The following is a 57671-nucleotide window of genomic DNA, read 5'->3' on the forward strand; positions in this document are numbered from 1 at the left end:
TAGCGCCTATTTGATTGCGAACGGCAGCCACAAGCGCTTGTTCTACTTCTTTGGTTGAACCTACAAAATCATCTTTAAGCACAATCATACCCATAGGCAGTTGGCCTTTTAGGGGATCGTTTATACCAAAAACAGCACATTCTGCAACGGCTGGGTGTGCGGCGACTATTTCTTCCATTTCGCCAGTTGAGAGTCTATGCCCTGCTACATTTATGACGTCATCGGTGCGGCCCATGATAAATAAGTAGCCGTCGTCATCAATATAACCGCCATCACCAGATAAATAATAACCCTCGTATTCACTTAGGTAGCTTGCTTTAAAGCGGGGTGTATCTTGCCAAATTGTTGGAAGACAACCTGGTGGAAGTGGTAGTTTAATTACTACAGCGCCTTGTTCGTTGGCAGCACATTCGTTGCCATCCATATCTAATATACGAACATCAAATCCAGGCGTAGAAACGGTTGAGCTGCCCGATTTAGTTGTTAGGTATTCAATACCAACTGGGTTACAAGCTATAGCCCAACCGGTTTCTGTTTGCCACCAATGATCGAGTACCGGCAGTTTGGTTTTTTCTTTAAGCCATTCGTAGGTAGGCGGATCGAGTCGCTCGCCAGCTAAAAACAAACGCTTTAAGCTAGAAGTATTATATTGTTTAAAACCATCAGCATTGGGATCTTCTTTTTTGATTGCTCTAAATGCGGTGGGCGCGCTAAATAATGCACTGACTTTATACTCTTCAACCACGCGCCAAAAAGCGCTGGCATCAGGTGTACGTACAGGCTTTCCTTCATATAATACAGTCGCGCAGCGGTACATTAATGGGGCGTATACAATATAAGAATGCCCAACGACCCAGCCAATATCAGATGCAGCCCAAAATACGTCGCCAGGCTCCATATCGTATACGGTTTTCATGCTGTAGTTCATTGCAACGGCATGGCCGCCATTTTCTCGTACAACGCCTTTTGGTGTGCCCGTCGTACCTGATGTGTATAAAATGTAAAGTGGATCACTGCCATTTACCGGTACGGGATCGACGGCGACAGCCATTTGCATTGCGGTGTTCCAATCAATATCGCGATCATTTATGAGTGTTGCTATTGCTTGTTTACGCTGATAAATAATGCAGTGTTCTACTTTGTGTGTGGCGAGTTCTATTGCGTTATCTATTAGTGGCTTGTATTCAATAATGCTGCACACTTCAACACCACAAGAAGCGCTCAGTATAAGCTTGGGTTTTGCATCATCAATGCGTACAGCCAACTCGTGCGCAGCAAACCCACCAAATACGACAGAGTGAATGGCCCCTAAGCGCGCGCACGCCAACATGCCAATAACGGCTTGTGGGATCATAGGCATATAAATAACGACTCGATCGCCTTTTGTAACGCCTAGTGATTGCATTACGCCTGCAAATTTAGCCACTTCTTGTTGTAATTGTGAGTAGCTAAAAGTTTGCTTGGTATGGGTTACAGGGGAGTCGTAAATCAGTGCGGTTTGATCGCCAAATCCTGCGACAACATGTTGATCAAGAGCTAAAAAGCAGGTATTTAGTTGGCCGTCACTAAACCAATGATAAAGTCCATCTTCATCTTGTGTGTACGCTTTTTTTGGTATTTTATACCAAGGTGTTTTTTTACTTTGTTCAAGCCAAAATAGCGCCGGATTTTGTTTAAATGCATTATATTGCTGTTGATATTCGCCTGACATAGTAGGCTCCTAAACTAAATGTGTGAGAGACCTTATAAAAGGTAGGCTTTTTTTAGCAAGCAAGCTATTCGACCTTGGTAGGCTAAAAGTTAATCAATACACTGGTTTTAAAAATACCAAATTGACAATACAAAGCGTGTGGTTCAGCATGGCGGGCAGTAAAAGAAGAGAAAACACGATATGACTAATACAGTAAGAGTAGGTGTGGCGGTTATCATAAAGCGCCAAAACACAATTTTATTAGGTGAGCGTATTGGCGCGCATGGTGCAAATACATGGGCGACCCCAGACGGGCATTTAGAGTTTGGCGAAAGCGTTGAGCAATGCGCAATACGTGAAGTGCTTGAAGAAACAGGCTTGAATGTAAGTAAAATTACCAAGCTTGATTTCACTAACGATATTTTTAGCACTGAGAATAAACATTATATTACGCTCTATGTAAAAGCTGACTATGAAGGCGGTGAGGCTTTGCTCAAAGAGCCTAGTAAATGTTTGCAATGGCGTTGGTGCGATATTAATAATTTACCAACGCCACTGTTTACATCACTCGAAAATTACTTAACTTGCACTCTGAGCAACAAATTTACGCGTCAATAGCGGGCCTATTACAAGTAAATTTAACGCAGTTAGCGTTAAAAATAGCGCTTCGAGACAGATTTATTATCCAAAGCTCAAGTTACTTAGGGCGCATCACTTACTGCTTAGTTGCTTAGCTAAATTTCACTCTTGTAACGCCATTTTGATTTTCTTATTACGTATTTTTTTTAAGTGCTGTCGTTGAGATTTTTTTATATGCTTGGTGATCCATTTTGTCATTTTTGGCATGAGTTCTGGTACAAAATTATGGCCCATACCACGAACAATTTTTAGTTTTGATTTTTTAATGAGCTTAGCCATTTTTCTTGCTTCTGCTGCGGGGAAAACGATATCGGCGCTACCGTGAATAATTAGCGTAGGCGCTTTTATTTTTCTTATTAAATGATCTCGGTTTTTACTTGCAGTGATAGCTATAAGTTGGCGTTTATAGCCACTTTGATTATAAGAACGATCAACTGTTTTAATTGCATGCTCTCGTAGTAGTTTTTCACTTTGAGGGTAGGCTGGACTACCAATAAGTTGATTCAGTTTTATATTGTAGTTAATAGCGGTATCACGACAGGGGACTTTGGTTTTAAATTTAGAAAGCTTTAAAAATACATTTAAACTTTTCGCTGTAGGTCTTGGACTTGAGCTACACGACATAATTAAGGTTAAACTAAGTACTCTTTTTTTATTTTTTACCGCCATAAGTTGAGCGATCATCCCGCCCATTGATGCCCCGACTAAGTGTGCTTTTTTGATTTTTAGTTCAGCCATTAATGCCAGTACATCTTCAGCCATATCATCAAGTAAATAAGGTACGTTTGAGCGTATTGGTAAATGTTTGCTTAACCATGTTTTAAACAGGCTAGGGGCTGGGTGCTGATCTAAATGAGTCGATAAACCGGTATCGCGATTATCAAACCTAATAACTCTAAACCCATTGTTGACTAAACCATAGTACAGAGCGTCTGGCCAAGTAATCATTTGTGCCCCTAACCCCATGATTAAAATAATTGGAGGTGCCGATTTATCACCTTTATCTTGGTAGTTTAGTACGACCCCTGTTTTAACTTTAATCGTGCGCATAATAAAAAGAGCATTGTTAAATGTTAACTTTAGTATAAGTAAGGTTTGTTACGGTTAAACCTGAATTCGGGAAATATAGAGAAATAATTACTGTTCATTTAATCATTCATACCATTTTTGTATTTTTAGTAAGCCTAAAGTATTTAATTTTGTTGTGTGTTTGATATAAAAGTAGATAAAAATATTCATATCAATACAATAATGTTTTTATGTGTAGTCGATGTTATTGGGGTATCAGTTGTTGAAATTAAAAGGGATTAAATCTACTTTTATTAGTTCTATGGCCGTGATGGGATTGTTTTCTGTACTAATTTATTTTCAAGCTCAATGGCAAGATAAGCTAACAATAGTAAATTATCTTGTGTACCCGCTACTAATTATTACGGCTATTTTTGCTACTCAATTTAACCGCAGCAGGGTTGCATTATTATGTTTGTTCTGGGGATTATTTTTACTAACAGAAAATTACCCATTAGCTTGGTCAAAGTGGGTATCAACTAATCCCCAATGGCTGCTTTTATGCGGCACTAGTTTATTACTATTATTGGCGCTAATGAAAGATAGAGCTATTTTTTCAGTACATAGCATAACGCGTATTCTACTTGTTATTGGATGCGCACTTATAACGTTTGGATGGTTAAAGCTTAGTGAAAATGTAGAAAGTTTTTTTCCTAAAACAGCACTATGGAATCAAATTATCCCCTATATTCCTGTCGCATTCCCATTAACCATAATCGGGGCTTTACTGTTTTGGCGAAGCCTAAGTGTAAATAATTTAACGTTAACAGCGTTACTAGTGACATTTGCTATTTGGTGTTTAAATCAATTGGATTTAATAACATTACCTTGGTCGCTAGTCATTGTGGCACTGTCTTCGCTTTATTTACTTGCGGTGAGTACTGATTCTTATTACTTAGCTTATAGAGATGATTTAACTAGCTTGCCTACACGTCGTGCCTTAAATCAACTTGCTTTATCGTTAGGTCGAAATTACACCGTTGCAATGCTAGATATTGATCACTTTAAAAAATTCAATGACACGTATGGACATGACATTGGCGATCAAGTGTTGAAACTTGTTGCAGCTAAGATGACGGGCGTAAAGGGAGGCGGAAAAGTTTATCGTTATGGCGGCGAAGAGTTTACCGTGGTATTTCCAAGAAAAACGGCTGAACACTCAATCCCTGAATTAGAGGTACTGCGCGAAAGCATAGCAACATATGGCATGGTGATTCGAAACCCAAAAAGAACAGATAAAAACTCTAGGAAAGCAAAAAAATCGAATGATTATAAAACCGTACATGTAACGGTTTCGATTGGTGTAGCGCAAAGAGAGCCAAAACAAAGTTTTGATCAAGCGTTAAAAAATGCCGATTTAGCTTTATACCGCGCCAAGAAAAAAGGGCGTAATAACGTGAGTAAATAAGCCTTATTTTTGTTTATTGAGGGCTTTCGCTACTATTTTTAAAATAGCTTTTGGGGCTGCAATTAAACCAGCGTTTAAATGCGCGGTTAAATGAACTCTGATCTTTAAAACCTAATGTGAGAGCTAGATCTGTTAACGATAATTTACCTATCCACAGTGTTACACGTCTTTTTCGTTCTTGCTCAAGTAAGATTAAAAACGAGGTGTGCTCTTGCTTTAACTTTCGCTGCAATGTTCTGGGCGTAATATTAAGTGCATTTGCAGTACGTATTAATGTGCACTCTTGCAAATCGATTTTGGCCATAAGTAAATGGATAATTTTTTCGCTTAAATGTTGCTGGCTTTTAAAGCTCGAAAGTTGCTGTTCTGATACCTGTTTAAGTGCAAAATTGATCGATGCGTTATCGGTTTTAAATGGCAGTGCTAAATAACTACTCGGAAAGGTGATCTGGTTGTATTTAGTACCTGTTTGTATTGTACAGCCAAACCATTTTATTAATGTTGCTTTTTGTTCTTGCGGCCAGTTGAAGGTAAAGCTTACGGAGCTTGGCGATAGCTCTGAGTTTATTAATTGACGTATAACACTTACCCATGCTGTCATATTTCGTAAAACGACATGAGTGTTGCAGTTAGAATGAGGTAACCAGCGGATCACGGCCGTGCCATCTTGTTGTTTAAATTGTGCTTTGCCTATATCAGCCACTAAACTGTCGTAGTTTAAAAGAGCTTGAATTGCGCTTGCTAAGTTATCACTCGATTCTATTAAATAGCCTAAAATACCAAAATCAGCAGTTCGAATATGCTGTCCGAGTTTAAAGCCAAATAAAGGTTCATTAAGGGTTTGTTGTGCGTAATCAAGTAGCGTGTTGTAACTGACTAAAGTTATGCGTGAAGCGAGTTGATGAGCACTTTTATTGCTGTATTCGTTAAAGTTTATGGCATCTAAAACGGTCTGGTTATCCAGCCCTTGATTCTGTAAATAATCAAGAACACTTGAAAAATAATGATCGGCAAGAGTGTTCATTTGTCGCCTAAAGCTAAAAAATAGTCGCGTATTAGCAAGTTTGCCATGTAATATTTTTATATGCTAGAGCAATTCCTAAATAGTCACTGTGGTAAAAATGATATTTATAAATATAAGACAAAAAATTGCAGCCACACCAGAGATGGTAAAAAGTACCTTACTTGATCACGCGCAGTTACATCGTTTTTTTAATGCTAAATTTTTACTTATTAAGTCGCAAAATAGTGGGGAAGTGGCTGGGGGTAAAGGCGCTATAAGGCAAATACAGATGTCTGGCCTTGAGTTTAAAGAGCAAATTATAAGTGCAGATGATAACCACATAAGCTATCAAATAATAGGTAATAAGCCAGTGGCAAAGCATCAAGGTGATATCTATTTTTCTGCAGCTGAGGATGAAGTAACCCCCGTTACAGCCATTACTTATTGCATACAATGCGCTGCACCTTGGTGGTTACCTAGTTTTATACTTAAGTTTTTTATTGAAAAAGACATAGTCAGTGCACTTAAAAAGTTAAATAGCCACTTTAAGGAGCAAACTATATGAGCATTGAAATCATTTTATTGGCTTTAAGCCCCATCTTTTTGGCGTTTGTTTGTTATGAATTTATTAAATTTAGACGCTACTATAATATTAAAGACAGTTTAGCTAATGCGGTACTAGCATTAATGCATCAAGGCGCTGATGCTATTGCACTACTTATACTAATGCCTTTTTTTTACTGGCTTTACGAGTATCGTTTATTTGATATAGAGCTTTCTGTAGTCAATGTATTATTTGCTTTTTTACTGCAAGATTTTTTGTATTACTGGTTCCACAAAGCATCTCATCACATTCATTGGCTTTGGGCCGCGCACGTTGTACATCATAGCTCCACTAAAATGAATTTTTCTACCGCATTTAGGCAAAGTTTAATGTACCCAATTGCAGGAATGTGGGTATTTTGGTTACCCATGATATTACTTGGCTATGATCCCATTACCGTGTTTACCGTGGTAGCGCTTAATTTGGCATATCAGTTTTTTGTGCACACCCAAGTTGTAGGTAAGCTTGGCTGGTTTGAAAAAGTATTTAACACGCCTTCACATCATCGAGTTCATCATTCTATTAACGCAGGCTATTTAGATAAAAACTTTGCAGGGGTGCTAATCATCTGGGATAAGTTGTTTGGCACTTATGCGGTTGAAGAGCCAAGTAAACCTTGTAAATACGGTATTGTAGGGCAGTTAAATAGTGATAATCCATTTAAAATAACGTTTCACCAATGGGCATATTTAATTAAAAGTACCTACAGAGCAAAAGGTGTGAAAGCAAAGTTAAACATATTGTTTGGCTATCCAACAAGTGCCATAAAACATAAGTGAATTATTGTGTTTTTTTGCTTCGGGGCGCACCAAGTGTAATGCAAATATGGCAAATACATACCGACAAAAAAGCACTTATACCTAGCGCACCGCCGTATCCATCTAGCCGTGGAATTAGGTATTCAAACAATATTGAAAAAATAATGGCAGAGCTGGTTATTGTATATATTCCAAAGCGATGGGGGGCGCTCATACCTATAAATGTCCCGCCAAAAAATATAATACTATAAAGTGCGGGATTGAAGTTAAATGCGCTAAAAATTAGGTAGGCAATAATAGACAGTGAAGCGGAAGCTCTTATTGCATCAAAGCGATTATGTTTAGCTAAAAAAAATGTTAAAAATGCGCCTAGTAATGTTATTAATGGGTATTCAAGGCTCATAGCGCAATTCCTCTAGCTAACACAAATATTGCAACACTTGCAAAAGCAACACTGCCGAGCTTACCGCCAAAACCAGTAAATAAGTTCATAGTAAGTACGTACAAGCTCGCGCCTATAATCGAAATAATAGTAATTTCCCAATAGCTGGTAATTAAATTAGTCGAGCACATTCCTGCAAAGCTACCCGCATAAATAGCGGCATACGGATGATTTTTAACGCTTTTAGGAAAGGGTATAAACGAGCCAATAAGCCCTGTTAACGCCGCCGATATAACTAATGGCACATTAAACGTTGTATGCATCACAAAGCAAGATACAAAGCCCATAAAAAAAGTGATGAATTTTAAAGATAAGAATTTAATCATAGTGTGCGTATTTTAAAGTAAGTCTTTTAGGTTTAACAGCACTGCCTGCAAATAGCATAGTATAAGCAAGATAATAAGGGGTTTATTAAAGTATTAAATATGCTCAATTGTTTCGCTGTTAATGTTCTATAAATTACAATTTATGTATAATGCGCGAAATTTAGTATATTAAAAGAGTTAACCAAGGGTAATTTATGTCTAACTGCTTACATCTAGCTATCCCAGCTGGCGATTTAAAAATGACTACAGCGTTTTATTGTGACGTACTTGGTTGTAAAACCGGTAATAGTGAAGAGGGTCGATGGGTTGATATTGACTTTTGGGGTAATGAATTAACACTACATCAAAGTGCTGAACGCCTACCAACGGTTCGTCACGACGTAGATATGGGCGCCGTAGCGGTTCCTCATTTTGGTATTCATTTATCTGAAAGCGACTTTAACGATTTAAAAGCACGAATTGAACACGCTGGAGTTGAATATTTAGATAAACCTTACCGTCGTTTTATTGGTGATGAGTTTGAGCAAGAAACATTTTTTATCGAAGATCCAAATGGTAACGTACTTGAAATGAAAACCATGGTAAATCCAGAGGTTTTATTTAAAAAAGTGTAGTTTGCACTTGTGCTATTTAAAGCCATTTTTATAGTGGCTTTTTTATGGGCTAGCTATGTAGCTGAGTGACTACCTCACTAGGGGTTTTATTAAAATGGCGTTTAAATTCGCGGCTAAATTGCGATGCACTGGTGTAGCCTACTTTTAACGCGGCTTCATTGGCTTTGCTGCCGCTGGTTGTAATGAGTTCCTTTGCTTTAGCTAAACGTACTTTTTTTAAATACTGCAATGGTGACTCAAAAGTGACTTGTTTAAAGGCGCGATGAAACGACGACACACTCATGTTTACATCTTCTGCTAAACCCTCAACAGTTATCTGGTTGGCATAACTGCTGTGCATGGTCGAAAGTGTTCGAGCGATACGAGCATAATGCCCATCATGCATCGCAAGGCCTATTAAAGTATGTCCTTGCGGGCCGCAAAGTACCCGATATACCAATTCTTTTACGATATCTTCGCCAAAAACTTCGGCCTCAAGCGGATTATTTAAAACCGTTAATAGCCTATGAGTTACGAGTTCCATTGTGGTATCTAAGGTGGCTGATTGCACGGCTCCAATTTGTATCGATGGTGAAGATGTAGCAAGCGGTTTGTGTTGCATCATTTGATTGACGAGTTTGTGTAGCATTGCTGGGTTTATATCTATAGCAATGCCCATAACGGGCAGGTCGTTATCGGTAAACGCTTCACACTCTAATGGCACCGGTACACCAAGCACTAAATAATCGCCTTCGCCGTATCGTATTTGATGATCAGGAAAGTGAATCACTTTATGACCTTGCCCAACAATAATAATACCTGAATTATATATAAGCGGCTGACGCGGTGAACTTTTAGTTGCTCGATGAAAATATACCCCAGGAATAATAGTTTCCATAGTGCCTTCAAAGCCGAGTAAAAGGTTATGCTCGGCGTATTGCTGCAACATGTTGGCTATCGTGGGCATTTAAAGCATCTTTATTTGTGTGTATTTTGCGTAAAATAACAATGTTGATAGTTTTAGGCAAGCTTTAGCGAGTTATTGGGCTTTTTTTATGTGTATTTTGCCATTAATATGCACTCATCGATACTTTATTAGGTAACTAAGTAAAGTACTCAGCAATAAACCGTCACCAGGAGCAAATAATGAAATTTAGCTACGTAAACCCAACACTAATCCAGTTTGGCCAACAACAAATTGCCGCATTAACAGACTTGATCGCAAAAGATCAAAAAGTACTTGTAGTATACGGAGGCGGTTCGATTAAAAAGAACGGCGTGTACGACCAAGTTGCTGCAGCACTCAAAGATTTTGATTGGGTAGAGTTTTCGGGCGTTGGTGCTAACCCAACAATTGAAGTACTAGACCAAGCGGTTAAAATCTGTAAAGAGCAAGACATCGATTTTGTACTTGGTGTCGGCGGTGGTTCAGTAATTGACGGCGTTAAATACATTGCAGCCTCTGCAGTTTACGATGGCGAAGGTTGGGATATTCCAACAGGTAAACACACTATTACCAGCGCATTACCAATTGGTGCAGTATTAACATTGCCTGCAACAGGTTCAGAGTCTAACCAAAACTCAGTTGTGAGCAAAGAAGCAACGAAGCAAAAACTACCGTTTGCTTCACCAGAGGTGCTTCCTAAATTTGCTATTATGGACCCTGATGTAATGAAAACATTACCACAGCGTCAATTGGTTAATGGTTTGGTTGATGCGTGGGTTCATACCTGTGAGCAATACTTAACGTTCCCACAAAATGCATTAGTTCAGGAAGGTTACGCAGAGGCACTTTTAAGATCACTTAAAACACTGGGCGATAACTTTGAAAACCAAGACGATCCATGGCGTGCCAACCTTATGTGGGCAGCAAATCAAGCACTTAATGGCTTAATTGGTTCTGGCGTATCGCAAGATTGGGCAACGCACATGATTGGCCACGAGCTTACCGCAGCATATGGCGTTGACCATGCGCGTTCTCTTGCTATTGTTCAACCTTCTTTGCTACGCAATCAATTTGCAGTTAAAAAAGCAAAGCTTGAGCAAATGGGTAAAAACGTATTTGGTCTTGAGCAATCTGACGACTTAGCAGAGCAAACAATTGCAGCAATTGAAGCGTTTTACCACAGCCTTGATGTAGCTACTGTGCTTACTGAACATGGCGATGATAAAGCCGCTGCTATTGACAATATTATTGGCAAACTTGAAGCCCACGGCATGATTGCCCTTGGTGAAAACCAAGCTATTACGCTTAAAGAAAGCCGCGAGATTTTAGAGCAAGCAGTTGCTTAACATTTAAAGCTAGGTGCTTTATTTAAGTACTGTTAGCGCATAAGTAAAAGGCCGTTAATCTTTTGGGGTGACGGCCTTTATATTGGTTATTCTTTTTTGTTAATTAACCTCAACTCTGATTAATTAAATAACTCACAATAATAAATCACCAATCTAATGCAACTAGCTTAAAGTATTTAAGCTAAGTTTTATTAAACTTTTCATTAGGGCCAGTTGACCTTTCAGGATTAAAATTTGTTCAATCTAGGGGCGATTTAATCGCGGCGTGAGGTTTGTAACCTAGTGGGCTAAGTAAAACCCGAGCAACAAAGAGTAAATTGCCCCTAGGCAGAACCCAAGCGCAGGGCATGTTTGGCATTTATGCTGCGTTATCGCCTATTTATGGGGAGTAACCACACTACATAGGCTCTGCCTTGCCTAAATACCAAACAGTCTGCTGCAAATTTAACCTCGAAAGATAAACAGGCTCTAGCTAAAAATCCATTGATATAAAAAACCAGCGCTGATAGCCATTGCTACAATTACAAACAAGAATGCGGCAATCATCTGATTTTTAAATATTGATTTAAGTAAAATTACTTCAGTTAAGCTAGCGCCTGCACTACCAATAATTAATGCCATAACAGAACCGAGTGCCATGCCTTTTTTAACTAATGCGGCGCTAAGTGGGATCACGGCTTCAGCTCTAATGTAAAGTGGGATACCAATAATTGCAGCAATAGGAATGGCATACCACATTCCATCACCCGCATATTTAGCGATTAGCTCGGTAGGAATAAAGCCATAAATAAACGAGCCTATTGCTACACCTAACATTAGGTAGGGAAATACCTGTTTAAAATCTTTAAAGGTGGCGCGCCACACTTTAACCCAGCGGTTTGGCTGTGTTTTTTTAGGCTCTAATGCCTTAGTTTCGCTACAACCCGAAGTTGTAGTGCTTTGTGCTGATTGTATTTTTTTAGGTTCGCTACAGCTCGACTCTGCGCAGCTACTAACGGCCTCAATGCTGTAAGCTTCTGGCTTTACGTACCTTTCAAAGCCTAGTTTTTCAAGGGTATAACCTGCTACTACCGACACCACCATAGCCACTAAAAAGTAAAATAAAGCGACTTGCCAGCCAAAGGTAATCACAAATAACCCAATGATGACAGGGTTGAGTAGTGGGCTGCCAAATAAAAACACCATCATTGGGCCAAAGCCCGCTCTAGCTCTCAGTAATCCCTTTAAAAATGGAATAGTTGAGCACGAACAAAATGGCGTTATGGCACCTAATAAAGCGGCGACAACGTAACCCTTACCATTTTTTGAACTTAAAATTGATTGGATTTTTTCAGGCGTTATAAATAGCTGTAAAACACCTACTAAATAACTAATAACAATAAATAAAATAGTTAATTCTGTGGCTAAAAAGACAAACATGCCTAACGCCTCTTTTGCCATTGCTAGCATTTCATTACTCATTACACACTCCAAAGTACAGATTGATAACTTAATCCATTAAATTATATTTCGAATTTAATGGAATTATATTCTTCATAATAAAAACGTCAATACTTTATTTCTAGAAATGTGGAAATTGTTATTAGTAAATGAAAGGTGTAGCTAATAAAGCTTTATTTAAAGCCGTAACTTGATATTATTTCCAATAACTTAGAAATTACGAGGTTGTAATGGAAATTACAGACGTTGCAAAAGCATTGAAAGAATTAGGTCATCCAACACGCTTAACGATATACAAACGTGTAGTTAAAGCTGGTCACTCTGGTATTAGCGTAGGAGGTATTCAAGAAGAACTAAATATGGCAGGCTCAACACTCTCGCATCATATATCGGGTTTAGTATCTGCAGGGCTAATTAGCCAGCGACGCGAAGGTCGAACACTATATTGCGTAGCGACGTATCAGCGCTTAGATGATGTACTCGCATTTTTGCAAAGCGAATGCTGTATTGATGAACAGAAAAGTTAGCTTTTTAGCTTTTTTATTATATTGCAATTATTAATGCTGTGCTCACTACAGCCATCAAGTAAGTTTGATAGTGAACGTTCGAGTTTTTTTAGCTCTTTTTGTGCGGCACGTACTTTTATTAACTGCTTTTCAATAATACCGTCAACTTCAATACATGACTCATCGCCTTGGTTTTGTGCAGCAATTATCACTTTAATATCATCAATCGGTATTTGTAAGTCTCGACAACGGCGAATAAACACAAGTCGTTCAACATCATCTTGAAGGTAAACTCTGTAACCATTATTTGCGCGCTGCGCTGGTGGTGTAAGGCCAATTTGCTCGTAATAACGAATTGTTTTTTCGTTTAAATTTACTAATTGCGAAAGTTGTTTAATTTGCATATTGACCTTCCAGTGACTAGAAGGTTTATTATGCTGTTTGTTCCCTTTATGTTCAAGTAACTTGAGGAACTCCTTTTTTGAATTTTGTAGGTAGGTAATGCGCTCAAACCGTTTTTTAATAGTGATATTATTAGTGCTTGTACACAGCTTTATTAGCTGTGATGGCGCTGCGTATCATTTGCAAGAAGACGTTGATCACGTAACCAGTTCGTTATCGCAAGGCGACTCCACAGCCGATGATAACCAAAGCGATAAAACATCAACTACCGAAATTCATGCCCACCAACATTGCCATTGTGGCTACAACAGCACCTCTAGCCATTCAATAAGCCCAGAGCAAAGTAAAGCAACTTCGCCTGCGTGCTATAACGGGTTAAATTACCCGCCAGATGTACCGCCACCCAATTCAGTTAGTTAGTTAGTTTTTAATTTTAAATACTTTGTATATACCAGCCTGCGCTTATGCGCTGTTTAGGCTCTGTTATATGCATATTTAGGTTACTTGATACACGTTTGGTTTTGATTTTTTAATACCAATACCGTGTTCAAATTAACTCTGTTTGTTAAAAAACGGACAAGCTATATGAATAAAAAACCAATTATACTGGCGGCGCTAATGTGCGCGTTACCTGCTTTTAGTACCTTGGCGAATGTTAAAACATTAACTCTTAAGCAAGCGCTGAGTAATACCGAACAACAAAACCCGGTATTAAAACGCTACCCTTATCATCAAAAAATATTGAGTGCGCTTAAATCTCAAGCTGCACTTTCGCCTAATCCTGTTTTGAATGTTGAAGCCGAAAACTTACTGGGCACTAACAAGGCGCGTGGCATTCAAGGCGCTGAAATAACACTTGGGCTTAGCCAACTAATAGAGCTGGGCGATAAGCGCCAAAGCCGCATTAATTACGCAACCGCCAATATTAAAGCCCAAGCAATACAGTATCAAAATACCCGTTTAGCCTTATTAGCAACCACTGCTGAGCGATACTACCAAGGGCTTAAATTTCAAACATTATTAAGTTTGAACAACGAGCGTAAACAGGTCGTAACCCAAGCGCTTAAAGCGATTGAGCAAAGAGCTAATGCAGGAGCAGCATCGCAAGCCGATGTAACGCGCATGCGTTATGCACTTAGCCAAGTAGAGCTTGATAAAGCTATGCTTAACAGTGAATTTGAGCGAGCCAGTTTATCGCTTAACGAGCTGTGGAGTGAGGAGCAACCCTACGATACTTTTGCTGGCAATATTAATGCAATTACTGCGCTTAAATCAGCGCAAGCACTTTTAGATGCGGTTAACCAAGCCCCTGAGTTTGCATTATTACAGCAGCAATATTTACAGCAAACAGCTAACTTAACGCTACAAAAAGCAAACGGACAAACCGATATTAATGTAGGGGGAGGCGTGCGCTATAACCAACAAAGCGACTCCAGCTCATTAGTGTTTTCGTTTTCTATGCCACTGCAATTAAGTAACTCTAATAGCGGAAATATTGCAGCTGCAAATAGTCAGCTCATGCTTTTAAATGAGCAGCAAGGGCAATTGCGCATCCAGCTACGCCAGCAAGTACGTACTTTGTACGCTTATTATCAAGGTCGAGCTAATCAGGCAAAGCTATTATCTGATCAAATTATTCCTCAGGCACAAACATTGATTGAGCAAAGCTTAAAAAGTTATCAACGCGGACAAATTTCGGTGTTGCAATTGCTTGATGCTCAACAAGCACTTTTTGATTCTAAACGCACACTTATTACAACTCACGCAGAGCTGTACCAAGTGCTACTTACTCTTGAGCGTTTAACAGGCCAATCTTTAATTGAGACTCATCAATCATGAATAAAAATATAATCGCATTACTAGTATCACTTTCGTTTGCCAGCAGCTTTGTAAGTACACATGCATTTGCCTCTGCTGAGCATGGCGAGTCAGGTCATAAAGAAACAGAGCAACACGAGAAAAAACAAGGTCCACACGGCGGCTTTTTATTAACTGATCCTAAATTAACCCTTGAGCTTAAATTGCAAGAATTTGCAGGTAATGTTGAGCTGCGCGTATACGGCTATAAACAAAATAAGCCAATTAATATAAACGACTTAAACATAACAATGAGTTTAAAGCGCTTAGTTGAAGCCCCGCAAAATATACAATTTGCAGCTGAGGGCGACTATCTTGTGAGCACGCAATCAATTAACGAACCACATTCGTTTGCACTTACCGTTACTGCTAATTATAAAGGTGAGAGCATTAGCTATGAATACGACCAACACGAAGGCCGTACCACACTAACAGAGCTAGCTATTGAGCGCGCAGGCATTAAAACTGAGATAGCGCAAAGTGGTGAAGTGGCTATTACCGATACGCTTTTTGGCGTTATTGCACCAACGCAGCACGGTACGGTAGAAGTGATGGCGCCGTATACAGGATTGATCAGTGATATTTTTGTAAGCATTGGTCAAAACGTTAAAAAAGGCGACGTACTTGCCAGCGTAACTAACCGCGAAACACTGCAAAATTACGCCATTAAAAGCCCAATTAGCGGCGTTGTAACCGAGCAATATTTAAAGCGTGGTGAGCTTGCAAGCACCAGCGCACTGATGCAGGTAGTTAACCTTGATAAAGTATGGGTTGAGTTGTCTGCTTTTCCTGAAAATATTGAAAAACTAGCCATTGGGCAAAGCGCTAAGGTGTACGATCTACATCATCATCTAAATACTCAAGGGGAAGTGTTTTTTATAGCACCAATGATGACTGGTGGGCACATAGCGCGCGCCCGTATAGAGCTTAATAACCCAGACGGGCATTGGCGCCCAGGCATGCATATAAATAGCGATGTAAGTGTGGCTAAAATAAATGCCAGCGTGCGTGTAAAGCCACAAGCAATTCAAGAATTTAACGGTCAATCCAGTGTGTTTGTTCGTAAAAACAATGTATTTGAAGTGCGCCCCGTTACCTTAGGTGCAAAAAATAGTGAGTGGGTCGAAGTACTGACTGGTTTAAACGCGGGTAGCGAATACGTAACAGACAATAGTTATGTCATTAAAGCCGATATTTTAAAAAGCGGCGCAAGCCACGCTCACTAGGAGGCACCATGATTAATTGGATAGTTTCTTTTGCGGTTAAACGCCGCATGCTGGTGCTTGCGCTTACATTTTTATTTGCTGGATTTGGTGTATACAACATTCAAAATTTAGCAGTAGACGCAGTACCCGATATAACTAACGTACAAGTGCAAATTAATACCAAAGCGCAGGGCTTTACGCCATTAGAGGTAGAGCAACGCATTACCTATTTGGTAGAAACCGCCATGGCGGGCATACCTAAGCTTGATTACACCCGCTCGCTTTCGCGTTATGGGCTTTCGCAAGTAACGGTTATTTTTAATGAAGGCACCGATATTTATTGGGCGCGTCAGCAAATTGGTGAGCGTATTCAAAGTATTCGCTCTGACTTACCTAATAACGTAGAGCCAAACTTGGGTCCTATTGCCAGTGGTTTAGGCGAAATATTTACTTATAGTGTGCATGCCGCGCCTAATGCGTTAAAAGAAGATGGCACTGCCTACAACGCCGAAGACTTACGTACTTTACAAGATTGGGTTATTCGTCCGCAGCTTTTAAAAGTAAAAGGCGTAACCGAAATAAACAGCCAAGGTGGTTTTGAGCGCCAATACCAAGTAGCGCCAGTGCCCGAAAAACTCATTGCCTATAAGCTTACTATTAGCGATGTAATTACCGCGCTTGAGGTTAATAATAGTAACCGAGGCGCAGGCTATATTGAGCGCTTTGACGGGCAATATTTAGTACGCTCGCCAGGGCAGTTAAAAACCATTGATGACATAGCTAATACCGTTATAGCTAAGCGCGACGATGCACCTGTACGCATTAAAGATGTGGCTAACGTGCTTTTAGGCAAAGAGCTTAGAACCGGCGCTGCGACTTATAACGGCGAAGAAACCGTGCTCGGCACCGCCATGATGCTAATTGGCGAAAACAGCCGCGTAGTGGCAAAAGCGATGGCTGATAAGTTAATTGATGTACAAAAAAGCTTACCCGCTGGCGTTATTGTAGAAGCGGTTTACGACCGTACAACTCTTGTTGATAAAACCATAGCAACCGTGCAAATCAACTTATTTGAAGGTGCCGTTTTAGTGATAGTGATTTTGCTATTACTGCTGGGTAATGTAACGGGCGCGCTTATTACGGCAATGGTTATTCCGTTGAGTATGTTGTTTGCTATTACCGGTATGGTGGGTAATCGCGTATCGGGTAACCTAATGAGCCTAGGCGCAATCGATTTTGGTTTAATTGTTGATGGTGCTGTAATTGTAGTTGAAAACTGCCTGCGCCAATTAGGTATGGCTCAGCATAAACATGGCAGGCTACTTACCTTAAACGAGCGTTTAAATGTAGTGACCGCAGCCACCAAAGAAGTATTTACACCGGCTGTATTTGGCATTGTTATTATTATGCTGGTTTACTTACCTTTATTTGCACTAAGCGGCGTTGAAGGCAAAATGTTTCAGCCAATGGCGTTTACTGTAGTTGCGGCGTTAATTGGCGCACTTATATTTGGTGTTACCTTTGTGCCAGCTGCTATTGCAGTGTTTGTTCGCGGTAAGGTTGATGAAACCGAAAATGCAGTCATGCGCGGCGTTAAAAAAGTGTATAAACCATTACTTGGTATATCGCTTAAATTACCGTGGCTGATGGTGGGTATAGCCACGGCATTAGTATTGGTGCTTGGTTTTAAAGTTAAAAACATGGGCGCAGAATTTTTACCGAAACTTGATGAGGGCGATATTGCTATGCACGCACTGCGCATTACCGGCACTGGTATTGAGCAATCTGTGCAAATGCAAAAAGAGCTTGAACAAGCCATATTAGATCAGCCTGAGGTTGCTAACGTATTTTCAAAAATTGGTACTGCCGATGTAGCAAGCGATCCTATGCCGCCCAATGTTGCCGATACTTTTTTAATACTCAAACCGCAAGATGAGTGGCCTAATCCAGCACTCACTAAAGCAGAATTAGTTCAGCAAATTCGTAGCCGTGTTAACGATGTACCAGGTAATAATTACGAATTTACACAACCAATAGAAATGCGCTTTAATGAGTTAATTGCTGGCGTGCGCGCCGATGTGGCACTGCGTATTTATGGTGACGACTTAAGCGTACTTAAAGAGTTTGGCGAAAAAGCCACAGGGCTAATGCGTAATATTGCAGGCGCTACCGATGTACGTTTGGAGCAAATGGAAGGATTGCCAACACTTTCGGTAACACCAATGCGCGACCATATGGCGTTATTGGGTTTAAGCGTAAACGATATTCAACAAACACTTGCCGCCGCCGTTGGTGGTGTGCAAACCGGGCTAATTTTTGAGGGCGATAAACGTTTTTCGTTATTAGTGCGCCTTGATAAACGTTGGTCTAGTGATGTATCTGCTCTTGCTCGTTTGCCAGTTGCTTTACCTAAAGATAGTAACCCAGAACTTGCATTTGTACCGCTTGGCGAAGTAGCGACAATCAGCATTGAAAAAGGGCCTAATCAAATAAACCGCGAAAGTGGTAAGCGCAACGTCGTGGTAACTGCCAATGTAGAGGGGCGCGATTTAGCAAGCTTTGTAAGTGATGCGCAAGCAAGCATGAATGAATCACTTAACTTACCAAGCGGCTATTGGCTTGAATACGGCGGCACGTTTGAGCAGCTACAATCGGCAAGTAAGCGATTGTCGTTGGTTGTGCCGGTCACTTTACTGCTTATATTTGGCTTACTGTATAGCGCCTTTGGATCGCTTCGTGATTCATTGATTATATTTAGTGGTGTGCCACTGGCATTAACGGGGGGTGTGCTTGCGTTATTGCTGCGCGATATGCCGCTTTCAATATCAGCGGGTGTGGGGTTTATTGCCCTAAGTGGTGTCGCGGTATTAAACGGTGTGGTTATGCTGTCGTTTATTAAGCAGTTACGAAGCGACGGCTTAAGTTTGTTTGAAGCAATTCACAGCGGCGCATTACAACGCCTGCGCCCAGTACTGATGACGGCGCTGGTGGCAAGTTTAGGCTTTATACCTATGGCGCTTAATACAGGAACGGGTTCTGAGGTGCAAAGGCCACTTGCAACGGTAGTGGTTGGCGGGATTATTTCATCAACGTTACTAACACTGTTAATTTTGCCCGCGCTTTATAAGTTAGTACATTCTAAATTTACTAAAAAAGCAGAAGCTGAATTAGCTTAAAGACTAGCTATTGATAATGTAATAAAAAAAGCAGCTGTACTTACAGCTGCTTTTTTATTTGGATATTATTTAGCAAAAATACTACATTAATTATATTGAAACAGATTATCCCAACGCTCATCTAATATCGCTTTTGCGTGTTCTAAATTGATTGCGCTATACACATCACTAGTGCACGTTACCAAACGCATGCGTACCAGCTTTTCAAGTGCGTCGCTAATTTCAAAATCAAGATCGCACTGGTATTTGCTTTTAAACCAATGCTCTATTTTTTCATCAAGCGTTTGGGCGGTTAAGCCGCTTTCTGATTTTAGTAAAAAGGTATACGCCAGCAGGGCTTCTTTTATGTCTTCTTCTTCGGCGGCGTCAATAAGCGTGTGAAAAACACCCGCGTTGTTATCGAGGTTTTTAAAGTAGAGATTATCGCTAAGCGCTTTCATAAATTTTATTTTACGGTTTTTAAACTTACTCCATTCTTTAAAAATAAAGCTGCCAAAAACCCCCATACCAATAGCAAAAGTAATAAAATGTTGCTGGGTCATTGCTACAGCTTCATTTCTAAACCCACCCCAAAAAGCAAGTAAGGCAAACAGCAATACTATTGATGCACCAAGTTTAGTTATAAGTACCACTGCGCCGCCAACTAAAGCTGATGAGCCAATAATGATTTTATCGATAGGGCGCATGCGTACTTCGCTATTAGGAAATAGCATTTCGAGATCAGCCTTTGGTACATTTTGAAATAGCTTTACTATGGTTGAGCTTGGCTCAAATCCCATTGGCGTTTTATTTTTAGCTGCAAAATAAGCGCTATCTTTAAAGCGAATAAACACCGCAACACGGTCGTAATTAGTAAAGTGCAGCGGCTTTTTACGCAAGCCCCAAAAGCTGGTAATGGTTTCAGTGAGTTGCGACTCGCCTCGGCGATAAAATACCACTTCTTCAAAATCGTCAAATTCAACTTCAAGGCGCACCTTAAATAGTGACTCTTCATTTAATGCATCTTGTAAGTCTTCATTGGTGATCACTTCAAAATTAGCGGCATTAAGCACCTTAGCAAAATCTTTAGCAAACTCACGTTGGCACTGCGCTTTTTGATCAGCCGATACTGGCGCTAACGATCGCGTGTCACTGTTGGGATCAAACGGTGCGTAGTTGTTTTTAAGTGATTCAAGTGCTGAGTGGTAATCGTAATGAATAAGGCTCGCTAGTAAATCACAAAATTGTTTAAACGAGGTCTGTTGTGTGTTGTTATTAAGCTCTTCGCTACACATATCAACAATATCTTGCTTTCTAAAGGGAATAAAACGCGCACTTTGCATAAATTAATAACTACTGTGACAGGGAATCTAACTGCATGGGCACATAATAAAATATTCTTATGAATATTACTAATTTGTTAATGCATTAGGGCGTGTTGAACATTGGTGGTTGAATTTGCAGCTGTGTGTTTGGTTTTTAGGCAAGGCAGAGCCTATGTAGTGTGGTTATTCCCCATAAATAAGGCGATAACGCAGCATAAATACCAAACATGCGCTGCCCTCTGGGTTCTTTCTAGGGACGATTAACTCTTTGTTGCTCGATTTTTACTTAGCCCACTAGGTTACAAACCTCGCGCCGCGATTTAATCTTCCTTGGATTGAACAAATTTCAATCCACAAAGATCAATATGCCCTAGGACCTGATAAATTTAGTGCATTGTTTTCAGCGTGTATTAACCTAAGTATGTAATTATTAGTTTGTTAAACAATCTAGTTTTATTTACAAGTGAAAAAGGAATGACTATGGCTATTCAAAAAAAGCTCAAACAAAAAACACGCCAATTTATAGATTCAAAGCATATGCTTAGCGGTATTACGGTGGCGTCGTTTTTAGAGTCGACCATAGTTCCTATCCCACTTGAAGCCGTGCTTGTGCCACTCATGCAAGCGCGTCGTGAAAAATTATGGCTCATTGCACTAATGGCTACGTTAGGATGCATTGTTGGTGCGTTATTTGGTTATGCTTTAGGTTATTACTTATTTGATGCGGTTGGAGATTGGGTTATTAATACGTTTTCGAGTCCCGAGCAATTTGAAAACGTTAAACAGCAGATGCAAGACCAAGGGTTTTGGTTTGTAATAACACTGGGTATTGTGCCTATTCCTTTTCAAATCGCGATGCTTGCAGCAGGGGCAACTAAGTACTCTATCTGGTTATTTTTATTAGCGAGCGCAATAGCACGTTCAATTCGTTATTTTGGCTTAGCGATAGTGGTGTATTACGCAGGTAATCAAGCTGAGCGTATTATTAGCAAACATAAAACTAAAGCGATGATTGGTTTAACTATTTTAGTGTTAGGTTTGTGGGGGCTAAGTACTGTAATTTAGGCGTATAATTGAGTGTTTATGGTTTTATTTTCAATAGTGTTAATGTGCTATAATTTTTTTATGCGGTATTTTGAGCCAAGTGCAAGTAATGATAAAAACAATTAAACAGATACTTAACCCTTTTAACTTTGTTAAAATGGGTTGGCTAAATAAAATATTTACACTAATTTTACTCGTGTACACTATTGCCTTTTCAACTTATAGCCTTATTTATTTCCCGCCTTTACGAGTACAAAGTAACTTATATGGATTTACTACCGACTTTATTAACTTAATGGTAATAGTGTTCCTTTTTTGGATGGTGCAGTGTTCTGGGCTTTCTAAATTAGCCTATTTATTTTCAAGTGCTGGATTACTTTTTTGGGCTATGGGAAATATAGCCGATGTGATTGATGAATTAGTCGTTCAGCCTTATTGGGTGAGTGTTTATTTTGAGGATTTATTTCGTACATCAGGGATGCTGTTAACATCCTATGGCTTGTTTAAAACCATGCGTTTTATGCAAAGTATTCGCAACAAATTATTTTTAGAACTAACCATTGATGATTTAACAAAAGTGTCTAATCGGCGCTATTTTTATCAGCACGCTAAAAATATTAGCGTATCGCCTTATACAATTTTAATTATTGATATAGACCATTTTAAATCAATAAATGATGATTTTGGGCACGACATGGGCGATAAAATACTTAAGGAACTAGCAGGTAAGTTTAATAGTTTATTTTTAGAACAAAATGTTTTTTCTCGTTTAGGTGGTGAGGAGTTTGGGGGGTATTTACCCACTAGTAATATGGCTGAAGTAGCTAATTTTACCCAGCAGTTAATTAGCCTTGCCCAAACTATTCATATTAAAAATAATCGTTTTTTGACTGTGAGTATTGGCGTGGCTTTACAAAAAAATGATGAGCTACTTGATCAAGTTATGAAGCGAGCCGATTTAGCATTATATGCAGCAAAAAAGAATGGTCGAAACCGTGTAGAAATACATAGTTAAAATAAGGTTATACACATGTAGGGAAACATAGGTACACTAATAAAGTAAAAATAACAACAGAGTGTGCCATGGATGATTTAGTTGGTTTAGCCGTAATATTTATATTAGTCGTTGTAGTTGGGGCTATTTGTGGCCTAATTGCGTTAGTGCAGCTTAATACCTTGAAGCAAAGTGTAGCGCTTTTAAAGGCAAAAGTGGCTGAGCTACAATCAAGTAATACAGCGCAAAAACAAACGCCACCACCAAATGCAGACACTACACAATACCAGATACCAATAGTAACCGCTGAAACATATAAACCTGAATCCATAAACTCTAGTCCAGCAATTCAACCTCAAGTTATAACTAAATCCAGCGTTAACGCGGTTAAGATAAAACGCGAAACAACATCTCCTATCGAATTATTATTTAATAAATTCCGTACAGGATTTGAACAAAACTGGATGACGTGGATAGGCGCAATAGCGCTTGCGTTTGGTGGCATATTTTTAGCTAAATATAGTTTAGAGGCTGGATTATTATCGCCAGTAATGAGGCTGAGTTTAGGTGGCTTATTTGGCCTTGGCTTAATTGCAGCTGCAGCATATTTACATCATAAACGCATTGTATTTGAAGGCTTTAATAATTACATACCCGCAGCACTTGCCAGTGGTGGGTTTATTACCTGTTTTGCTTTAACGCTTTTAGCTTACAGTGGCTACGATATGCTTAGCCCTAGCGTGGCATTTTTTGCACTGGCAGTTATTGCAATTAGCGCAAGTGCGATGGCACTTAGGCTAGGCCCATTATTGGCTGTATTAGGTATTATTGGCGCTTACAGCGTACCAATATGGGTTAGCACTGGCAGTGGTAACTTATTTGCATTATTTATGTATGTTGGCTTTGTAAGTTTGTCAGCCGCGTTAGTTGCACATAAAGTACAGAGAGCTTGGTTGTGGTATTTATTATGGGCAGGGCACATTGGCTGGTATTTAGTTGGTTTTACATTACTCAAAATTAATACCGTGTGGTTAATGGGGGCGTTTGCTTTACTTAGTATTGTAGGGTTAATTGCTATACCGCGCTTAGGCCTAAAACTGAATATTATTGAACATCGCCCGCACAGTTTAAAACGCTTAATTAAAGTGCTTCCAGATCACCTCTTATTACTCGCTTTTATAGCGCCCTTAATATTTACCATGTTGATCAGTCACTTTGATATGCAGTGGCAAACAATCGGCGTGTTGAGCATTGTATTAGTATTGTTTTTAGTCCTTAAAAATAGCCGCTGGGATATTTGGCAGGGCGTAGCGTTAGTTATTTCAACGCTATTAGTGATAGGCGCTGAACGTACGCATCTTTCGCCAAACCTATTTGATGATGCACTCTTTATATTCAAAAATGAGTATGGTTTGGGTTTATTACTCGGATTGTTACTTACTGGATACGGGCTTTATTACGGTAAAAAACAGAGTAAGCGTTTGGCATTTCATGTAACGGCTGCGTTTAGTGTATTTGTAATGATAGCTACTTTATATACGCTTATTCCTAATTCTGCGTTAAGTACTGCATATCCACTTTGGGCCGTTGTATTGTTTGTAGTGGCGGCTATTTTAATAAAGCTAGCGCAATACAATACAACGCTTTTTCAGCGCTTTACCTACTGGGTAGGCGCTAACGCTAATATTACGTTAGCAATTACCATGCTACTAAGTGACAGCGGTTTAACTATTGCTCTTGCTGTGCAAGTATTACTTATAAGCGTACTTATTAAACGCTATGGCGTGCCTATGCCGCATTGGCCTATAAAAGCCTTAGTTGCTGCATTATTGTTGCGTCTTACGCTCTCACCTTGGACGCCAAGTTACGATGTGCTAACGGTATTTGGTCTGCATTGGAGTATTGTGGTTTATCCGTTATGTATTGCGTTATTTTTTGCCGCAGCTAGGTGCTTTAAAGTATCTCAATTAAAAGTATGGTTAGAAGGTGCGGCGCTTCATTGTTTAGCGCTTTTTATTACTACCGAAACAAGTTATCAGCTAGTAGGGCATTATCCGCAATTTGATTCACTTAACTTTTACGAACAAATACTCCTTACCTGTAACTGGCTGGCATTAGGGTGTGTGTATTTACACAGAGCAAAACTTGCCGGTACTTTAGCTAAGTTATATCAAGTAGCCGGCTTTACACTTGCTGCATTAGCGGGGCTTTTTGCAATAAAGACACTGCTTGACGATAACCCATTATTTGAATCACTTTATATAGGTGAACTGCCAATATTTAACTGGTTATTACTGTTGTGGTTAGTACCTGCAGGATTAACGCTTTGGCTGGCCAAGCTTGTAAAATCAATAAATGCTAAAGCTACGCCATTTATATTGGCCGTTGCGGGTGGCTTTATATTATTGGCAATAAACAGCTTTATTCGCCAATACTGGCAAGGTCCTTACATTTACTTATCAAAAGGCGCAAGCAATGCAGAGCTTTATAGCTACTCTGTTATTTGGTTAGTATTGGGTGCGGGTACTGTTATTTTTGGTCATTTAAAAAATCAATTATTAATACAAAAAGTAGGCCTAGGCATACTAGCTGCCGTTATTGTTAAAGTGTTTTTAATTGATATGGCTAACTTGGAGGGCTTACTTAAAGCGCTTTCGTTTATTGGTTTAGGGCTTTCGTTGGTGGGGTTAAGTTGGTTGTTCCAAAAGCTTAGAAGCCGAGTAAATCCAGTTTAATTTTATGAACACTTTATAAAGCAAAGCCCAGTGAAGATACTAGGGCGTGTTGACCTTTTGTGATTAATTTTGCAGCAGACTGTTTGGTATTTAGGCAAGGCAGAGCCTATGTAGTGTGGTTATTCCCCATAAATAGGCTATAACGCAGCATAAATGCCAAACATGCGCTGCCCTTTGGGTTCTTTCTAGGGACGATTAACTCTTTGTTGCTCGATTTTTACTTAGCCCACTAGGTTACAAACCTCGCGCCGTGATTAAATCGCCCCTAGATTGAACAAATTTTAATCCACAAAGGTCAACACGCCCTAGGCTTTTTGTTTTACGCGATTACTTGATAGTTTTTAACTAGAACACTTGTTACTCGCTTATTATGTGCTGTGGTTAAGCAAGGCTTTTAGTTTGCCTGGTTTAATTGGCTTACTCAAATAATGAATATTGGCCGCTTTAGTTTCTTGTTTCAGCTCGGTGTCGCGTACTGCGGTAATTAAAATAGCGGGTATTTGGCTTTGCCAAATTTCACGCAGCGTTTTTATGAGAGTTATGCCGTCGCAATCACTACCTAATTGATAATCCATTAAAATAACATCGGGTGCCCCGTTTTGTTTCGCGTAAGCTAATACATTATCCACGTTATCAAATAGTGTGTAATTGGCCTGCCATTTTTGAAGTAAGCTTGCCATAGCTGCTAAATTCTCGGGATCGTCGTCTACGGCAACTATATTAATTGCTGCACGGTTTTCTATTAAGCTACTTGTGGTATTTTTTTGTTGTAAAAACTGAATATCGCCGTAAGGCACTTCAATACTAAAACGACTGCCTTTATTGGGTTTTGAATGAAGATGTAGTGGTAAGCTAAGTAAATCAGCCATTCTTTTAACTACGCCTAATCCTAAGCCAACTCCTTTGTTATCGCGTGATTCAACGCGGTAAAAGTCATTAAATATTTTGGCTTGCTCAACTTCACTAATACCTGGGCCGGTATCCCACACTTCTATCAGTAAATTATGTTTACGGTTTCTACAGGCAATTAATACGCGGCCTTTATCGGTGTATTTAACGGCATTAGACACCAAATTTTGAATAATTCGGCGCAAATAAGTTATATCGCTGTGCACTACTTGCTGATTTGAACGCACACTTAGTTTTATCCCTTTATCGCTCGACATAATAGCGTATTCACTTTGCAGTGGTGCTAAAATATCTTCAATATAAAAGTGCCGTGGAGTGGGGGTCATCGCTCCTTGTTCTAGTTTGGCTATTTCAAGCAAGGCTGACATTAAATGCACGGTTGAGTCGAGGCTATCACCTAGTTTGTCAAAGTTATTTCGGTTGGAGCTATCAAGTTGTTTTTCGTTTATGGCTGCAAGGTATAAGCGTGCTGCATTTAATGGTTGCAAAATATCGTGACTAGCAAGAGCTAAAAAGCGTGTTTTACTGTCGTTAGCTTGCTCTGCTTCTCGTTTGGCCAAAGTAAGTGCTTGCTCTGTTTTCACGCGGCTGTCTATTTGTGCTTGCAAGTCTTTATTAATTGTTTGCACTTCTTGAGTACGCGCTTCAATACGGTTTTCAAGATCCATGTTTACTTCTTCAAGCGCATTTTGTGTACTTATGTGGGTTGTAATATCCGAAAAGCTGGTAACAAAACCGCCATCGGGCAGTGGATTACCAATCATCTCAAATACTTGGCCATTTCGGCGGTGACGAATAAAGTGATGGGAACTGCCGTATCTCAAATGCTGTACACGTTTTTCTACTTGGCGTTCTATTTCACCAGGGCCACATTCACCGCGCTCTGCGTTATATCTAATAATATTTTCTATGGGTTGGCCTACTTCCAAAAACCCTTCAGGGTAGCCAAACATTTCGCTGTAACGCTTATTCCAAGCTACAAGATTTAAGTCTTTATCAACAACCGAAATACCATGACTTAAATTTTCAAGAGAGGTAAATAACAGGTTCTGGTTAAATTGCAGAGCTTGTGTAGTTTCGTCAAAAAAGTTTACAACCTCTTCAAATGCCATGCGTTTACCGGAGGAAACCGTGTGTATTAACGCTTGCGCCGACGATGCGCCCAGCACACCCGTCAATGCGCGTTCGCAGTAGGCAATAAACTCAGGTTCTGGGTGAGCGTTGTTATCACTTAGGTGATGAGCAAGTGCGTAATGCGCTAATATTTGCTGGCTACGTTGGATCCCTAAAAAGGTTTGCAGTAATATTTTAAAGTCGTAAACCGTGGCTTTTACGTCTTTATTTAGGCGTCTTGATAAAATTGCCTGATCTTTTGGATTAACAAAGGCAGCCGCCTGAATCTTATCAATTAAGCGCTCCTCTGCGCCTAATGAAAAGCTAATGTAACAGCCAATATTAGCAAAAAGCGCGATGAGCGTACCTCGTGTAATAAGTGTTTGCTGAAGCTCACTGGTAAGTGTGTTACCGGCATCTAAAATTGGCAGCATTAAAAATAGTATCCAGCAAATAAAGCCTGCGACTAAACCTGCATAAACGCCATAGGCATGACCTTTTCGCCAATATAAACCGCCTACAATTGAAGGTAGTAATTGTGTAACAAGTGAAAATGCCACTAACCCCATACTCGCTAATGCACTGCTGTGGCCAAACCATTGTTGGTAAAAGTAGGCCAAGATTAAAATGCCAGCAATAGCGAAGCGTCTTACGAGTAAAATTTGCGATTTGTAGCTGGTGGTAATTAAATTACGTTTAAATTTTCGACGTAGTATTAGCGGCAGTACTACATCGTTTGAGATCATGGTGCTTAGTGTTAGTGTTGCGACCACTATCATTGCAGTGGCGGCCGACAATCCGCCTATAAATACAAAAGTGGTTAAAAAGGCATTGTCGTTAATTAATGGTAGGGCAAGTACAAAGCTGTCGGGGGAATAACCACTGCCAATTTCGGGATGGATAGCGGCAGTGGCAATAGGTAAAATCATTGCTGCCGTTAATAGCAAATACAGCGGAAAAGCCCAGCGAGCAGTCAGTAAATGGCGTTTGTTTTGATTGTCGACAACGGTTACATGAAATTGGCGAGGCAAACATATAATAGCTGCCGCAGCCATGAGTGACTGGCCTATAAAGTTAAAACTAAAAAAGTTAAAATCTGCCCAATGATCCCAAATAGAATTTGTTACTTTATTTGTAGTTGCTTCAGGCAAATTTAATAAAGTAAATACTGCAAGCCCTGCAACAGCCATGAGTGCAATAAGCTTTATCATCGATTCAAACGCAACAGCAAGCATTAACCCCGAACGATATTCTGTTACATCAACTTTGCGGGTGCCAAAAAATATTGCAAATAAGGCCATGATTAATGTAGCCGATAGAGCAAGCATATCGCCCGATATTTTAGTGCTACTTTGCAGCAATAAAAAACTACTGCTGAGCGCTTTTAATTGCAGTGCAATATAAGGAATTGTAGCCAGTAGTGCGATAACAGTAACCATAATGGCAGTGGTTTGACGCTTGCCATAACGGGCTGAAATAAAGTCAGCAATAGTGGTTATATTTTGCTTTTTACTTACTAATACCAGTTTGCGTAAAAAACCTTGTCCGAAAAAAAATAATAATGCGGGACCAAGTAAAATGGGTAAATAACTCCAACTGCTTGTAGCCGCTGTGCCTACCGACCCATAGTAAGTCCATGAGGTACAATAAATCCCTAATGAAAAAGAATAGACAAAGGGGTGGTGACTGATGCGTTTTGCTAAAGGTGTTGTTTTATCGCCCCAGTTAGCCAGCCAAAACAGCACCCCTATATATCCCAAAGCAACAATAATGAGTACGGCAGTCATGTTGTTATTAAACCTTATTATTTTAAATAGTCCCTCACCCTATGAGGGATTAACACAATACCAGAACTGAGGTTAAGTGTGAGACTTGAATTTAAAATAAAACTTTCACTTTATTTCTATGTTATTGAATATTAAAAATAAAAATAAAATCATCTCACGCATTAGACTAATGTCGCATTAATAACCAACTTACCAATTTAATAGTAAAGCCAATTAAAAAATTAAGCTAACCAATTGAAATAATATAGAAATATATAAAACACGTTTGAATGATAAAAGCAGCTTACGTAAACGTTAATAAGCTGTTACGACTATGGTCTCAATTCAATATGTAACCAGCGTTGCTAAATTGATAGGTGAAGATAAAAAACCACTCATCGCGATATTGCGGTGCTTAAAGGGGAAAATAAAAATGGCTTTTAAAGATGAAGAACAAGCAAAAGCTTATTGGGCAGAAAACATTTCGCTGTTATTTAAACTATTAGCAGTGTGGTTTATTGTGTCTTTTGGCTTTGGCATATTACTGGTTGATGTACTTAATGAAGTGCATTTTTTTGGGTTTAAACTTGGCTTCTGGTTCGCCCAGCAAGGCGCGATTTATACCTTTGTTGCTTTGATTTTTGTGTACGTTTTCAAAATGAATACGTTAGATAAAAAATACGGCGTAGACGAATAGGAGCTAAGCAATGGATGTTCAAACACTCACGTTTTTAATTGTTGGTTTAAGCTTTGCGCTTTATATCGGCATAGCAATTTGGGCCCGTGCGGGTTCAACTAAAGAGTTTTATGTAGCGGGCGGCGGCGTACCTCCTCTTGCTAATGGTATGGCAACAGCAGCCGATTGGATGAGCGCCGCGTCGTTTATTTCAATGGCGGGTATTATTTCGTTTGCAGGTTACGATGGCAGCGTTTACTTAATGGGGTGGACTGGTGGTTATGTATTATTAGCCATGTGTTTAGCGCCTTACTTACGTAAATTTGGCAAGTTTACCGTGCCTGACTTTATTGGCGACCGTTACTATTCACGTACCGCACGTTTAGTGGCAATTGTATGTGCCATATTCATTTGTTTTACTTACATTGCAGGGCAAATGCGTGGCGTAGGCGTGGTATTTTCACGCTTTTTAGAAGTAGAAATTGAAACCGGTGTTTACATCGGTATGGTAATTGTATTTTTCTACGCCGTACTTGGCGGTATGAAAGGCATTACCTACACGCAAGTAGCGCAGTACTGTGTACTTGTATTTGCCTACCTTGTACCAGCCATTTTTATCTCGATGATGATGACAGGTCACTTCTTCCCACAAACCGGTTTTGGTGCCACATTAATAGGCAGCGATGGCGTGTACGTACTTGATAAATTAGACGGCTTAAGCGCCGAACTTGGTTTTGCACAGTACACTGAAGGCTCTAAGAGCATGATTGACGTGTTTGCTATCACTGGTGCGTTAATGGTAGGTACTGCTGGTTTACCTCATGTAATTGTTCGCTTTTTCACTGTGCCTCGCGTAAAAGACACGCGTATTTCTGCCGCATGGACTCTTGTGTTCATCGCGATTGTTTACACTACAGCACCTGCGGTTGCAGCCTTTGCTCGAGTAAACATGGTTGACACTATTAATGGTAAAGACGGTAGCGGTACAGCTTACGCAGAAGCACCTGCATGGATTAAAAACTGGGAACGTACAGGTTTAATTACATTTGATGATAAAAACGGCGATGGCAAAATGTTCTACACGGCGGGTAAAATCACCGATCCGAACAGTGCTAACGAAGTAAACGTAGACCGCGACATTATGGTATTAGCAAATCCAGAGATTGCTAACTTACCAGCATGGGTAATCGCACTTGTAGCTGCTGGTGGTATTGCAGCAGCATTATCTACAACAGCAGGTTTACTACTGGTTATTTCGACCTCCGTTTCGCACGATTTACTCAAGCGAACCCTCAAGCCTGATATTACCGATAAGCAAGAGTTACTTGCAGCGAGGTTAGCAGCCATGGTTGCTATTGTTATCTCCGCGTACTTTGGTATTAACCCGCCTGGATTTGTGGCATCCGTAGTGGCATTTGCCTTTGGTTTGGCGGCAGCGAGTTTCTTCCCTGCAATTATTATGGGTATATTCTCTAAAACAATGAACCGAGAAGGCGCAATTGCAGGCATGGTAACAGGTATAGGCTTTACAGCTGCGTATATCATCTTCTTCAAGTTTGTTAGCCCAGAGCTAAACAGTCCTGAAAACTGGTTCTTAGGTATTTCGCCTGAAGGTATTGGCTTAATTGGTATGATTATTAACTTTGCAGTTGCTGCACTTGTTCTTAAATTTACTCAACCAACACCTGTTGAAATTCAAGAAATGGTAGAAAGTATTCGCAATCCTAAAGGATCTGCAGAAGCACACGATCACTAAGCTCACTTAAAAAATCATAAAAGCCCGACTTAAGTCGGGCTTTTTATTTGTACGAAAAATGAGTACATTGGTGTTGTGTATACTTTTTAATGAGTACAAAAATGAGCGTAGAACAACAAGAAATAGCCCAGTACGTATGCTTGCAAGCGCCATTTAGCCTAATTGATAGCAGTGCATGTGAGTACTTTGTAAGTCATCTCGATATTATTTACCTCACTCGCGAAAACCAAGCGCAATGGCTACAAAGTGAAAGCCCTCGGTTATTTTTAATTCGCTCAGGTTTATACGATCTAGTTGATGCTAAAGGCGACGTTGTTACGCGTTTAGCACAAGGTGATTACTTTGGTTTTCCATCGTTATTAACAGGTGAAGCGATTCAAAATAGGCTAGAAGTACAAAAAGAAGGCATAGTGTATATGCTCTCCCAGGCGCATTTCGATTTTTTGCGTCGAGAATACAAATCTTTTGAGCAATATTTTGTACGTGCTCACGCCAATCGGTTATTGTCATCCCACTATAAAAGTAAAAACGATAGCTGGTCTGAGCGTAAAATATCAGAGTTGATGACGCGCACAGCCATCACACTTACGCCCGATGCTAGCATTAGACAAAGTGCTAAAAAAATGAAACAGCATGGCGTATCGTCAATTATGATAACGGAGCACTTACATTTAGTTGGCGTGGTGACCGACCGCGATTTGCGTAATCGCGTACTCGCTGATGAGGTCGATCCGCAAGATGCCGTCAGCAGTATTATGACCGCCAAACCCAAATTTATATTTGAAAATAATCGGGTGTTTTCGGCGCTGCATTTAATGCTTAAATACAATATCCACCATTTACCCGTGCTTGATGAAAACCATAATCCTATTGGTATGCTTACAAGTACCGACTTATTGCGCCAGCAAAAAAGCGACCCAGTACAACTTATAGGGCGTATCTATAAAGCGCACACAATTACCGATCTAAAACGCTATGCAAAAGAAATTCCCGAACTACTTCGCAGTTTTTCATACAATATTGACGACATATCGCTAATTGGTAAATTATTGAGCGGCTTAACCGATGCGCTTACATCTCGTCTTATTCATTTATTTCAAGAAGATCATGGCGCAGCGCCAACCAGCTTTAGTTTTATTTGTTTTGGCTCACAAGCACGCGAAGAGCAAACTCTACATTCAGATCAAGATAACGGCTTATTACTCCCTAACGACTTAACGAGCGAGCAGCAAGCTTACTTTAAAAGCATGGGAGAGTTTGTCTGCGAGCAGCTTGTTGAATGCGGTATTAGACGTTGCCCTGGTAATATTATGGCAAGCAGCGATTTGTGCAGAATGAGTGTAAACGACTGGAGTGAGCGTTTTTTTAAATGGATAAAAAGCCCCACGCCCGATGCGATGCTTAACTGTAAGATATTTTTTGACTTGCGATTTATTGAAGGTTCAAATGCCTTATATACCGCTTTTTGCGAGCAGCTAATTCGTATATCGCGTAACGACTTATTTTATGCTGCTATGGCAACTGACATTAGTAGTAACAGCGTGCCTATTGGTTTATTTAATAAATTTAAAACCGAAAAAACTGATAAAAATAATAAATACATAGATTTAAAAAAACGCGGTGTCGTGATCATAAACGACATAGTGCGGTTATACGCTTTAAAAGCCGGTATTAGGCGTGCTAACACGCAAGAGCGGTTGGACGCGCTGTTAAAACATAAACTGATCAGCAAAGAAGATATATACAATCTAAAAGATTGCTGGCGATTTTTAACGCAGCTTCGCTTAAGTACGCAAATAAACGAAGAGGGCTTGCCGAGTAATTGCATTAATCCTAATAAATTAAACTCACTAGAGCGTCATCAGCTAAAAGAAGCGTTTTACCTTGTTAAGCAAGCGCAGCAAGCCGCCGCGTTTAAATTTGCTCGCGGCAGTTTGTAGAGCATGGTAAAACAGCTACTTACTCGGTATTTAAAGCGCCGCAGGTTACTAGGCAAAAACGCCTTACATCAACGCTACTTAGTGATTGATTTAGAGCTTACCGGCCTTGATGCCAAACAGCACGAAATTGTATCGGTAGCGTGGGTGGAAATAGATAATCAATGTATAAAAATGAGTGAGTCGCAGCACATTATCAATAAAGACGTAAAAAGCCTCGAACAAAGCCCTGTTTATCACGGTATAAATGACGATGCGGTAGCAAAAGGGCAAAGTTTACACAGTATACTAACGCGACTAAGCAGCCACTTTAGTGATTGTATTTTAGTGTTTCATAATGCCATGCTCGATTGGGGCTTTTTAAAAATAGCCCTAAAAAATGCTAATATAACAACGCGGCCTAAACTGATACTCGACACCCTCCACATCGAGAAAAAGCGCTTACTCAACCAATCAACTGAAATAAAACAAGATGATTTAACCCTTAATGCCTGTCGCACACGTTATGAGTTACCAAGTTATCATTGTCATCATGCGTTAACCGATGCACAAGCGACCGCCGAGTTACTGCTAGCCCAGTGCCATCAAATAAGCCGTGGTAGAGAGCTAAAAGTAGCCGAGTTGACGTAGGTTGGGTAGAGGACAGCGACACCCAACGATAAAACGCCTTATAGTTTAACACCGAGGTTTAGTGATAGAGAGTTTACTTTTATTGTTATCTGTATGACTATAGGTACAGTTAAGTAATCATTTTCTAACTAATCACTTCAAGGAACGAATATGAAACTCATTATCACTATTTTTCTAACATTATTCCCACTTATCACTTTTGGTAATTCAAGCTTACCTGCCAATCGTCATATTGCAGTGCAAGGTACTGCAGAGGTATTAGCAGTGCCTGATATGGCTAACATTTCTTTTGAAGTAATAAGCACTAAAGATACGTTGCTTGAGGCGAAACGTGACGTTGATAAACGAGTTAACTTGCTAACCAAAGGAGCAGATAGATATGGTATTGCGCAAGGCGATATTTTTATCTCTGGTTTAACAAGTCATGTAAATAATATGATTGGTATAGAAAAAGGTACTATTTCAGGTGATAAGTACCTAGCGCGAAAAAGAATTAAAGTAACGTTAAAAGATATTGAAAGAACAGATGATTTTATTGAATTTGCACAAAGCGTAAAAATAAATAATGTTATGGAAATTGAAAGCTTATCTTCAAAAGGATCTAAATTAGAGGCAAAAGCAACACAAGCAGCAATAGATAACGCTAAAGCTAAGGGAAGCATGCTTGCTAAAGCATTTGGCGCTGAACTTGGAAAAGTTTATAGTATTAATTCAACTGCTAATCATCAAAGATACCCTACAAATAACGTTAAGAGTTTTATTTTTTCAGGTTCGGGTGCTAACTCAAATCCATTCGAACAGGTGCGGTATGTGGATGAAACAATAATTTTTACATCATCAATAAGTGTAGTGTTTGACCTAGAAATAAAATAACAATGAGGACACACAATGGAATTAAACTATTTATATATTGGATTTGGTGTTATTGCGTTACTTAATGTAATAGTGAGTGAGTTTTTGGTAAAGCGAGATGACTTAGAAGTGTTTCAAAAAGCCGCTCAAATACTATTAGTATGGTTAATTCCGTTGTTTGCAGCAATTGGTTTATGGCTATTTTATCGTACGCAAGATAGGAGGGTAAACGTGCCTAAAAGCTTTGGTGGAGGTGCAGGAAATAGCACAAATATTGGCGGTGGCTTTTGAACAAGCGTTAATATGTTGCTTAAACAAAGGATTCTAATGGGCACTTTTTAAATGTTAATTCAAAGTTTCTAATGCTTCCCTCTTATAATCAGACCCAAGGTCGATTACAATACGGCCATCTAAAAGGTGTACTGCCTTTATCTGCACGTAACTAGAGTGGATTTTATATTTCATGGCAATCAAACTTGCAATTAATGGTTTTGGTCGTATTGGTCGAAATATTGTCCGCGCGTTATACGAGTCTGGTTTGAGCGACGATATAAAAATTGTTGCGATTAACGAACTTGCTGATCCTGAAGCTATTGCTCATTTATTAAAATACGACACATCTCACGGTCGTTTCTCTTTCCCTGTAAAACTTGGTGAAGACACCATTAGTGTGGCAGGCGATACCATTGCACTTTTTTGTGAAGAAAACCCTATTGAATTGCCTTGGCAAACGCTCGGTGTAGATATTGTACTTGAATGTACAGGGGTTTATCACTCGCGTGAACACGCGCAGTTACATATTACCGCAGGCGCTAAAAAGGTATTGTTTTCGCATCCGGCCGATAACGATGTTGATGCCACGATTGTGTACGGTATCAACGACGATGAGCTTAAAAGCGAGCACACAATTGTGTCTAACGGCTCGTGCACAACTAACTGTGTTGTACCGGTTATTAAAGTATTAGATGATGCATTTGGTATTGAGTCAGGCGCTATTACAACCATTCATGCGTCGATGAACGATCAACAAGTGATTGATGGTTATCATCATGATTTACGCCGTACTCGCGCTGCAAGTCAGTCTATTATTCCGGTAGATACAAAGCTCGCCCGTGGTATAGACCGTATTTTACCTAAATTTAAAGGCCGTTTTGAAGCCATCGCCGTACGTGTACCGACTATAAATGTAACAGCCATGGATTTAAGTGTAACGGTTAATGCTGATGTGGATTTAAATGCGGTAAATAACGCACTTAAAGCACAAGCGAAAGACCGCCTTGAAGGTATTTTAAGTTACACCGAAGAGCCACTTGTATCAGTTGATTTTAATCACGATCCACATTCTTGTATTATTGATGGCACGCAAACACGTGTTAGTCACAAACGACTGATAAAATTATTGGTGTGGTGTGATAATGAGTGGGGTTTTGCTAATCGTATGCTCGATACCGCGCGTGCGATGATGGCAGTAAATAAGTAATTTGATGTATTAACATAATAACTTTAAACGTATTTTTCAGGTTCAGTATCGTTAACTAAGGAGATGTTCATGTCGGTCATAAAAATGGCAGATTTAGATTTAAACGGCAAACGCGTATTAATTCGTGAAGATTTAAATGTACCAGTTAAAGCAGGTAAAGTGACGTCAGATGCGCGTATTCGTGCAGCGCTACCTACTATTAAATTAGCGCTTGAGATGGGTGCTAAAGTAATGGTTATGTCACACCTTGGCCGTCCTACGGAAGGGGAATATGATGAAGCGTTTTCGCTAGCACCTGTAGCTGATTACTTAAACGATGCTCTTGAGCAAACTGTACGCTTAGAAAAAGATTACCTAAACGGCGTTGATGTTGCTGATAACGAAGTCGTTGTGTTTGAAAACGTGCGCTTTAATAAAGGCGAGAAGAAAAACGACGAAGCGTTATCTAAACAACTAGCAGCGCTGTGCGATGTATACGTAATGGATGCATTTGGTACGGCTCATCGTGCACAAGCGTCTACCCATGGCGTTGGCTTATTTGCTGATGTTGCCTGTGCAGGTCCGTTATTATCAGCTGAGCTTGAAGCATTAGGCAAAGCACTTGATAATCCAGCTCGCCCATTAGTAGCGATTGTAGGTGGCTCAAAGGTATCAACTAAGTTAACTGTTTTAGATTCACTTTCTAAAATTGTTGATCAGCTTGTAACCGGTGGTGGTATTGCTAATACTTTTATTGCAGCAGCAGGTCATCCTGTAGGCAAATCGCTTTATGAAGCCGATTTAATGGATGAAGCAAACCGTTTATGTGCAGCAGCTAAAGCAAACGATGGCGAAATTCCAGTACCTACAGATGTAGTGGTAGGTAATGAGTTTTCTGACTCTGCAGTGGCTACGCTTAAAGATGTAAGCGAAGTAACAAGCGACGATATGATTTTTGATATTGGTCCTGATACAGCGAGCAAACTTGCAAAAATTATTGCAAATGCGGGCACTGTTGTATGGAATGGCCCTGTTGGTGTGTTTGAGTTTGATCAGTTTGGTAATGGCACACGTGCTATTGCACAGGCGATTGCTAACTCAAATGCATTTTCAATTGCTGGTGGTGGTGATACCTTAGCTGCGATTGATAAATACGGCATTAGCGACAAAATATCTTATATTTCTACCGGTGGTGGTGCGTTCTTAGAGTTTTTAGAAGGCAAAAAGCTGCCAGCAGTTGAAATGCTAGAATCTCGCGCTAAGTAATTTTAGTTGCGTAAGGTGAGGGTAATAACCCTCGCCGACAATTAATTATTAAATACCTCTCACCCTAATTTAATAGTTAATTTATACGGAATATTACTGCAAAGCAGTGGTTTTTCGTGGCGTTGTAATAACGCCAAACTAACAAATCCGTTCAAACTAGATAGTAGGGAACTACTATCGATAAATTGGAGAATACCCAATGGCTTTAATCAGTATGCGACAACTTTTAGATCATGCAGCAGAGCATGGTTACGGCGTACCTGCTTTTAACGTTAACAATCAAGAGCAAATGCGCGCAATAATGGAAGCGGCTGACAAAACAAACAGCCCAGTAATCGTGCAGGGATCAGCGGGCGCACGTGCTTATGCTGGTGCTCCATTTATTCGCCATATGATTTTAGCAGCCGTTGAAGAATGGCCACATATCCCCGTTGTTATGCACCAAGATCACGGCACATCGCCAGGTGTATGTCAGCGTTCAATTCAGCTTGGTTTTTCATCTGTAATGATGGATGGCTCGTTAATGAGCGACGGTAAAACCCCTTCAAGCTACGAATACAATGTAAACGTGACCCGCGAAACTGTTGCTATGGCGCATGCTTGTGGCGTATCGGTTGAAGGCGAGCTAGGTGTACTTGGTTCACTTGAAACGGGTGAAGCAGGCGAAGAAGATGGCGTTGGCGCAGAAGGTATTTTAACGACTGAGCAAATGCTAACAGATCCTGAAGAAGCGGCTGATTTTGTAAATAAAACACACGTTGATGCACTTGCAATTGCTTGTGGTACATCGCATGGTGCTTATAAATTTACGCGTCCACCAACCGATGATATTTTAGCAATTGATCGTATTAAAGCAATTCATGCACGTATTCCTAATACGCATTTAGTAATGCATGGTTCGTCTTCTGTTCCACAAGAATGGTTAGAAATAATTAATCAGTACGGTGGTGAAATTCCAGAAACGTATGGTGTACCAGTAGAGCAAATTGTTGAAGGTATTAAATTTGGTGTGCGTAAGGTCAATATTGATACCGACTTGCGTTTAGCATCTACCGGTGCAATTCGTCGTCATATGGCGTTAAACCCATCTAACTTCGATCCACGTAAATACCTAGCTGAAGCAACTAAAGCAATGACAGAGATTTGTGTTGCACGCTATAACTCGTTTGGTACCTCTGGTCAGGCAAGTAAAATTAAACCAATTTCACTCGATGAGATGCATCTTAAATACTTAAGCGGCGAGCTAGATCCTAAGATTAGATAATAGATTGGTTTTATTACTAAGCCAGTAACTTTGTTGCTGGCTTTTTAATGTCAGCCCTATTTATATTGCTGGTTACGGCTTCTATTGATCAGATCATTGTACTATCAACGCCGTACCTTGGGATCACGCATTTACTAACACAGCCTTTTCGGATCATTGCTTTACTAAGCCAATAGCACTTTGATGGGCTTTTAGACTCAAAAATAATCTGATTATTATTTATTTGTACAAACAATCAACAACTTATAATTTTGACTAGGTACAACTCTGATCTGGCGGTGGATCTGCTTGGTAAAAATTTGATCCTTTACCTTTTGCTTAGTAAAAATTAGATCTATTAATGTACATTGTGGTTGTTATATCGTCATGTTTATAGGTTTTTAAATGATTATTTAGCTATTTCAAAAACATCGATCTATAAAAACAGCTTTGTTAGTAAAATAATGATCCCAATAAATTGGCAACCCAGATAAATAAATAAAATGATCTAAAAGTCTAAAAACTACATTTTGTAAATTTATCGTAAATCACTTTTTTACTGACTCAAGTATTAAAAAGATTTTAAGAATATGACGTTAATGAGTTTTTTTGTCACTATTTTGTGTTTTTTTTACCATCATTTTAATTTACACGTTACACTTTCATAAAAATGTCATACTTAGTCATAATAATGAAAACTAATTCGATAGCCTAAGAGATAAATTGGAATGTCACGTAAAGTACTAGTCGTAGATGACGAAGCTCCTATCAGGGAGATGTTAGTTTTTGTTTTAGAGCAAAATGGATTTCAAGCAATTGAAGCAGAAGATTACGACTCTGCTATTGCAGCCATGGTAGAGCCGTACCCAGATATGGTTTTACTTGATTGGATGCTACCTGGTGGTAGCGGTATTCAAATTGCTAAAAAGTTTAAGCAAAACGAACATACCCGCCAAATCCCAATTATTATGCTTACAGCCCGTGGCGAAGAAGAAGATAAAGTGCGTGGCCTTGAAGTAGGTGCAGATGATTACGTTACCAAGCCGTTTTCGCCGAAAGAATTAATGGCGCGTATTAAAGCGGTTATTCGTCGTGTGTCACCAACCTCGCTAGAGGAAGCTATAGAAGTGCATGGCTTACGTTTAGACCCTATTTCGCATCGAGTTACCTCACAAGGGAATGAACTTGATATGGGGCCAACTGAGTTTAGATTACTGCACTTTTTTATGACTCACCCAGAGCGTGTTTATAGCCGTGAACAACTACTTGATCATGTATGGGGCACTAATGTTTATGTAGAAGATCGAACGGTTGATGTGCATATTCGTCGCCTGCGTAAAGCAATTGGCCCGTTAGGGCATGATCGCTTGGTGCAAACTGTACGTGGCGCGGGCTATCGTTTTTCGAGTAAACTATAATATATTGAAAAAAGAAACTTATTTGTAACGTACGTGTGTATTACTACTCTAAGGTAAAGTGAGTGTATGTATCGAGTTGTTAATAAGCAGGCGTTAGTAAAGCGTCTGTTTATCTATTTTTTACCCTTACTACTAATTGGTGTGCTAGTTGGCGCACCATTTTTGCTTTTATTTTTAGGATCTTTTTCCCTCCTTATTTGGCATTACCATCAACTATACCGTTTGAGCGATTGGCTTTTAAATCAGCGCAGTTTTAATCCGCCTGAAGGTGAAGGCGCGTGGGAGCAAGTATTTGAAGGCATTTACCACCTGCAACATCGCAACCGTAAAAAACGTAATGAACTTGCCGATTTAATTCGTCGTTTTCGCGATGGAGCAGAAGCCGTACCCGATGCCGTTATCGTATTACAAAATGATTTAAGTATTGTCTGGTGCAACCAATTAGCGCTTAAAGTACTTGGTCTGCAGTGGCCAACCGATCATGGTCAACGGCTTGATAATTTAATTCGTGAGCCTAAGTTTGCTAAATACATGCACAAAGGTGAATTTGACGATGCTCTCGAACTTGATAACGGGCATGCTGTAGAACAAATACTTGAGTTTAGGGTTATGCCGTACGCAAGCACACAGCTTATGGTTGTGGTGCGTGATGTAACGCGGTTGAAGCAACTAGAACAAATGCGTAAAGACTTTGTTGCCAATGTGTCGCATGAGCTACGTACTCCGCTTACGGTCGTTACGGGCTATCTTGAGATGATGGATAGCGACATGATGCCGCCACCGGCTATGTGGGGTAAAGCGCAAAAAACCATGCTTGAGCAATGTAAACGCATGGACAGTTTAGTGAGTCAGTTATTATCGCTTTCGCGTATTGAGGGCGCACGCCGTCAAGATAACGACAAAGCGATTAATGTCCCTCTGCTACTTAGTTATATTAAAACCGAAGCGCAATCAATCAATCAGGATAAAGGACACGAACTGATTTTTGATATAGATGACAGTTTAGATATTAAAGGTTCTGAGGATGAGCTGCGTAGTGCGTTTTCTAATTTGGTATTTAATGCAATTCATTACACAAAGCCTGGCGGTAAAGTAAACGTGTGCTGGGAACGTAAAAATGATCTGGCGTGTTTTACAGTAACCGATAATGGTGATGGCATTGCACCTGAGCATATTAACCGTTTAACTGAACGTTTTTATCGAGTAGATAAAGCACGCAGTAGAACAACGGGAGGGTCAGGCTTAGGCCTTGCAATTACAAAACACGTACTAACCCGCCATGATAGCCAGTTAAATATTACTAGCGAATTAGCTAAAGGATCGTGTTTTTCTTTTTGTTTTTCAATAGATAAGATAGTTCCATTAGCTAAAGAAATAGCTTGATAAGTAAAGTCATAAAAGTGTCACTTAAGAGTAATCTAACTGTCATGTACTCACTTTAGAGTGGGCAACAGTTAGAAAATGGAACGAACAAACCGGAGAATCCACCATGAGATTTAAAAACTTAGTTGCCGCAATGGGTGTGGCTGTTACAACTTTCGTATCTGCACAAGCAGTTGCACTAGACAAAGATATCCCTGAGTACCAAAAAATTAGTGGTGTTTCAGGTAACTTTTCATCGGTAGGCTCTGACACTCTAGCCAACATGATGACGTTCTGGGCTGAAGAATATAAACGTATTTACCCAAATGTAAATATTCAAATTCAAGCTGCAGGTTCATCTACTGCACCACCGGCACTAACCGAAGGTACTGCTAACCTCGGTCCTATGAGCCGTGCAATGAAATCAAAAGAAATCGAAGCGTTTGAAAAACGTTACGGTTACAAACCAACAGCAGTTCGCGTAGCTATTGATGCACTTGCTGTTTACGTACACAAAGATAACCCAATTGAAGGTCTTCGTATTGACCAAGTAGATGCTATTTTCTCATCTACTCGCAAGTGTGGTGCTCCTGAGCAAGTTAATCGTTGGAGTGAAGTTGGTTTAACAGGTAACTGGGCAGCACGCGATATTCAACTTTATGGACGTAACTCGGTATCAGGTACCTATGGTTACTTTAAGAAAAAAGCATTGTGTAAAGGTGATTTCCGTAACAATGTAAATGAGCAACCAGGTTCTGCATCAGTAGTACAATCAATTTCATCGTCACTAAATGCAATTGGTTATTCTGGTATTGGTTATAAAACATCGGGCGTACGTACAGTGCCACTTGCTAAAAAAGGCGATAACTTTGTTGATGCAACACTAGATAACGTTGCTCAAGGTAAGTATCCACTGTCTCGCTTTTTATATGTATACGTGAACAAACACCCAAATAAACCGCTATCACCTATGGAAGAACAATTTTTAAGAATGGTACTTTCAAAAGATGGTCAGCAAATTGTAGAAAAAGATGGGTATGTACCACTATCTGCAAAGTTAGTTAAAGTAGAACTTAAAAAGCTTGGTTTAAACTAATACCAATTGCATTAAATTAGTGAGTTATTATAGCGATAAGAAAATAGCGCAATAACAAGGCTAAAATTATGATACATAGTTGTTCTATGTATCATAATTTTTAACGTAGTGAGTGAGTTATTTAATACGCTAGAATGATCATGTTTTTAATAAAATTGGTATAATAAACCATAGGCAATAAAAAACCGCTCATTAAGCGGTTTTTTTGTGCCTAAAACTAAAAACTTTAGAGAATTAAATACTACCTAATTTTTCTGCCTGAGCTTTGCATTGGTTATAGCTTTCAACACATTTTCCTGAGCATACTTGCAGTTTTAAACCTTCGCCACTTGATTGCTGCTCGCAGGTGCTTTCGCACTGGTAGTTTTGTTGAGCACATTGATTAAGTTCTGGATTTTCTATCTTATTTTGGCAACCGGCTAAAAATACAAAAGTTAGGGCGACTACGCTTGTTTTTATTAAAGTGTGCATGTTAATCCTTAAAAAGTGAGTCGCAATAATATTAAATTTCGACCTGTATGTTGTCGATCAATCTAACATTACCAAAATAGGCTGCGGCTAAAATAATAAATTTGGTATCTTCGAGTTTAGCAGTTTTTAATGTATCTCGTTGAGCTATCTCAAAATAATCTGGTTTTAAGCCAGCCTGTTCTAAGCTTTGTTTTGCTGCAGCTTCAAGCTGTGCAAAGTCTTTTTTGCCGTTTTTTAACTGCTCAGCGCAATGTTTTAATGTGTTAAATAAAACCGTTGCAGTTTGTTTTTGCTCATCTGATAAGTAACCATTACGTGAGCTCATGGCAAGGCCACTGACTTCACGCATTGTAGGTACACCAATAATTTCTACCGGAATAGACAAGTCATGCGCCATGGTTTTAATTACTTGTAGCTGCTGAAAATCTTTTTCGCCAAAGCAGGCGTAATCAGGTTGAACTAAATTAAATAATTTAGTAACAACCGTTGCAACACCTCTAAAGTGGCCTGGGCGTGAGCCGCCGCAATAACCTAATGAAATACCAGGCACATCTACAAAGCTTTGCGCACCTAATCCATTTGGGTAGATTGTGTCTACACTTGGGGTAAATACAATATCAGTGCCTAGCTCTGCAAGGCCATGTTTATCTTCGTTGAGCGTACGAGGGTAATTATCTAAATCTTCATTCGCGCCAAACTGCATCGGATTTACAAAAATACTAACAACCACTTTATCGGCCAGTGTTTTTGCTTTCTCAACTAGAGAATAATGCCCACGATGCAAGTTACCCATAGTTGGCACAAGTGCTACGCTAAGACCAGCTTCGCGCCATGCCTTAATTTGACTACGTAACGATTTTATTTCAGTAATTGACTGCATTATTTAAACTCATGTTCAGCGCTAGGAAATGCGCCACTTTTAACGTCTGTACAATATTTTTGAACAGCTTGAGGCATATTGCCTGTTTCCAATAAAAAGTTTTTAGAAAATTTAGGAATATAGCCCGCTGAAATACCAACGAGATCATGCATTACCAATATTTGGCCGTCAGTTAAGCTGCCTGCACCAATGCCAATAGTTGGGATGCTTAGTGCGTCTGTAATACGCTTTGCGAGGGCGCTTGGAATGCATTCAAGTACTAATAATTGTGCGCCTGCGGCTTCGAGTGCTTTTGCATCATCAATTATTTTTTGTGCTTGAGTTTCTTCACGACCTTGTATTTTAAAGCCACCAAATACATGAACAGACTGCGGTGTAAGGCCTAAATGGCCACACACAGGAATGCCTTGTTGCGTGAGAGTTTTAATACTCTCGTAAAGCCATTCTCCGCCTTCGAGCTTTATCATATTCGCGCCAGCACGCATTAGCTCAGCGGCATTTTTACACGTATCACTAACGCTTGAGTAGGTCATAAATGGCAAGTCTGCAATCACAAATAATTCACGACTACCCGCACGTACACAGCGGGTGTGGTATGCAATATCTTGGTTAGTTACACCCAGGGTGTCGTCGCCGCCTTGCAGCACCATGCCTAGAGAGTCGCCTACTAAAATAACTTCAACGCCGTTATCATGAAATAACTTTGCAAAACTGGCGTCGTATGCCGTTAACGCAGTAATTTTGTTATTTTCTGCTTTCATTTTATTTAAAGTAGAAACGGTGATTTTAGACATAATATTCCTCGCAGGCATCAGCCTAAGTTAATTACAGAGGTAATTGCTGTAAGTCGTTGAGCGGTAAGTTATCTGCAATAGCTTGTAATGCAACACCGCTAGGTAAAATAAGTTCAGGTGCCAGCTCTAATAGTGGATACACTACAAACTCACGAACGTTTAAACCGTAATGTGGAACGGTTAAACGTTCGGTATTTATTACTCGATCGCCAAATAATAAGGTGTCTATATCAAGTGTGCGAGGGCCCCAACGCTCGGCTTTTCTAACACGGCCGTGCTCAAGTTCTATGCGTTGTGTTAAATCAAGGAGCTGTTCTGGTTCAAGGCTTGTTTTAATACACGCAACGGCATTTATGTAGTCGGGTTGATCTTGCGGGCCCATAGGTTTACTCGCATAGTAATGCGATACGCTCACAAACTCACAAAAAGACAATTGCTTGATTGCGGTTATCGCATTATCAAGTTGCTCTTTTGGTGAGTTTAAATTAGCACCTAAACCTAAATAAACACAGTGCATATTATTGCTCTGTTGGCTTTTTAGGTGCGCGGCGGCGAGGTCGTTTACGTGGTTTTGGACCCCCTTGATGACCTAGATTTTTAACCATGTCTTTTTGGCCATTTATATCTTGGCCCAGGTATTGTGTCCACCACTGTGCAAGCTCTGTATGCTGTGTTTCGCCTGCACTTACGCGTAATAATAAAAAGTCGTAAGCGGCTTTAAAGCGAGGTTGTTGCGTTAATCTGTAAGCACGTTGACCAGCTCGCTTATCTAAACGATGCTGAATGTGCCAAATATCGCGCGCACCAAGTGTAAAGCGCTTTGGTACTGCAATATGTTGCGCACTTTCGCTTAGTACTTTGTTCATTGCCTGTGCAAAAGCATCGTACTCAAGTACCTGCTCTCGTTCTTGAATTTGTTTAGTGTGTTTTAATAACGGGAACCAAAGTAATGCAGCAAAGATAAATGCAGGCGTTACTTTTTTATCAGCAATGATACGTTTGTCGGTATTTTGGAACATTTGCTGAACTAACATATGTTCAAGACCATTAGGGTTCTGGTCTAAAATTTGATCAAGTTCCGGAAATAACGCTTTGAACAAGCCATATTTACGTAGCATTAAAAAGTTTGCTTCAGCTTTGCCGTTTAAAAACAGTTTTAGTACTTCTTCAAACAAACGCGCTGGCGGAATATTATCAAGTAAACTTGCTAATTCAGCGATAGGCTTTTCACTTTTTGGCGCGATACTCATGTCAAGTTTGGTCGCAAAGCGAACCGCACGTAACATGCGTACAGGGTCTTCACGGTAACGTGTTTCAGGATCGCCAATCAGTTCAATTTGTTTTGCTTTAATTGCAGCTAAACCGTTAGCGTAATCGTGAATACTAAAATCGTTAATAGAGTAATAAAGGGCATTGATAGAAAAATCACGACGCTCGGCGTCTTCTTCAATACTGCCAAATACGTTATCACGTAGTAATTGACCTTGATCGCTTGACTGGCTTATTTGGTTTTTATCTTCTGGCGCTTCGTGGTGTCCACGCATTGTCGCCACTTCAATAATTTCACGGCCAAATACAATATGTGCTAAACGAAAACGGCGGCCTATTAAGCGACAATTTCTAAATAGTTTTTTTACTTGATCTGGGGTGGCATTGGTAACAACATCAAAATCTTTTGGCTGCTGGCCTAACAATATATCGCGAATACAACCACCAACTAAGTAGGCATCGTAACCACCGTCTTTTAAACGATAAAGTACTTTGATTGCATTTGGGCTAAATTGTTTGCGAGAAATACCATGCTCACCACGAGTGATCACTAAAGGTTCGCTGCTTACAGAGGCGTTTTCGGCACTGGTATTTGGGCCGATTATTTGTCTGCAAAATTGAAAAAGCTTGGAAATAATAATCTGTCTCCTAGAAGGTGTTGATTGGCTCGCCATCGCAATCAAAATTACAGCAAGTAGTTGGTGTTATAACGCATCACTTGCTGTTTAACGTAAATAGCATATATTTAGGCGGCTATCATATACCAGCAGGGTTTAAAAATTAAGTTGATGTGTTGAAATTAAGCTGTTTTTAGCAATTTTTATTTACTTAATAGAGTAAATTGGATGACTTGGCTAGTTGGATGTTGAGAAATTTGTATTTCAGGCACGCGTGGAACTTGTTTTAAGCTAAATGTATCGACTCCCCAAGCCATGAGTTGCTCAATAGATAAATCCATTAAATTGGCATGAGTGGGCAGCCCTAAAAACTCAAATGCACTTATTAAGGCTGGTTTTGGGTTGCTTTTACTGATAGCTGGGGCATAGTTTTGTTTAGATAGTTTAAATCCAGGCTCTGCCACAGCTAACGGTAAATGGGCAAATTCAGGTATCGCTGCATTTAGCTGCTTAAACAAACTAATTTGCCGTGCTGTTGGCTCAATTAAATCGGCTCCTCTAACAACACGATTAATGCCTTGCTCAATATCATCAACAACCACAACAAGTTGATATGCAAATAAGCCATCGCTACGTTTAATTAAATAATCCTCATGGGCGAGGGCGGTATTAACGGTTATATCGCCTTGAATTAAATCATTAAATTGAGTCATTGCATGACACTGGGTTAAACGTAATGCACTCGAATCAATAGTGTTATTGAGCGATTTACAATGACCTTGGTAAATTCCCCCAAGTGCTTTTATTTGTTTGCGGGTACAGTTGCAGCCGTAAACAAGTTGCTGCTTTAGGAGAGAGTCAATAATTTCTTGATAGAGAGTAAGGCGCTGCGTTTGATACACAACGGGTTCATCCCAGTACAGGGCATAGGCTTGTAAAGTATTAAGGATGTCGGTATCCGCGTTTTTTATAACGCGGGTGGTGTCTATATCTTCGATACGGACCAACCACTTACCTTTGTTTGCTTTAGCATCAAGGTAACTACCCACAGCCGCTACAAGTGAGCCAAAATGTAATGGCCCAGAAGGAGACGGTGCAAAACGACCGCGATATTTACGCATAGGCGCAGTAACGGCTGTAGGAGACATAACTAATTAATAGAGGTTAATTAGCTGCGTCCAGATTGCTTTTCTTTGATTTCAGCAAGCGTTTTACAGTCTACGCATAAATCGGCAGTTGGGCGCGCTTCTAAGCGGCGAATGCCAATTTCAATACCACAAGACTCACAAAAGCCAAAATCATCTTCTTTAATCAAATTAATTGTTTTTTCAATTTTTTTGATTAATTTACGTTCGCGGTCACGCGTTCTAAGTTCTAAAGAGAACTCTTCTTCTTGCGCTGCGCGGTCAACTGGGTCAGGAAAGTTGGCTGCTTCATCTTGCATGTGCGACTTAGTGCGATCAACTTCATTGCGAAGATCGTTACGCCAAGTTTCTAAAATCGTTCTAAAATGAGCACGTTGTGCATCATTCATGTACTCTTCACCTGGTTTTTCTTGGTATGGTTCTAAACCGGCTTGAGCCAATAAACCATGTTTCTTTTGGTCTGGCATAATTCTCTCCTAAATCCTTAATTTAATGCCTCAGCATTAGCCGGCGGTATAAATAACAGAATCTTATACCCTAGGCAAATTTATTTTTAATTAATCGAATTAGCTTCAACCATGTTTACTGATCAAAAAGTGTATTAATCGTTTATTTACACTTTTATTCATTCATGTATTCGCTTTTTAAAACTTGCCTAGTTATGTGGGCAAAAACTTTAAAAACAAGTTAATTATTATAATTACTATGTTTAATCTTATCGATTATTCTACAAATGCGATTTTTTTATGAAGTAAAACATCATGAGCTGAAATTGCTGCTTTGTATGCTAGTACTTCAACACCAGCCGTTATTGCTTGGCTTAATAGCTTGGCATACTTTTCATCAATATGTGCGGCCGCACTTACTGTATTTATTCCTTCATGCAAAACTGCAAACAGTAGTACGGCGCGATGACCTTGTTCGACCACCTCTATGAGCTCACGTAGGTGTTTTTGTCCGCGCAGTGTTTGTGCATCGGGAAAATAACCTTGCCCGCTGTTTGGGTTGTTTTGGCTCAGCAAGGTGACAGACTTCACTTCTACATAGCAGTTAGGTTTATTGTTGCTTGTAAGCAAAAAGTCGATACGGCTGTTCTCATTGCCATATTTTACTTCACTTTGTAATTGTTCGTAGTCGGTGAGCTCACTTATCACGTTATTGTTTATTGCTTCTTCGACTACTTTATTAGCCATTGCTGTGTTTACACAAATAAGTTGCGTTAAATTATTTTGCGTAAGCTCTAATGAATGTGGGTATTTTCGTTTAGCGTTGTCGCTTGTTGAATAAAAAGCCGTAAAACCTGGATCTGCACATCCGGTCATTTTACCTGTATTAGCGCAATGGGCGGTAAATTCTGAGCCGTCACTTAGTTGTAAATCAGCTAAAAAACGTTTGTAGCGCTTTAACAAGGTGGCAGGTTGCAGAGTTGGCGTGTACTTCATAATAATACCAATTTTATTAAAAACATGATCATTTTAGCGTATTAAATAACTCACTAACTACGTTAAAAATTATTTATATAGAACAACTATATATCATAATTTTAGCCTTGTTATTGAACTATTTTCTTATCGCTATAATAGATCACTAATTTAATGCAATTGGTATAACTTCCAAAGTGTAAATACTGCACAGCAGTGTGGTTTATGTTATTTATCTCAAGCTGTTGGGAACTTAAGCGCTCTATAGTAAACTCGGTGGCACATTTAAGTGCAAAGGTATTCTAACATGAGTGAAAAATTTGTTGTTCAACTAAGCGAGCAGTCTGCACCAAGCCATTGGGGCGATAATGCATCGTTATCTTTTAACGAGCGCGGTGCAACGGTGCATTTGTCTGAACAAGAAACATTAAAAAATGTTCAAAAAGCAGGTCGTACTATTGCAAGCCAAGGCGTTAAAAACGTTGAATTAGCAGGCGATACTTGGTGTACAGAGAGCCAATGGGCTTTTTATCAAGGTTTTGTAACACCAAAATCATTAAACGGTGTTGAGTTTGTTGATAACGCACAATCAGATATTAAAGAACTTGCTCATTTAAAAACGTCAGCAATTTGGGCGCGTGAAATGGTTAACGGCACTGCCGATGACATTTATCCAGAAAGCCTTGCAGAAAAAGCGGCTGAGTTTATTCAATCATTAGCGCCTGAACATGTAAGTTACCAAATTATTAAAGGTGATGCGTTACTAGAACAACAGTGGATTGGTATTCATGCTGTTGGTCGCGGTAGTGTTCGCCCACCAGTATTGCTTGAGCTTGATTACAACCCAACAGGCGACGAAAATGCACCTGTAAGTGCAGCGCTTGTAGGTAAGGGTATTACGTTTGACTCAGGTGGTTACTCAATTAAATCAAGCGAAGGTATGCTTGGTATGAAATGCGACATGGGCGGCGCAGCAACAGTAACTGCAGGTTTAGCATTGGCTATTAACCGTGGTATTGAAAAGCGTATTAAACTGTTTTTATGTTGTGCTGAGAACTTAATTTCGGGTCACGCATACAAATTAGGTGACATTCTTACTTATAAAAATGGCACGACTGTTGAAATTGTAAACACTGATGCAGAAGGGCGTTTAGTACTTGCTGATGGCCTAATGGCTGCTGGTGAGACTGGCGCTCCACTTATTATTGATGCAGCAACACTGACGGGTGCGGCGCTGGTTGCTGTTGGTCAAGAGTACAATGCATTATTTGCACTTGATAAAGAACTTGCACGCGAAGTTGAAGGTTTTGCATCTCAAGAAATGGAAGCGGCTTGGCCATTACCTCTTGAAAAATGGCATCAACAAAACTGCCCATCTCCTTATGCTGACACGGCGAATAGCCGTGCACAAAAAGGTGGCGGTTACGGCGGCGCTTCAAATGCGGCAGGCTTTTTGTCACGCTTTGTGCCAAACGACGGCAAAGGCTGGGTACATATAGATTTAGCCGCTGCATTTAACATGGGCAGCACAAGTCAATGGGCAGCAGGGGCAACAACTCAAGGTATGCGTACGGTTGCGCGAACTTTACTAGAAAAAGCATAGTATTTATTAAATTATGCATTTTATACCTCAAATAGGCACTAACAGGTGCCTATTTTTTTGTGTGTGGAGCAAGCAATTTTATTTCATTTGCGGTAAAATCCGTCGCCAACACCTGTTTGAGTTTAATTTTTGCTTAACTCTAAGCTGCGCTCAAGCGTTATATCCACCACTGGGGTTTCTAATTATGTCAGATAAGTGCTACATCACAGCTCAACAGCTGCTTGAAGATTCGTTCCGCGTAGCGGCACAAGTATACCAAGATGGCTTTCGTCCTGATTTTATTATTGGTATTTGGCGAGGTGGTGCACCAATCGGTATTGCTGTTCAAGAATATTACGATTACAAAGGTATTGAGACTGACCATATTGCGGTACGTACATCGTCTTATTACGGTATTGGTAAGCAATCAAAAGAAATTAAAGTACATGGCTTACATTATATTGTAGAAAACGCGAATGCTGGCGATTCACTTTTAATTGTTGATGATGTATTTGATTCAGGTCGAAGTATTGTTGCATTAAAAGAAAAGCTTTCAGAACTTATGCGCTTGAACTTACCACGCGACATTCGTATTGCGTGCCCATACTACAAACCAAAAAATTCAAAAGTAGACACTGTACCAGATTATTATATTCATGAGTCTGAAGAGTGGTTAGTGTTTCCGCATGAGCTATCGGGTTTAACACCGGATGAAATTATTGAAGGTAAATCTGATCTTGCGAAAATTCATGACATTTTGCTAGAGAAGTAATTAACCTGAACTCTGGTTAAGAGATTTACTAACATATTGAATCATGGTGATATTCAAATTTATTTTCTCTAGCCAGAGATTTTCAGTGAAAACAAGGCGAATTTACGCGTCAATAGCTGGCCTATTGCAAGTAAATTCAACGCAGTTAGCGCTGAGAATAGCTGCTAGAGATAGATTTATTATCCAGAGTTCAGGTTAATTAGCAATTTGTATAAGTAAAAAAAGGCCGTTAAGGCCTTTTTTTATGCGTGAAATTTAGTTTAAAGCTGAGCAAAACTGTCTACGTATTTACTGAGCCTAGGTATATCGACTGCTTGTAGTCCATCGGTACTTCTGAGCACGAGATCTTTTTCTACCAGTTCTGTTACAACGCGCCTGTAAGCTCGCTCCGTGGTGGCAAAGCGCTCAGCTTCAGCGTTCACAGTAGGGTAGGCTCTAAGTAGCGTAGGGTTATTGTTCTCGGCTCTTAATAAACAATCTTTCGCTATGTTGTAGCTCAGTGGTAGCAATAGCTTATCTAAATTGATTTTTTGATTCTCTTGAAATTTAGCCGCTATAGTTTGTGCTGTGTATAAACTTAGTTCTGGTTTTTCAAGTAATAAAGCACGCCAATGCCTTAACTCAATAAGGTTATAAGTTACATCACTAAAACAAGTCACCGTATAAATACACGGATTATTGTTCAGCGCTTCTATTTCACCAATAAGTGTATTGTTACAATCCAATTGTCCTAATAGTAGGCGTCGCCCATTACCTACGTCGTAACTAAACGACACAGTGCCACTGCGTACAAGCACAAGCTTGCTTAAAGGCTGATCTTGGTGGATCAGGACTTCTTTTTTTGATTGTTGATAGCTACTACCTGCAAAGGTTAATAGCTGTTCAACAAGATAACTAGAAAAATGGTATTGAAACATCAATGCGCTCTTCGGACAAATGTCCTATTTATTACACCTTAATGACGTTAGCATTACGGCTCTAAGAATTTATGCTAACTTGCTACTATTATTAGTTTTGCTAATAATATTATTTACCTTCATTTCCCGTGTAATGATTTAGGAAGTTGTTGGCAGTTGCCGACAGTTTTTTTAAGGTTTTTTGAGCAAGTTGGCTTTTTTATTTCGTTGTAATTTTGCAATACTTATAAGTGCCATAAGTTAGCAGTAATGTAATGCTAACCTAAAGCCTAGGAGAGAACAATTGAGTTGGGAATATTTAGGTTATATTGCATCAGCTTTATTGGTTGCATCATTAACAATGACCGATGTAGTAAAGCTACGTTGGTACAACATGTTTGGTTGTATGGTATTTACGGCATATGGTGTTGCCATAGATGCAGCGCCAGTGATTTTTACTAATGGCTTGTTGTCGCTCGTAAATATTTATCACATCATAAAAATATATCGCCAGCCTAAAGTTGAAGCGCCTAAAAGCTAATACCAATTGCGAGGCTGCCCTTTGGATTCTTTCTAGGGACGATTAACTCTTTGTTGCTCGATTTTTACTTAGCCCACTAGGTTACAAACCTCGCGCCGCGATTAAATCGCCCCTAGTTTGAACAAATTTCAATCCACAAAGGTCAACACGCCCTTACCCTTTTTTAGTTTTTATTTATCGATAGTCTGTTCGGTTGTATCTTTTTTATAACGAAGAGTACCTGCAATCCATGTTTGCAATACGTTCGTTTTATAAATTTCACTAACGGGTACTTTAAAGTAGTCTTTATCTATCAAAATAAAATCAGCCCATTTACTTTGCTCTAAGCTACCAATCTTAAATTCTTGATGTGCCGCATATGCGCCCCCTAAAGTAAATGCACGTAGCGCATCTTCCCTGCTTAGTATTTCGCTTGCACGCCAACCGCTGTCAGGAAGCTGACTATGATCCATGCGCGTTATAGCAGAATAAAGCCCATCAAAAGGATTTGCCAGCTCGACGGGGTAATCAGATCCTGCTGCGACAACCGATCCTTGCTGTAAAAATGTTTGCCAAGCGTAAGCGCCGCTTAATTGTTTGTCGGTTAAGCGTTGCTCCGCCATGTGCATATCAGATGTTGCATGTACGGGTTGCATGGATGGAATTATTTTTAAAGCCTTAAAACGAGGTATATCATCGGGTGTCACTATTTGTGCATGCTCTATTCGGTTTCGTAGCAATATACCCCCTGTTTTTTTGAATACATTTTGATAAGCATCAAGTACGATTTGGTTTGCCTTATCGCCGATTGCATGGGTGTTTGCACTAAAACCTCGCTTAAAGCTTAGCGTAAATAATTCTTCAAGCTTTTCTTGAGTCTCGAGCATTAGGCCATGATGCCCAGCTCTGTCTGCATATTCTTCAATAAGTGCTGCACCACGAGAGCCAAGTGCGCCATCGGCGTATACTTTCACACTGCGGATTGACATAAAGTCGTTCGCATCTTTGTATCTGCCAGCTTTTAACATTGCTTTTAGATCAGGGCTAGCGCCACTTAACATAGCAACAATGCGCAGAGGTAAATTACCTAGTTCGCTGCGTTCTTTGTAAACCTCCCAAGTGGCTTTATCAATTCCAGCGTCGTGGGTCGATGTAATTCCTAAACTGAGTAAATGCTCGCCTGCGGCATCAAGTGAATCGCTAATATTTTGTTTTGAAGGCGCTGGCATATGTTGAGTTATTAATGATTCCGCTTTATCGATAAATATGCCAGTGGGGTTTCCAAATTCATCTTTAATTATTTCGCCGCCATTTGGCGCAATGGTTTGCGCGGTAATACCGGCAAGTTCAAGTGCTTTTGAGTTAACCCATATTGCATGGCCATCCACTCTGGAAAGTACAACGGGTTGGTTATTTACTACATTATCTAAATCGGCAGCAGTAGGAAAACCTGTGTTGTGCCAAAGCTCTTGGTTCCAGCCCCGGCCAATAATCCAGCCTTGTTTATTGGCTGCAAATTTTTTTAATTTGTCGGTAATTTCATTAATAGACTTTGCACCACGTAGATCGAGTTGCGATAAATTATCACCCAAGCCAATAACATGGCCATGTGCGTCAACTAAGCCAGGTAATAGTGTATTACCTTTTGCATCAATGAGTTCTGCATTGGGGAAGCTGTTTCTTAGTTTGTCGCCGCCTATTTTTACCACTTTGCCATCCTTAATAACTAAGGTCGAAAACTGCTGTATTTCACCTTTTTGCATTTTACTCTTATACAAAGGCGTATAGCCATTAGCGTTATAGATAACTTTTGTTTGTGCGATAGCATAATGTGAGCTTGCACAAAGGCTGGCGAGTATGAGTGGTTTGATTATTTTTATGAGTGGCATAGCTGCTTAATTTTTATTGTTAATTAACCTACATTAACAAACTCACTTTTGGAATACCAATGAATTGACTAGGCGTGCTTTTAAGGCTTATTTCTTTGTGTAACTTGTTTGTGTCATTATAAATATTCAGTAAAGATTATTGGTTAAGTAATTTTTGAATTCGATTAATGAAATTTGTCTATTTTGATCTTTATCCCAGATCACAAACATACTTAGTAGATGTGGTTGAGGCTCAAGTTCATCGTAAGTTAAGTAACCGCTTTTATTAATGTCGAGGTGATCAAAACGTTGTTTTACATCAAGTGCGGAGGCATTAAAGCTCAATAGTATTAAAATGCTCGTAATAAAGGGGAGTATCTTCATGGTATTCCTTCCAAAAGATTATTAGTAATTTAAAAAAGTAGGTAAAGCATTTGCCATAATTTAACTCCCAACAATAAATCCTTTTACACATTCCCTCAGGGATTATGGCAAATGCTTTAATTCACTTTACTTGATAAAACCTTAAGTAAAACTTAACCTGTTAAGGTTTAAAGTTTCCAAACTCATTCTTAGAGATCATTTCATCATCATTTTTGTCTAAATCAGCAAATTGTTTCATCACTACTTTATCTTGCGTTGCTTCACTAATTGATATTTTACCGTCCATATTTTTATCTAAATGGGCAAAACGCACATTCGTTGGTGATGCCAGAGCAGTGGCACTCATTGCTAAAAAAATTAATGAAAAAGCGGCTATAAATTGTTTCATAATCACATCCCTTATTAAATGAGTTTATTGGATAAATTGTTTGAATTCGTTTAGTGACAATTGATCATCTTGATCCGTGTCGATTTGCGAGAAATTTTCATGCAATACGGCATCTTCACCTGCTTCGGCTTCGCTCAATGTACCGTTACTATCTTTATCAAGTTCGTTAAAAGTCGCGTGAACATCCATAGCGTACGCGTTAGCAGTCAATAGACTTAATGCTAGTAATGATGAAGTTACTAAAATACGGTTGTTCATAATTATTTCCTTATTGCATATAGTAATTACCCTTAATACAAAAAGGGTGCCAGTAATTATTTTAGCTAATTTTCAATTGGTTAGGTTTTAAAGGCACAATAGATAAGAAAAAATTACTGACTCTAATGTAATTTTTTTGTGCTTGTTGCTACATAATTTTACGAGTTTGAGCGTAATTTTCTTAACGTTAAATAGACACATATATAAATAACCTGAACTCTGGGTAATAAATCTATCTCGAGCAGCTATTTTTAGCGCTAACTGCGTTGAATTTACTTGCAATAGGCCAGCTATTGACGCGTAAATTCGCCTTGTTTCCACTGAAAATCTCTGGCTAGAGAAAATAAATTCAAATATCACCATGATTTAATACGTTAAGTAAATCTCTTAACCAGAGTTCAGGTTAAGCAGATTGGTATAACTCAGTAGATTACATTGCTGCTATTTGGCGACAAGCGGCTTTATTTTTCGATTAGGCGTATTAAATTCAGCGGATGTATAAGGTAGACGCTTAATAATGCCCATTGCTTTAAATTAATGATCTATTATAGCGATAAGAAAACAGCTCAATAGCAAGGCTAACATTATGATATTTTAAATAAGGTTGGTAAAATCAGCAGCTTCACTCTAAAGGGGCTAGATGCAATGTCTGCAACCATATCTAAAAAATACCAAGCAATGCTTAACTGGCGACCTAATTTAATAGGGCAGTTTGCAATAAGTATGCTGCTTTCGTTACTCCCGCTTTCTATTGTGGTAATTGTTTTTTTAAATGCGCTTAACAAACAGTTGGCTGTTACTCAAAATATTGTCAGTAATAACTATCAAGTGACCAAATCGTTCAATATTTTAAAACAAGAACTCAATAGCCTTGAGCGTGCCACTAGGCAAAATTGGGTGTTAAAAAGTGAATCGCTCGATAAACTCATTGTCGATAAATGGCAATCATCCCTGCAAAGCATTGATGAACTAAAGTTGATTAACTCCGAACGCGATTACACTCAGCAGTGGCAGCGTTTATATACCGTTTTAGAAGCCGCACATGTTGAACTTATTGATCAAAAACAACAACAAGCAGAATTGTTTATGCCAGTGAGTGATCTTGTCGCGGAGCTGACCTTATGGCTGCGAGATAAAAACGAAGCGCAAATTACCAATAACCAAAACGAGCTAACAAGCTTGCAAACGTCATTTATCAATTGGCTGGTGGCACTTATTCCACTGACTTTAATTGTTGGCGGAGGTTTTTTGTGGCGCATAAGTGGGCGGCTAAAAGGGTTAACTACGGTTATTGATAAGCTGGGGCAGGGACATTGGCAGCAAAAAATATCTGTCACAGGTTCAGCTGAGCTTGTTGAGCTAGGCGAAAAACTCCAGTGGGTGCAAGCGCAACTTCATATGCTTGAGCAGCAAAAAGATACTTTTTTACGCCATGTA

The 57671-nt window shown here is 39.6% G+C and carries 53 protein-coding genes (1 of these 53 running past the window's edge); 30 read left to right on the top strand and 23 right to left on the bottom strand.

Annotated features, from left to right (window positions below):
* Nucleotides 1-1711, bottom strand: a 1711-nt coding sequence (locus tag H5119_RS07295) for an AMP-binding protein (RefSeq protein WP_182701752.1), incomplete at its 3' end; no start/stop codon positions are given.
* A gap of 180 nt (nt 1712-1891) precedes the next feature.
* On the opposite strand from H5119_RS07295, the gene H5119_RS07300 reads away from it, so the two are divergent.
* Nucleotides 1892-2308 (top strand): NUDIX hydrolase, encoded by a 417-nt coding sequence (locus H5119_RS07300; protein WP_182701753.1) that lies wholly within the window; start codon nt 1892-1894, stop codon nt 2306-2308.
* A 123-nt stretch (nt 2309-2431) separates the two neighbouring features.
* On the opposite strand, the gene H5119_RS07305 is transcribed toward H5119_RS07300, so the two are convergent.
* Nucleotides 2432-3379: an alpha/beta fold hydrolase gene (locus tag H5119_RS07305; protein ID WP_182701754.1), complete on the bottom strand. Its 948-nt coding sequence runs from the start codon at nt 3377-3379 to the stop codon at nt 2432-2434.
* A 238-nt stretch (nt 3380-3617) separates the two neighbouring features.
* Between H5119_RS07305 and H5119_RS07310 the strand changes: the two genes are divergently transcribed.
* Entirely contained in the window at nt 3618-4805 is a 1188-nt protein-coding gene (locus H5119_RS07310) for a GGDEF domain-containing protein (RefSeq protein ID WP_259399013.1), read from the top strand.
* 13 nt (nt 4806-4818) lie between these two features.
* On the opposite strand, the gene H5119_RS07315 is transcribed toward H5119_RS07310, so the two are convergent.
* Nucleotides 4819-5829: an AraC family transcriptional regulator gene (locus tag H5119_RS07315; RefSeq protein ID WP_182701755.1), complete on the bottom strand. Its 1011-nt coding sequence runs from the start codon at nt 5827-5829 to the stop codon at nt 4819-4821.
* 97 nt (nt 5830-5926) lie between these two features.
* Here H5119_RS07315 and H5119_RS07320 point away from each other — a divergent pair, with 97 nt between their 5' ends.
* The gene (locus H5119_RS07320; RefSeq protein ID WP_182701756.1) at nt 5927-6373 is read left to right on the top strand and encodes an SRPBCC family protein; all 447 of its coding nucleotides are present in this window, start codon (nt 5927-5929) and stop codon (nt 6371-6373) included.
* Nucleotides 6370-7191, top strand: coding sequence for a sterol desaturase family protein (locus tag H5119_RS07325; RefSeq protein WP_182701757.1), 822 nt, complete (start codon nt 6370-6372; stop codon nt 7189-7191). The genes H5119_RS07320 and H5119_RS07325 overlap by 4 nt, the downstream gene beginning before the upstream one ends.
* 1 nt (nt 7192) lies before the next feature.
* Here H5119_RS07325 and H5119_RS07330 read toward each other — a convergent pair whose 3' ends face one another.
* The gene (locus tag H5119_RS07330; protein WP_077535854.1) at nt 7193-7573 is read right to left on the bottom strand and encodes a hypothetical protein; all 381 of its coding nucleotides are present in this window, start codon (nt 7571-7573) and stop codon (nt 7193-7195) included.
* Nucleotides 7570-7938: a hypothetical protein gene (locus H5119_RS07335; RefSeq protein ID WP_226894496.1), complete on the bottom strand. Its 369-nt coding sequence runs from the start codon at nt 7936-7938 to the stop codon at nt 7570-7572. The genes H5119_RS07330 and H5119_RS07335 overlap by 4 nt, the downstream gene beginning before the upstream one ends.
* Before the next feature lie 194 nt (nt 7939-8132).
* Here H5119_RS07335 and H5119_RS07340 point away from each other — a divergent pair, with 194 nt between their 5' ends.
* The gene (locus H5119_RS07340) at nt 8133-8552 is read left to right on the top strand and encodes a VOC family protein (protein ID WP_182701758.1); all 420 of its coding nucleotides are present in this window, start codon (nt 8133-8135) and stop codon (nt 8550-8552) included.
* A 49-nt stretch (nt 8553-8601) separates the two neighbouring features.
* On the opposite strand, the gene H5119_RS07345 is transcribed toward H5119_RS07340, so the two are convergent.
* Entirely contained in the window at nt 8602-9498 is an 897-nt protein-coding gene (locus H5119_RS07345) for an AraC family transcriptional regulator (protein ID WP_182701759.1), read from the bottom strand.
* A 179-nt stretch (nt 9499-9677) separates the two neighbouring features.
* Here H5119_RS07345 and H5119_RS07350 point away from each other — a divergent pair, with 179 nt between their 5' ends.
* The gene (locus H5119_RS07350; protein ID WP_182701760.1) at nt 9678-10823 is read left to right on the top strand and encodes an iron-containing alcohol dehydrogenase; all 1146 of its coding nucleotides are present in this window, start codon (nt 9678-9680) and stop codon (nt 10821-10823) included.
* Between the two features lie 468 nt (nt 10824-11291).
* Here the strand turns inward: H5119_RS07350 and H5119_RS07355 are convergent, their stop codons facing one another.
* Nucleotides 11292-12284: a permease gene (locus H5119_RS07355; protein WP_182701761.1), complete on the bottom strand. Its 993-nt coding sequence runs from the start codon at nt 12282-12284 to the stop codon at nt 11292-11294.
* 209 nt (nt 12285-12493) lie between these two features.
* Between H5119_RS07355 and H5119_RS07360 the strand changes: the two genes are divergently transcribed.
* A complete protein-coding gene (locus H5119_RS07360; protein WP_182701762.1) occupies nt 12494-12790 on the top strand; it encodes a helix-turn-helix transcriptional regulator in 297 nt (98 codons plus the stop codon).
* Here H5119_RS07360 and H5119_RS07365 read toward each other — a convergent pair.
* Nucleotides 12787-13173 (bottom strand): MerR family transcriptional regulator, encoded by a 387-nt coding sequence (locus H5119_RS07365; RefSeq protein WP_182701763.1) that lies wholly within the window; start codon nt 13171-13173, stop codon nt 12787-12789. The two genes, H5119_RS07360 and H5119_RS07365, sit on opposite strands and share 4 nt — an antisense overlap.
* 97 nt (nt 13174-13270) lie before the next feature.
* Here H5119_RS07365 and H5119_RS07370 point away from each other — a divergent pair, with 97 nt between their 5' ends.
* The 4 genes from H5119_RS07370 to H5119_RS07385 all read left to right on the top strand — a co-directional run bounded on the left by H5119_RS07370 (nt 13271) and on the right by H5119_RS07385 (nt 19409).
* Nucleotides 13271-13591, top strand: coding sequence for a hypothetical protein (locus H5119_RS07370; protein WP_182701764.1), 321 nt, complete (start codon nt 13271-13273; stop codon nt 13589-13591).
* Between the two features lie 165 nt (nt 13592-13756).
* On the top strand, nt 13757-15010 hold the full coding sequence (locus H5119_RS07375) for a TolC family protein (RefSeq protein WP_077535847.1): 1254 nt from the start codon (nt 13757-13759) through the stop codon (nt 15008-15010).
* On the top strand, nt 15007-16254 hold the full coding sequence (locus tag H5119_RS07380) for an efflux RND transporter periplasmic adaptor subunit (RefSeq protein ID WP_182701765.1): 1248 nt from the start codon (nt 15007-15009) through the stop codon (nt 16252-16254). Before H5119_RS07375 ends, H5119_RS07380 begins: the two co-directional genes overlap by 4 nt.
* Before the next feature lie 8 nt (nt 16255-16262).
* A complete protein-coding gene (locus tag H5119_RS07385; RefSeq protein ID WP_182701766.1) occupies nt 16263-19409 on the top strand; it encodes an efflux RND transporter permease subunit in 3147 nt (1048 codons plus the stop codon).
* Between the two features lie 86 nt (nt 19410-19495).
* Here H5119_RS07385 and H5119_RS07390 read toward each other — a convergent pair whose 3' ends face one another.
* Nucleotides 19496-20731 carry a TMEM143 family protein gene (locus H5119_RS07390; protein ID WP_182701767.1) on the bottom strand — a complete coding sequence of 412 codons (1236 nt, stop codon included), beginning with the start codon at nt 20729-20731 and terminating at the stop codon, nt 19496-19498.
* 462 nt (nt 20732-21193) lie between these two features.
* Here H5119_RS07390 and H5119_RS07395 point away from each other — a divergent pair, with 462 nt between their 5' ends.
* The 3 genes from H5119_RS07395 (at nt 21194) to H5119_RS07405 (ending at nt 25486) form a co-directional block, all read left to right on the top strand.
* Complete coding sequence (locus H5119_RS07395; protein ID WP_077535843.1) at nt 21194-21778, top strand: YqaA family protein; 585 nt, start codon at nt 21194-21196, stop codon at nt 21776-21778.
* Between the two features lie 88 nt (nt 21779-21866).
* The gene (locus H5119_RS07400) at nt 21867-22772 is read left to right on the top strand and encodes a GGDEF domain-containing protein (RefSeq protein ID WP_182701768.1); all 906 of its coding nucleotides are present in this window, start codon (nt 21867-21869) and stop codon (nt 22770-22772) included.
* Nucleotides 22773-22840: 68 nt separating this feature from the next.
* Entirely contained in the window at nt 22841-25486 is a 2646-nt protein-coding gene (locus H5119_RS07405) for a DUF2339 domain-containing protein (protein WP_182701769.1), read from the top strand.
* A gap of 368 nt (nt 25487-25854) precedes the next feature.
* On the opposite strand, the gene H5119_RS07410 is transcribed toward H5119_RS07405, so the two are convergent.
* A complete protein-coding gene (locus H5119_RS07410; protein WP_182701770.1) occupies nt 25855-29295 on the bottom strand; it encodes a PAS-domain containing protein in 3441 nt (1146 codons plus the stop codon).
* A 412-nt stretch (nt 29296-29707) separates the two neighbouring features.
* On the opposite strand from H5119_RS07410, the gene H5119_RS07415 reads away from it, so the two are divergent.
* The 12 genes from H5119_RS07415 (at nt 29708) to H5119_RS07470 (ending at nt 42969) form a co-directional block, all read left to right on the top strand.
* Nucleotides 29708-29971, top strand: a complete 264-nt coding sequence (locus H5119_RS07415) for a DUF4212 domain-containing protein (RefSeq protein WP_077538816.1) — start codon at nt 29708-29710, stop codon at nt 29969-29971.
* A gap of 10 nt (nt 29972-29981) precedes the next feature.
* Nucleotides 29982-31706, top strand: a complete 1725-nt coding sequence (locus tag H5119_RS07420) for a sodium:solute symporter family protein (protein WP_182701771.1) — start codon at nt 29982-29984, stop codon at nt 31704-31706.
* 101 nt (nt 31707-31807) lie between these two features.
* Entirely contained in the window at nt 31808-33646 is a 1839-nt protein-coding gene (locus H5119_RS07425; RefSeq protein ID WP_182701772.1) for a DUF294 nucleotidyltransferase-like domain-containing protein, read from the top strand.
* Nucleotides 33647-33649: 3 nt separating this feature from the next.
* A complete protein-coding gene (locus H5119_RS07430) occupies nt 33650-34273 on the top strand; it encodes a 3'-5' exonuclease (protein ID WP_182701773.1) in 624 nt (207 codons plus the stop codon).
* A 150-nt stretch (nt 34274-34423) separates the two neighbouring features.
* Nucleotides 34424-35146, top strand: coding sequence for an SIMPL domain-containing protein (locus tag H5119_RS07435; protein WP_182701774.1), 723 nt, complete (start codon nt 34424-34426; stop codon nt 35144-35146).
* A gap of 15 nt (nt 35147-35161) precedes the next feature.
* On the top strand, nt 35162-35416 hold the full coding sequence (locus H5119_RS07440; protein WP_182701775.1) for a hypothetical protein: 255 nt from the start codon (nt 35162-35164) through the stop codon (nt 35414-35416).
* A gap of 172 nt (nt 35417-35588) precedes the next feature.
* Nucleotides 35589-36605, top strand: a complete 1017-nt coding sequence (gene epd, locus H5119_RS07445) for an erythrose-4-phosphate dehydrogenase (protein ID WP_182701776.1) — start codon at nt 35589-35591, stop codon at nt 36603-36605.
* A 69-nt stretch (nt 36606-36674) separates the two neighbouring features.
* Complete coding sequence (locus tag H5119_RS07450; RefSeq protein WP_077535831.1) at nt 36675-37850, top strand: phosphoglycerate kinase; 1176 nt, start codon at nt 36675-36677, stop codon at nt 37848-37850.
* 199 nt (nt 37851-38049) lie between these two features.
* Nucleotides 38050-39114, top strand: a complete 1065-nt coding sequence (fba, locus tag H5119_RS07455; RefSeq protein ID WP_182701777.1) for a class II fructose-bisphosphate aldolase — start codon at nt 38050-38052, stop codon at nt 39112-39114.
* A gap of 707 nt (nt 39115-39821) precedes the next feature.
* Nucleotides 39822-40511: a phosphate regulon transcriptional regulator PhoB gene (phoB, locus tag H5119_RS07460; protein ID WP_182701778.1), complete on the top strand. Its 690-nt coding sequence runs from the start codon at nt 39822-39824 to the stop codon at nt 40509-40511.
* Nucleotides 40512-40577: 66 nt separating this feature from the next.
* Nucleotides 40578-41894 (top strand): phosphate regulon sensor histidine kinase PhoR, encoded by a 1317-nt coding sequence (gene phoR, locus H5119_RS07465; RefSeq protein ID WP_077535829.1) that lies wholly within the window; start codon nt 40578-40580, stop codon nt 41892-41894.
* Between the two features lie 106 nt (nt 41895-42000).
* Nucleotides 42001-42969: a PstS family phosphate ABC transporter substrate-binding protein gene (locus H5119_RS07470; RefSeq protein WP_077535828.1), complete on the top strand. Its 969-nt coding sequence runs from the start codon at nt 42001-42003 to the stop codon at nt 42967-42969.
* Between the two features lie 234 nt (nt 42970-43203).
* On the opposite strand, the gene H5119_RS07475 is transcribed toward H5119_RS07470, so the two are convergent.
* The 8 genes from H5119_RS07475 to sfsA all read right to left on the bottom strand — a co-directional run bounded on the left by H5119_RS07475 (nt 43204) and on the right by sfsA (nt 49587).
* Nucleotides 43204-43440 (bottom strand): hypothetical protein, encoded by a 237-nt coding sequence (locus H5119_RS07475; protein ID WP_138584015.1) that lies wholly within the window; start codon nt 43438-43440, stop codon nt 43204-43206.
* A gap of 31 nt (nt 43441-43471) precedes the next feature.
* Nucleotides 43472-44320 carry a pantoate--beta-alanine ligase gene (panC, locus tag H5119_RS07480; protein WP_138584016.1) on the bottom strand — a complete coding sequence of 283 codons (849 nt, stop codon included), beginning with the start codon at nt 44318-44320 and terminating at the stop codon, nt 43472-43474.
* Nucleotides 44320-45114 (bottom strand): 3-methyl-2-oxobutanoate hydroxymethyltransferase, encoded by a 795-nt coding sequence (panB, locus tag H5119_RS07485; RefSeq protein ID WP_077535825.1) that lies wholly within the window; start codon nt 45112-45114, stop codon nt 44320-44322. The genes panC and panB overlap by 1 nt, the downstream gene beginning before the upstream one ends.
* A 31-nt stretch (nt 45115-45145) precedes the next feature.
* A complete protein-coding gene (folK, locus tag H5119_RS07490) occupies nt 45146-45631 on the bottom strand; it encodes a 2-amino-4-hydroxy-6-hydroxymethyldihydropteridine diphosphokinase (protein WP_077535824.1) in 486 nt (161 codons plus the stop codon).
* A 1-nt stretch (nt 45632) separates the two neighbouring features.
* Entirely contained in the window at nt 45633-47057 is a 1425-nt protein-coding gene (pcnB, locus tag H5119_RS07495; protein ID WP_182701779.1) for a polynucleotide adenylyltransferase PcnB, read from the bottom strand.
* 146 nt (nt 47058-47203) lie between these two features.
* On the bottom strand, nt 47204-48148 hold the full coding sequence (gene gluQRS, locus H5119_RS07500) for a tRNA glutamyl-Q(34) synthetase GluQRS (protein ID WP_182701780.1): 945 nt from the start codon (nt 48146-48148) through the stop codon (nt 47204-47206).
* A gap of 20 nt (nt 48149-48168) precedes the next feature.
* Nucleotides 48169-48612, bottom strand: coding sequence for an RNA polymerase-binding protein DksA (gene dksA / locus H5119_RS07505; protein WP_077535821.1), 444 nt, complete (start codon nt 48610-48612; stop codon nt 48169-48171).
* A gap of 255 nt (nt 48613-48867) precedes the next feature.
* Nucleotides 48868-49587: a DNA/RNA nuclease SfsA gene (gene sfsA / locus H5119_RS07510; RefSeq protein ID WP_138584018.1), complete on the bottom strand. Its 720-nt coding sequence runs from the start codon at nt 49585-49587 to the stop codon at nt 48868-48870.
* Between the two features lie 286 nt (nt 49588-49873).
* Between sfsA and pepB the strand changes: the two genes are divergently transcribed.
* Both pepB and H5119_RS07520 read left to right on the top strand, forming a co-directional pair.
* Nucleotides 49874-51169: an aminopeptidase PepB gene (gene pepB, locus H5119_RS07515; RefSeq protein ID WP_077535819.1), complete on the top strand. Its 1296-nt coding sequence runs from the start codon at nt 49874-49876 to the stop codon at nt 51167-51169.
* Between the two features lie 184 nt (nt 51170-51353).
* A complete protein-coding gene (locus tag H5119_RS07520) occupies nt 51354-51920 on the top strand; it encodes a phosphoribosyltransferase (RefSeq protein ID WP_077535818.1) in 567 nt (188 codons plus the stop codon).
* A gap of 260 nt (nt 51921-52180) precedes the next feature.
* Here H5119_RS07520 and H5119_RS07525 read toward each other — a convergent pair whose 3' ends face one another.
* A complete protein-coding gene (locus H5119_RS07525; RefSeq protein ID WP_077535817.1) occupies nt 52181-52837 on the bottom strand; it encodes a Crp/Fnr family transcriptional regulator in 657 nt (218 codons plus the stop codon).
* 283 nt (nt 52838-53120) lie between these two features.
* On the opposite strand from H5119_RS07525, the gene H5119_RS07530 reads away from it, so the two are divergent.
* Nucleotides 53121-53357, top strand: coding sequence for a uroporphyrinogen decarboxylase (locus tag H5119_RS07530; protein ID WP_077535816.1), 237 nt, complete (start codon nt 53121-53123; stop codon nt 53355-53357).
* 170 nt (nt 53358-53527) lie between these two features.
* Here the strand turns inward: H5119_RS07530 and H5119_RS07535 are convergent, their stop codons facing one another.
* The 4 genes from H5119_RS07535 to H5119_RS07550 form a co-directional block, all read right to left on the bottom strand.
* Nucleotides 53528-55225, bottom strand: coding sequence for an amidohydrolase (locus tag H5119_RS07535; protein WP_182701781.1), 1698 nt, complete (start codon nt 55223-55225; stop codon nt 53528-53530).
* Nucleotides 55226-55351: 126 nt separating this feature from the next.
* The gene (locus tag H5119_RS07540; RefSeq protein WP_077535814.1) at nt 55352-55588 is read right to left on the bottom strand and encodes a calcium dependent protein; all 237 of its coding nucleotides are present in this window, start codon (nt 55586-55588) and stop codon (nt 55352-55354) included.
* 160 nt (nt 55589-55748) lie between these two features.
* Nucleotides 55749-55976 carry a hypothetical protein gene (locus H5119_RS07545; protein ID WP_182701782.1) on the bottom strand — a complete coding sequence of 76 codons (228 nt, stop codon included), beginning with the start codon at nt 55974-55976 and terminating at the stop codon, nt 55749-55751.
* Between the two features lie 24 nt (nt 55977-56000).
* Nucleotides 56001-56234, bottom strand: coding sequence for an EF-hand domain-containing protein (locus H5119_RS07550; protein ID WP_182701783.1), 234 nt, complete (start codon nt 56232-56234; stop codon nt 56001-56003).
* Between the two features lie 645 nt (nt 56235-56879).
* Here H5119_RS07550 and H5119_RS07555 point away from each other — a divergent pair.
* Nucleotides 56880-57671, top strand: partial view of a sensor histidine kinase KdpD gene (locus H5119_RS07555; RefSeq protein ID WP_182701784.1) — the 5' portion only. 666 nt of this gene lie beyond the right edge of the window; 792 of the gene's 1458 nt are visible here — the first part of the coding sequence; its start codon is at nt 56880-56882; the stop codon falls past the right edge of the window.

This window comes from Pseudoalteromonas sp. SG45-5 (assembly GCF_014164085.1).
GTDB lineage: Bacteria > Pseudomonadota > Gammaproteobacteria > Enterobacterales > Alteromonadaceae > Pseudoalteromonas > Pseudoalteromonas aliena.

What these genes read in the sequence shown, in the direction of transcription:
- pepB (WP_077535819.1), top strand. Translation starts at nt 49,874, where the DNA reads ATGAGTGAAAAATTTGTTGTTCAACTAAGCGAGCAGTCTGCACCAAGC.
- H5119_RS07365 (WP_182701763.1), bottom strand. Translation starts at nt 13,173, where the DNA reads ATGCAAATTAAACAACTTTCGCAATTAGTAAATTTAAACGAAAAAACA.
- gluQRS (WP_182701780.1), bottom strand. Translation starts at nt 48,148, where the DNA reads ATGTCTCCTACAGCCGTTACTGCGCCTATGCGTAAATATCGCGGTCGT.
- H5119_RS07315 (WP_182701755.1), bottom strand. Translation starts at nt 5,829, where the DNA reads ATGAACACTCTTGCCGATCATTATTTTTCAAGTGTTCTTGATTATTTA.
- H5119_RS07410 (WP_182701770.1), bottom strand. Translation starts at nt 29,295, where the DNA reads ATGACTGCCGTACTCATTATTGTTGCTTTGGGATATATAGGGGTGCTG.
- H5119_RS07435 (WP_182701774.1), top strand. Translation starts at nt 34,424, where the DNA reads ATGAAACTCATTATCACTATTTTTCTAACATTATTCCCACTTATCACT.
- H5119_RS07550 (WP_182701783.1), bottom strand. Translation starts at nt 56,234, where the DNA reads ATGAACAACCGTATTTTAGTAACTTCATCATTACTAGCATTAAGTCTA.
- panB (WP_077535825.1), bottom strand. Translation starts at nt 45,114, where the DNA reads ATGTCTAAAATCACCGTTTCTACTTTAAATAAAATGAAAGCAGAAAAT.
- H5119_RS07300 (WP_182701753.1), top strand. Translation starts at nt 1,892, where the DNA reads ATGACTAATACAGTAAGAGTAGGTGTGGCGGTTATCATAAAGCGCCAA.
- phoR (WP_077535829.1), top strand. Translation starts at nt 40,578, where the DNA reads ATGTATCGAGTTGTTAATAAGCAGGCGTTAGTAAAGCGTCTGTTTATC.
- H5119_RS07325 (WP_182701757.1), top strand. Translation starts at nt 6,370, where the DNA reads ATGAGCATTGAAATCATTTTATTGGCTTTAAGCCCCATCTTTTTGGCG.
- H5119_RS07345 (WP_182701759.1), bottom strand. Translation starts at nt 9,498, where the DNA reads ATGCCCACGATAGCCAACATGTTGCAGCAATACGCCGAGCATAACCTT.
- H5119_RS07355 (WP_182701761.1), bottom strand. Translation starts at nt 12,284, where the DNA reads ATGAGTAATGAAATGCTAGCAATGGCAAAAGAGGCGTTAGGCATGTTT.
- H5119_RS07420 (WP_182701771.1), top strand. Translation starts at nt 29,982, where the DNA reads ATGGATGTTCAAACACTCACGTTTTTAATTGTTGGTTTAAGCTTTGCG.
- H5119_RS07320 (WP_182701756.1), top strand. Translation starts at nt 5,927, where the DNA reads ATGATATTTATAAATATAAGACAAAAAATTGCAGCCACACCAGAGATG.
- H5119_RS07475 (WP_138584015.1), bottom strand. Translation starts at nt 43,440, where the DNA reads ATGCACACTTTAATAAAAACAAGCGTAGTCGCCCTAACTTTTGTATTT.
- H5119_RS07425 (WP_182701772.1), top strand. Translation starts at nt 31,808, where the DNA reads ATGAGCGTAGAACAACAAGAAATAGCCCAGTACGTATGCTTGCAAGCG.
- H5119_RS07470 (WP_077535828.1), top strand. Translation starts at nt 42,001, where the DNA reads ATGAGATTTAAAAACTTAGTTGCCGCAATGGGTGTGGCTGTTACAACT.
- H5119_RS07450 (WP_077535831.1), top strand. Translation starts at nt 36,675, where the DNA reads ATGTCGGTCATAAAAATGGCAGATTTAGATTTAAACGGCAAACGCGTA.
- H5119_RS07305 (WP_182701754.1), bottom strand. Translation starts at nt 3,379, where the DNA reads ATGCGCACGATTAAAGTTAAAACAGGGGTCGTACTAAACTACCAAGAT.
- sfsA (WP_138584018.1), bottom strand. Translation starts at nt 49,587, where the DNA reads ATGAAGTACACGCCAACTCTGCAACCTGCCACCTTGTTAAAGCGCTAC.
- H5119_RS07330 (WP_077535854.1), bottom strand. Translation starts at nt 7,573, where the DNA reads ATGAGCCTTGAATACCCATTAATAACATTACTAGGCGCATTTTTAACA.
- H5119_RS07535 (WP_182701781.1), bottom strand. Translation starts at nt 55,225, where the DNA reads ATGCCACTCATAAAAATAATCAAACCACTCATACTCGCCAGCCTTTGT.
- H5119_RS07380 (WP_182701765.1), top strand. Translation starts at nt 15,007, where the DNA reads ATGAATAAAAATATAATCGCATTACTAGTATCACTTTCGTTTGCCAGC.
- H5119_RS07370 (WP_182701764.1), top strand. Translation starts at nt 13,271, where the DNA reads ATGCGCTCAAACCGTTTTTTAATAGTGATATTATTAGTGCTTGTACAC.
- H5119_RS07390 (WP_182701767.1), bottom strand. Translation starts at nt 20,731, where the DNA reads ATGCAAAGTGCGCGTTTTATTCCCTTTAGAAAGCAAGATATTGTTGAT.
- H5119_RS07540 (WP_077535814.1), bottom strand. Translation starts at nt 55,588, where the DNA reads ATGAAGATACTCCCCTTTATTACGAGCATTTTAATACTATTGAGCTTT.
- H5119_RS07395 (WP_077535843.1), top strand. Translation starts at nt 21,194, where the DNA reads ATGGCTATTCAAAAAAAGCTCAAACAAAAAACACGCCAATTTATAGAT.
- H5119_RS07525 (WP_077535817.1), bottom strand. Translation starts at nt 52,837, where the DNA reads ATGTTTCAATACCATTTTTCTAGTTATCTTGTTGAACAGCTATTAACC.
- H5119_RS07375 (WP_077535847.1), top strand. Translation starts at nt 13,757, where the DNA reads ATGAATAAAAAACCAATTATACTGGCGGCGCTAATGTGCGCGTTACCT.
- H5119_RS07405 (WP_182701769.1), top strand. Translation starts at nt 22,841, where the DNA reads ATGGATGATTTAGTTGGTTTAGCCGTAATATTTATATTAGTCGTTGTA.
- H5119_RS07350 (WP_182701760.1), top strand. Translation starts at nt 9,678, where the DNA reads ATGAAATTTAGCTACGTAAACCCAACACTAATCCAGTTTGGCCAACAA.
- H5119_RS07520 (WP_077535818.1), top strand. Translation starts at nt 51,354, where the DNA reads ATGTCAGATAAGTGCTACATCACAGCTCAACAGCTGCTTGAAGATTCG.
- dksA (WP_077535821.1), bottom strand. Translation starts at nt 48,612, where the DNA reads ATGCCAGACCAAAAGAAACATGGTTTATTGGCTCAAGCCGGTTTAGAA.
- epd (WP_182701776.1), top strand. Translation starts at nt 35,589, where the DNA reads ATGGCAATCAAACTTGCAATTAATGGTTTTGGTCGTATTGGTCGAAAT.
- folK (WP_077535824.1), bottom strand. Translation starts at nt 45,631, where the DNA reads ATGCACTGTGTTTATTTAGGTTTAGGTGCTAATTTAAACTCACCAAAA.
- H5119_RS07415 (WP_077538816.1), top strand. Translation starts at nt 29,708, where the DNA reads ATGGCTTTTAAAGATGAAGAACAAGCAAAAGCTTATTGGGCAGAAAAC.
- pcnB (WP_182701779.1), bottom strand. Translation starts at nt 47,057, where the DNA reads ATGGCGAGCCAATCAACACCTTCTAGGAGACAGATTATTATTTCCAAG.
- H5119_RS07340 (WP_182701758.1), top strand. Translation starts at nt 8,133, where the DNA reads ATGTCTAACTGCTTACATCTAGCTATCCCAGCTGGCGATTTAAAAATG.
- fba (WP_182701777.1), top strand. Translation starts at nt 38,050, where the DNA reads ATGGCTTTAATCAGTATGCGACAACTTTTAGATCATGCAGCAGAGCAT.
- H5119_RS07430 (WP_182701773.1), top strand. Translation starts at nt 33,650, where the DNA reads ATGGTAAAACAGCTACTTACTCGGTATTTAAAGCGCCGCAGGTTACTA.
- H5119_RS07440 (WP_182701775.1), top strand. Translation starts at nt 35,162, where the DNA reads ATGGAATTAAACTATTTATATATTGGATTTGGTGTTATTGCGTTACTT.
- panC (WP_138584016.1), bottom strand. Translation starts at nt 44,320, where the DNA reads ATGCAGTCAATTACTGAAATAAAATCGTTACGTAGTCAAATTAAGGCA.
- H5119_RS07335 (WP_226894496.1), bottom strand. Translation starts at nt 7,938, where the DNA reads ATGATTAAATTCTTATCTTTAAAATTCATCACTTTTTTTATGGGCTTT.
- H5119_RS07545 (WP_182701782.1), bottom strand. Translation starts at nt 55,976, where the DNA reads ATGAAACAATTTATAGCCGCTTTTTCATTAATTTTTTTAGCAATGAGT.
- H5119_RS07385 (WP_182701766.1), top strand. Translation starts at nt 16,263, where the DNA reads ATGATTAATTGGATAGTTTCTTTTGCGGTTAAACGCCGCATGCTGGTG.
- phoB (WP_182701778.1), top strand. Translation starts at nt 39,822, where the DNA reads ATGTCACGTAAAGTACTAGTCGTAGATGACGAAGCTCCTATCAGGGAG.
- H5119_RS07360 (WP_182701762.1), top strand. Translation starts at nt 12,494, where the DNA reads ATGGAAATTACAGACGTTGCAAAAGCATTGAAAGAATTAGGTCATCCA.
- H5119_RS07400 (WP_182701768.1), top strand. Translation starts at nt 21,867, where the DNA reads ATGATAAAAACAATTAAACAGATACTTAACCCTTTTAACTTTGTTAAA.